The organism is Niallia sp. (genome assembly GCF_031978665.1).
Classification (GTDB): domain Bacteria; phylum Bacillota; class Bacilli; order Bacillales; family Cytobacillaceae; genus Niallia.
This window is the reverse complement of sequence record NZ_DALZDK010000025.1, coordinates 2,991-60,661: the sequence shown is the minus strand read 5'-3', so window position 1 is coordinate 60,661 and position 57,671 is coordinate 2,991. Positions and strand designations below refer to the sequence as shown.

57 protein-coding genes, 1 pseudogene and 1 riboswitch (1 of these 59 only partly in view) are annotated in these 57,671 nt (G+C 36.7%); of the genes and pseudogenes, 47 read left to right on the top strand and 11 right to left on the bottom strand.

Going from position 1 to position 57,671, the window contains the following annotated elements; genetic code table 11:
- On the bottom strand, positions 1 to 979 hold the 5' portion of the coding sequence (locus RTL21_RS14620) for an MATE family efflux transporter (protein WP_312096717.1). Its footprint begins 386 nt before the window's first position; 979 of the gene's 1,365 nt are visible here — the first part of the coding sequence; it begins with the start codon at positions 977 to 979; its stop codon lies beyond the left edge, outside the window.
- Positions 980 to 1,354: 375 nt separating this feature from the next.
- On the opposite strand from RTL21_RS14620, the gene RTL21_RS14615 reads away from it, so the two are divergent.
- From RTL21_RS14615 to RTL21_RS14520, 20 genes are all read left to right on the top strand, one after another.
- A complete protein-coding gene (locus RTL21_RS14615) occupies positions 1,355 to 2,554 on the top strand; it encodes an MFS transporter (protein WP_312096716.1) in 1,200 nt (399 codons plus the stop codon).
- 482 nt (positions 2,555 to 3,036) lie between these two features.
- Entirely contained in the window at positions 3,037 to 4,056 is a 1,020-nt protein-coding gene (locus RTL21_RS14610) for a PTS sugar transporter subunit IIC (protein WP_312096715.1), read from the top strand.
- A gap of 291 nt (positions 4,057 to 4,347) precedes the next feature.
- On the top strand, positions 4,348 to 4,599 hold the full coding sequence (locus RTL21_RS14605; RefSeq protein ID WP_312096714.1) for a hypothetical protein: 252 nt from the start codon (positions 4,348 to 4,350) through the stop codon (positions 4,597 to 4,599).
- On the top strand, positions 4,592 to 6,538 hold the full coding sequence (locus RTL21_RS14600; protein ID WP_312096712.1) for an insertion element protein: 1,947 nt from the start codon (positions 4,592 to 4,594) through the stop codon (positions 6,536 to 6,538). Before RTL21_RS14605 ends, RTL21_RS14600 begins: the two co-directional genes overlap by 8 nt.
- Positions 6,539 to 6,638: 100 nt before the next feature.
- Positions 6,639 to 7,145: a DNA topology modulation protein gene (locus RTL21_RS14595; RefSeq protein WP_312096710.1), complete on the top strand. Its 507-nt coding sequence runs from the start codon at positions 6,639 to 6,641 to the stop codon at positions 7,143 to 7,145.
- A 262-nt stretch (positions 7,146 to 7,407) separates the two neighbouring features.
- Positions 7,408 to 8,931, top strand: a complete 1,524-nt coding sequence (locus RTL21_RS14590) for a PucR family transcriptional regulator (protein WP_312096708.1) — start codon at positions 7,408 to 7,410, stop codon at positions 8,929 to 8,931.
- A gap of 131 nt (positions 8,932 to 9,062) precedes the next feature.
- Positions 9,063 to 9,713: an aspartate/glutamate racemase family protein gene (locus RTL21_RS14585; RefSeq protein ID WP_312096706.1), complete on the top strand. Its 651-nt coding sequence runs from the start codon at positions 9,063 to 9,065 to the stop codon at positions 9,711 to 9,713.
- A gap of 51 nt (positions 9,714 to 9,764) precedes the next feature.
- On the top strand, positions 9,765 to 10,673 hold the full coding sequence (locus tag RTL21_RS14580) for a DMT family transporter (RefSeq protein ID WP_312096704.1): 909 nt from the start codon (positions 9,765 to 9,767) through the stop codon (positions 10,671 to 10,673).
- Between the two features lie 58 nt (positions 10,674 to 10,731).
- The gene (locus tag RTL21_RS14575) at positions 10,732 to 12,357 is read left to right on the top strand and encodes an OPT/YSL family transporter (RefSeq protein WP_312096702.1); all 1,626 of its coding nucleotides are present in this window, start codon (positions 10,732 to 10,734) and stop codon (positions 12,355 to 12,357) included.
- Between the two features lie 11 nt (positions 12,358 to 12,368).
- Positions 12,369 to 13,430 carry an S-methyl thiohydantoin desulfurase family protein gene (locus RTL21_RS14570; protein ID WP_312096700.1) on the top strand — a complete coding sequence of 354 codons (1,062 nt, stop codon included), beginning with the start codon at positions 12,369 to 12,371 and terminating at the stop codon, positions 13,428 to 13,430.
- Positions 13,431 to 13,445: 15 nt separating this feature from the next.
- The gene (locus RTL21_RS14565) at positions 13,446 to 14,396 is read left to right on the top strand and encodes a DUF1177 domain-containing protein (RefSeq protein ID WP_312096698.1); all 951 of its coding nucleotides are present in this window, start codon (positions 13,446 to 13,448) and stop codon (positions 14,394 to 14,396) included.
- 122 nt (positions 14,397 to 14,518) lie between these two features.
- Positions 14,519 to 15,187, top strand: a complete 669-nt coding sequence (locus RTL21_RS14560; RefSeq protein WP_312096696.1) for an AroM family protein — start codon at positions 14,519 to 14,521, stop codon at positions 15,185 to 15,187.
- Between the two features lie 17 nt (positions 15,188 to 15,204).
- Positions 15,205 to 16,152, top strand: coding sequence for an aminopeptidase (locus RTL21_RS14555; protein WP_312096694.1), 948 nt, complete (start codon positions 15,205 to 15,207; stop codon positions 16,150 to 16,152).
- 17 nt (positions 16,153 to 16,169) lie between these two features.
- Entirely contained in the window at positions 16,170 to 17,030 is an 861-nt protein-coding gene (locus RTL21_RS14550) for an NADPH-dependent oxidoreductase (RefSeq protein ID WP_312096692.1), read from the top strand.
- A gap of 14 nt (positions 17,031 to 17,044) precedes the next feature.
- Positions 17,045 to 17,578, top strand: coding sequence for a nitroreductase family protein (locus RTL21_RS14545; protein ID WP_312096690.1), 534 nt, complete (start codon positions 17,045 to 17,047; stop codon positions 17,576 to 17,578).
- Positions 17,559 to 17,864, top strand: coding sequence for a DUF6092 family protein (locus RTL21_RS14540; protein ID WP_312096734.1), 306 nt, complete (start codon positions 17,559 to 17,561; stop codon positions 17,862 to 17,864). The genes RTL21_RS14545 and RTL21_RS14540 overlap by 20 nt, the downstream gene beginning before the upstream one ends.
- 334 nt (positions 17,865 to 18,198) lie before the next feature.
- Positions 18,199 to 19,557 carry an FAD-dependent oxidoreductase gene (locus RTL21_RS14535; protein ID WP_312096689.1) on the top strand — a complete coding sequence of 453 codons (1,359 nt, stop codon included), beginning with the start codon at positions 18,199 to 18,201 and terminating at the stop codon, positions 19,555 to 19,557.
- Positions 19,558 to 19,660: 103 nt separating this feature from the next.
- Complete coding sequence (locus RTL21_RS14530) at positions 19,661 to 20,269, top strand: DNA-3-methyladenine glycosylase (RefSeq protein ID WP_312096732.1); 609 nt, start codon at positions 19,661 to 19,663, stop codon at positions 20,267 to 20,269.
- Positions 20,270 to 20,660: 391 nt separating this feature from the next.
- Entirely contained in the window at positions 20,661 to 21,704 is a 1,044-nt protein-coding gene (gene uxuA, locus RTL21_RS14525; RefSeq protein WP_312096688.1) for a mannonate dehydratase, read from the top strand.
- A gap of 13 nt (positions 21,705 to 21,717) precedes the next feature.
- Complete coding sequence (locus RTL21_RS14520; protein WP_312096687.1) at positions 21,718 to 21,873, top strand: PTS lactose/cellobiose transporter subunit IIA; 156 nt, start codon at positions 21,718 to 21,720, stop codon at positions 21,871 to 21,873.
- A gap of 57 nt (positions 21,874 to 21,930) precedes the next feature.
- Here the strand turns inward: RTL21_RS14520 and RTL21_RS14515 are convergent, their stop codons facing one another.
- Entirely contained in the window at positions 21,931 to 22,902 is a 972-nt protein-coding gene (locus RTL21_RS14515) for a bile acid:sodium symporter family protein (RefSeq protein ID WP_312096686.1), read from the bottom strand.
- Positions 22,903 to 23,134: 232 nt separating this feature from the next.
- Between RTL21_RS14515 and RTL21_RS14510 the strand changes: the two genes are divergently transcribed.
- From RTL21_RS14510 to thiW, 8 genes are all read left to right on the top strand, one after another.
- Positions 23,135 to 24,730 carry an alpha-glucoside-specific PTS transporter subunit IIBC gene (locus RTL21_RS14510; RefSeq protein ID WP_312096684.1) on the top strand — a complete coding sequence of 532 codons (1,596 nt, stop codon included), beginning with the start codon at positions 23,135 to 23,137 and terminating at the stop codon, positions 24,728 to 24,730.
- 189 nt (positions 24,731 to 24,919) lie between these two features.
- A complete protein-coding gene (locus RTL21_RS14505) occupies positions 24,920 to 26,278 on the top strand; it encodes a 6-phospho-alpha-glucosidase (RefSeq protein ID WP_312096682.1) in 1,359 nt (452 codons plus the stop codon).
- A gap of 126 nt (positions 26,279 to 26,404) precedes the next feature.
- Positions 26,405 to 27,163 carry a MurR/RpiR family transcriptional regulator gene (locus RTL21_RS14500; protein WP_312096680.1) on the top strand — a complete coding sequence of 253 codons (759 nt, stop codon included), beginning with the start codon at positions 26,405 to 26,407 and terminating at the stop codon, positions 27,161 to 27,163.
- A 12-nt stretch (positions 27,164 to 27,175) separates the two neighbouring features.
- Entirely contained in the window at positions 27,176 to 27,691 is a 516-nt protein-coding gene (locus RTL21_RS14495; RefSeq protein ID WP_312096678.1) for a hypothetical protein, read from the top strand.
- A gap of 283 nt (positions 27,692 to 27,974) precedes the next feature.
- Complete coding sequence (locus RTL21_RS14490) at positions 27,975 to 28,742, top strand: ABC transporter ATP-binding protein (protein WP_312096676.1); 768 nt, start codon at positions 27,975 to 27,977, stop codon at positions 28,740 to 28,742.
- Positions 28,743 to 28,760: 18 nt separating this feature from the next.
- Entirely contained in the window at positions 28,761 to 29,579 is an 819-nt protein-coding gene (locus RTL21_RS14485) for an ABC transporter permease (protein WP_312096674.1), read from the top strand.
- Between the two features lie 166 nt (positions 29,580 to 29,745).
- Positions 29,746 to 30,768 carry an ABC transporter substrate-binding protein gene (locus RTL21_RS14480; RefSeq protein WP_312096672.1) on the top strand — a complete coding sequence of 341 codons (1,023 nt, stop codon included), beginning with the start codon at positions 29,746 to 29,748 and terminating at the stop codon, positions 30,766 to 30,768.
- A gap of 116 nt (positions 30,769 to 30,884) precedes the next feature.
- Positions 30,885 to 30,994, top strand: a riboswitch (TPP riboswitch).
- A 157-nt stretch (positions 30,995 to 31,151) separates the two neighbouring features.
- Positions 31,152 to 31,649, top strand: a complete 498-nt coding sequence (gene thiW / locus RTL21_RS14475; protein WP_312096670.1) for an energy coupling factor transporter S component ThiW — start codon at positions 31,152 to 31,154, stop codon at positions 31,647 to 31,649.
- A 482-nt stretch (positions 31,650 to 32,131) separates the two neighbouring features.
- Here the strand turns inward: thiW and RTL21_RS14470 are convergent, their stop codons facing one another.
- Positions 32,132 to 32,296, bottom strand: coding sequence for a hypothetical protein (locus RTL21_RS14470; protein ID WP_312096668.1), 165 nt, complete (start codon positions 32,294 to 32,296; stop codon positions 32,132 to 32,134).
- A 159-nt stretch (positions 32,297 to 32,455) separates the two neighbouring features.
- Positions 32,456 to 33,181: a GntR family transcriptional regulator gene (locus RTL21_RS14465; RefSeq protein WP_312096666.1), complete on the bottom strand. Its 726-nt coding sequence runs from the start codon at positions 33,179 to 33,181 to the stop codon at positions 32,456 to 32,458.
- A 261-nt stretch (positions 33,182 to 33,442) separates the two neighbouring features.
- Here RTL21_RS14465 and RTL21_RS14460 point away from each other — a divergent pair, with 261 nt between their 5' ends.
- The 13 genes from RTL21_RS14460 to RTL21_RS14400 all read left to right on the top strand — a co-directional run bounded on the left by RTL21_RS14460 (position 33,443) and on the right by RTL21_RS14400 (position 44,805).
- Positions 33,443 to 33,751, top strand: coding sequence for a PTS sugar transporter subunit IIB (locus RTL21_RS14460; RefSeq protein ID WP_312096664.1), 309 nt, complete (start codon positions 33,443 to 33,445; stop codon positions 33,749 to 33,751).
- 4 nt (positions 33,752 to 33,755) lie between these two features.
- Positions 33,756 to 35,114: a PTS sugar transporter subunit IIC gene (locus RTL21_RS14455; RefSeq protein WP_312096662.1), complete on the top strand. Its 1,359-nt coding sequence runs from the start codon at positions 33,756 to 33,758 to the stop codon at positions 35,112 to 35,114.
- A gap of 19 nt (positions 35,115 to 35,133) precedes the next feature.
- The gene (locus tag RTL21_RS14450; RefSeq protein ID WP_312096660.1) at positions 35,134 to 35,478 is read left to right on the top strand and encodes a PTS sugar transporter subunit IIA; all 345 of its coding nucleotides are present in this window, start codon (positions 35,134 to 35,136) and stop codon (positions 35,476 to 35,478) included.
- Positions 35,475 to 36,812 (top strand): 6-phospho-beta-glucosidase, encoded by a 1,338-nt coding sequence (locus RTL21_RS14445; RefSeq protein ID WP_312096658.1) that lies wholly within the window; start codon positions 35,475 to 35,477, stop codon positions 36,810 to 36,812. Before RTL21_RS14450 ends, RTL21_RS14445 begins: the two co-directional genes overlap by 4 nt.
- A 58-nt stretch (positions 36,813 to 36,870) precedes the next feature.
- Positions 36,871 to 37,575: a chitin disaccharide deacetylase gene (chbG, locus tag RTL21_RS14440; protein ID WP_312096656.1), complete on the top strand. Its 705-nt coding sequence runs from the start codon at positions 36,871 to 36,873 to the stop codon at positions 37,573 to 37,575.
- A gap of 202 nt (positions 37,576 to 37,777) precedes the next feature.
- On the top strand, positions 37,778 to 38,149 hold the full coding sequence (locus tag RTL21_RS14435; protein ID WP_312096654.1) for a GntR family transcriptional regulator: 372 nt from the start codon (positions 37,778 to 37,780) through the stop codon (positions 38,147 to 38,149).
- A gap of 2 nt (positions 38,150 to 38,151) precedes the next feature.
- Positions 38,152 to 39,042: an ATP-binding cassette domain-containing protein gene (locus tag RTL21_RS14430; RefSeq protein WP_312096652.1), complete on the top strand. Its 891-nt coding sequence runs from the start codon at positions 38,152 to 38,154 to the stop codon at positions 39,040 to 39,042.
- On the top strand, positions 39,026 to 39,730 hold the full coding sequence (locus tag RTL21_RS14425; RefSeq protein WP_312096650.1) for a hypothetical protein: 705 nt from the start codon (positions 39,026 to 39,028) through the stop codon (positions 39,728 to 39,730). Before RTL21_RS14430 ends, RTL21_RS14425 begins: the two co-directional genes overlap by 17 nt.
- 39 nt (positions 39,731 to 39,769) lie before the next feature.
- A complete protein-coding gene (locus RTL21_RS14420) occupies positions 39,770 to 39,967 on the top strand; it encodes a hypothetical protein (RefSeq protein ID WP_312096648.1) in 198 nt (65 codons plus the stop codon).
- Between the two features lie 111 nt (positions 39,968 to 40,078).
- Positions 40,079 to 41,317: a PucR family transcriptional regulator gene (locus RTL21_RS14415; protein ID WP_312096646.1), complete on the top strand. Its 1,239-nt coding sequence runs from the start codon at positions 40,079 to 40,081 to the stop codon at positions 41,315 to 41,317.
- Between the two features lie 156 nt (positions 41,318 to 41,473).
- Positions 41,474 to 42,610 (top strand): alanine dehydrogenase, encoded by a 1,137-nt coding sequence (gene ald / locus RTL21_RS14410; protein ID WP_312096644.1) that lies wholly within the window; start codon positions 41,474 to 41,476, stop codon positions 42,608 to 42,610.
- Positions 42,611 to 42,880: 270 nt separating this feature from the next.
- Positions 42,881 to 43,822 (top strand): ABC transporter ATP-binding protein, encoded by a 942-nt coding sequence (locus RTL21_RS14405; RefSeq protein ID WP_312096642.1) that lies wholly within the window; start codon positions 42,881 to 42,883, stop codon positions 43,820 to 43,822.
- On the top strand, positions 43,819 to 44,805 hold the full coding sequence (locus RTL21_RS14400) for an ABC transporter permease (RefSeq protein ID WP_312096640.1): 987 nt from the start codon (positions 43,819 to 43,821) through the stop codon (positions 44,803 to 44,805). Before RTL21_RS14405 ends, RTL21_RS14400 begins: the two co-directional genes overlap by 4 nt.
- A 389-nt stretch (positions 44,806 to 45,194) precedes the next feature.
- Here RTL21_RS14400 and RTL21_RS14395 read toward each other — a convergent pair whose 3' ends face one another.
- Positions 45,195 to 45,332 carry a hypothetical protein gene (locus RTL21_RS14395; RefSeq protein WP_312096638.1) on the bottom strand — a complete coding sequence of 46 codons (138 nt, stop codon included), beginning with the start codon at positions 45,330 to 45,332 and terminating at the stop codon, positions 45,195 to 45,197.
- 250 nt (positions 45,333 to 45,582) lie between these two features.
- Here RTL21_RS14395 and RTL21_RS14390 point away from each other — a divergent pair, with 250 nt between their 5' ends.
- The 5 genes and pseudogenes from RTL21_RS14390 (at position 45,583) to RTL21_RS14370 (ending at position 50,261) form a co-directional block, all read left to right on the top strand.
- Entirely contained in the window at positions 45,583 to 45,909 is a 327-nt protein-coding gene (locus RTL21_RS14390) for a MerR family transcriptional regulator (protein WP_016202571.1), read from the top strand.
- Positions 45,910 to 46,309: 400 nt separating this feature from the next.
- Positions 46,310 to 47,080, top strand: a pseudogene (locus tag RTL21_RS14385) (threonine/serine exporter family protein).
- A gap of 15 nt (positions 47,081 to 47,095) precedes the next feature.
- Positions 47,096 to 47,554, top strand: coding sequence for a threonine/serine exporter family protein (locus RTL21_RS14380; RefSeq protein WP_312096636.1), 459 nt, complete (start codon positions 47,096 to 47,098; stop codon positions 47,552 to 47,554).
- 310 nt (positions 47,555 to 47,864) lie between these two features.
- Positions 47,865 to 49,193, top strand: a complete 1,329-nt coding sequence (locus RTL21_RS14375; RefSeq protein WP_312096635.1) for a 6-phospho-beta-glucosidase — start codon at positions 47,865 to 47,867, stop codon at positions 49,191 to 49,193.
- A gap of 159 nt (positions 49,194 to 49,352) precedes the next feature.
- Positions 49,353 to 50,261 carry an NAD(P)/FAD-dependent oxidoreductase gene (locus RTL21_RS14370; RefSeq protein WP_312096634.1) on the top strand — a complete coding sequence of 303 codons (909 nt, stop codon included), beginning with the start codon at positions 49,353 to 49,355 and terminating at the stop codon, positions 50,259 to 50,261.
- Between the two features lie 36 nt (positions 50,262 to 50,297).
- Here the strand turns inward: RTL21_RS14370 and RTL21_RS14365 are convergent, their stop codons facing one another.
- A complete protein-coding gene (locus RTL21_RS14365) occupies positions 50,298 to 51,020 on the bottom strand; it encodes a class I SAM-dependent methyltransferase (protein ID WP_312096633.1) in 723 nt (240 codons plus the stop codon).
- A gap of 151 nt (positions 51,021 to 51,171) precedes the next feature.
- On the opposite strand from RTL21_RS14365, the gene ybaK reads away from it, so the two are divergent.
- A complete protein-coding gene (gene ybaK / locus RTL21_RS14360; RefSeq protein ID WP_312096631.1) occupies positions 51,172 to 51,648 on the top strand; it encodes a Cys-tRNA(Pro) deacylase in 477 nt (158 codons plus the stop codon).
- Positions 51,649 to 51,710: 62 nt separating this feature from the next.
- Here ybaK and RTL21_RS14355 read toward each other — a convergent pair whose 3' ends face one another.
- From RTL21_RS14355 to RTL21_RS14335, 5 genes are all read right to left on the bottom strand, one after another.
- On the bottom strand, positions 51,711 to 52,634 hold the full coding sequence (locus RTL21_RS14355; protein ID WP_312096630.1) for an EamA family transporter: 924 nt from the start codon (positions 52,632 to 52,634) through the stop codon (positions 51,711 to 51,713).
- Positions 52,635 to 52,989: 355 nt separating this feature from the next.
- Positions 52,990 to 54,711 carry a thiol reductant ABC exporter subunit CydC gene (cydC, locus tag RTL21_RS14350; RefSeq protein WP_312096629.1) on the bottom strand — a complete coding sequence of 574 codons (1,722 nt, stop codon included), beginning with the start codon at positions 54,709 to 54,711 and terminating at the stop codon, positions 52,990 to 52,992.
- A gap of 13 nt (positions 54,712 to 54,724) precedes the next feature.
- Positions 54,725 to 56,425 carry a thiol reductant ABC exporter subunit CydD gene (gene cydD / locus RTL21_RS14345; protein ID WP_312096627.1) on the bottom strand — a complete coding sequence of 567 codons (1,701 nt, stop codon included), beginning with the start codon at positions 56,423 to 56,425 and terminating at the stop codon, positions 54,725 to 54,727.
- On the bottom strand, positions 56,425 to 57,441 hold the full coding sequence (gene cydB, locus RTL21_RS14340) for a cytochrome d ubiquinol oxidase subunit II (protein ID WP_312096625.1): 1,017 nt from the start codon (positions 57,439 to 57,441) through the stop codon (positions 56,425 to 56,427). Before cydB ends, cydD begins: the two co-directional genes overlap by 1 nt.
- Positions 57,434 to 57,671, bottom strand: a 238-nt coding sequence (locus RTL21_RS14335; protein WP_312096623.1) for a cytochrome ubiquinol oxidase subunit I, incomplete at its 5' end; no start/stop codon positions are given. The genes RTL21_RS14335 and cydB, both read right to left, overlap by 8 nt.

Here is a 57,671-nt window from a genome sequence, read left to right as displayed (position 1 = left end):
ATGAAACCATCATCGCAAGTCTTAGTGTTTTAATTCCTCGTTTCAAAGCAAGATCAAACTGCTTTCCGCCGATATAGCGAGCAACAAGGAGCTGTGTACCCTCAGCAATAGCTAAAGTGAATAAGTAGCAGATCATCGAGATATTACTAATATATACTCTTGCCGCTAAGGAAGCATCACCAAGTGAAGCAACAATTGCAGTGATCATTAATTGAGAAAATTGATACGATAAATTTTCACCAGCGGAAGGAATTCCGATATATAGCATGTCACGGATATCCTGTTTATTCACTTTTATAAAATCTCTAACATTAAAAGTTAGAGCAATTCGTTTGTAAACAAGATAAAGCAACACAAGAACTGCAAATGCTCTAGCAATTACAATGGTCCAAGAAACGCCAACAACTCCTGTTATAGGCAAACCAAAAATACCTAGAATGCTAATGGCATAGCCTAACACACTTATCACATTCATCAAAACACTGACAATCATGGATTCTTTTGTAAAACCGTGGCTTCTTAATATAGCACTAAGCGCGAGTGAGAGAGATTCTAAGAAGAGAGACGCGCCACATATACGAACAAAGAGTAAGCCGTATTCTAACACTTCACCGCGTATATCAAATAGTTGTAATAAATGTTCACCGAAGACAAGAACGAGGGCTGCGATAATGATTCCAAACCAGAAATTTAGTCCAACTGCAGAGCGAGCAAACCTTCTTGCTTTGCTAAGCTCATTGGCTCCTAGTTTTTGTCCAATCAGAATCATAGCAGCAATAGATGTTACATTAAAGACAAGGATAAATATGCCAAGTAGCTGATTGGCAACCCCAACACCTGCAGCTGCGCCGTCTGAATAATGGCTTAGCATTAATGTAGCAGTAACTCCCATCCCCATGTGTAAAGCAAGTTCAATAAACAATGGCCAAGATATATTAAAAAGAGACTGATTTTGTATTTTATTTGTTGAAATACTCAACAGTTAAAACTCCCCTTTACATTTAAAAGTAGCAAACATAACAATCATTTTATGCTTATTTGGAAGAATGTAAAGGGAAAAACATCATATTTTTTAGGAAAATTTTCAAAAATATAGACAATGGGTATAATTGCGCTTTCATTAGCTGTGTTTTGGCTGTATTTATGAAAAGTGTCCACTATTTACCACCGTAAAAAATCTTTCCTTTTCGAAGAAACATCAGTGCTTTTCCTATTCGGGTTTAAATTATCTGTGTAATTAATAAATATTTACAAAAAGTAATGATAGATGTCATGACAAGTGTTATTATAGTAGATAGTTTTCATAAATAGGTTAAATAAGGGAAAACCTAAAGGGAAAAACGGGAGGAAAATAATGAAAAAAGAAATATCAAATAGAAAAGTCCTTGGTATTGCAGGACTGGGGTGGATGTTCGATGCAATGGATGTCGGAATGCTCTCTTTTATTATTACTGCACTCCAAGCAGATTGGGGATTAACAGGAAAAGAAATGGGCTGGATCGGTAGCATGAATTCCATTGGAATGGCAGTCGGTGCGCTTGTTTTTGGATTAATGGCAGATAGAATCGGAAGAAAACATGTATTTATGATGACATTATTATTATTTTCTATTGGTAGTGGATTGTCCGCATTCACGACTTCCTTGACCATCTTTTTGATTCTGCGATTCTTTATTGGAATGGGACTTGGTGGGGAGTTGCCAGTAGCATCGACACTTGTTTCGGAAAGCGTTCCAAAGGAGAAGCGCGGAAGAGTAGTTGTATTACTTGAAAGTTTTTGGGCTTTTGGCTGGTTACTCGCAGCAGTAATATCGTATTTTGTCATTCCAAACTATGGCTGGCAAGCTGCACTATTAATTAGTGTCATTCCAGCATTCTATGCGATTTATTTACGTCTGCATTTACCAGATTCACCGAAATTTTTAAAAGTAGAAAAGGAAAAGAAGTTAACAATTAAGGAAAGTATGCAGGCGGTATGGTCAAAGGAAAATCGGAAGCAAACGGCGACCTTATGGGTATTATGGTTCTGTGTAGTATTCTCTTATTACGGAATGTTTCTATGGCTTCCAAGTGTGATGGTTTCACAAGGTTTTAGTATGATTAAGAGTTTTGAGTATGTGTTAATTATGACATTGGCACAATTACCAGGATATGCAGTTGCAGCCTATTTAATTGAAAAGGCAGGAAGAAAATTTGTACTCGTTTTATTTTTAGTTGGTACAGCAGGAAGTGCGTTTATGTTTGGGCTGGCAGATAGTACAGCGATGTTACTTACGTCAGGAATTCTTTTATCCTTCTTCAATTTAGGAGCATGGGGGGCTCTTTATGCTTATACACCGGAACAATATTCTACGAAAGTTCGCGGAACAGGTGCAGGAATGGCAGCAGCCGTTGGAAGAGTGGGAGGAATCTTAGGACCTCTATTAGTTCCTTATTTGACAGCTCAAAACATATCGATTCCTTCTATCTTTACTATTTTTTGTATTGCTGTTTTAATTGGTGCTGCAGTAGTGCTGTTTTTCGGAAAAGAAACAAAGAATACAGAAATTATCTAAGAGTGGTTCGCCACTCTTATTTTTTTTGTTAAATAATCTGACAAAACTTCAATTATTAAAAAAATAGGCATTATAGCCTTCATATCGATTTTGTTTTTTTTGAAATAATTATCAATTTCTCCTAAAAGAGAAAAAGAATTTTACATTATGATTTTTATGATAACGCTTCATTATATTCTGAAATAAAATAATTATTTACATATTCAGAATATTGGTGATATTATAACTACACACTAATTAAACGGTTTAGGAGGAGCATATTATGAAAATCAAAGCAAATACATTACTGATTATTATACTCATATTATGCTCTTAGGATTAAATGATCCCTCTTTAATAAATCGGGAATTGTTTAGTCCAGTTTTTGCTACTTAAAAACAAGGCACTAAACAGTTTGTAAGGATTGAAGGTGCCTATCCAAAAAATTGGACAGGTTTTTTTGTTTATATATAATTATTTTTCTAATAGAGGAGAAGAGAATGATGAAGAATAAAGAATATTTTATGGAGCAAATGTATAAAGCCTCAGCAGGAATGTCTAATGCAGTACTAGTAACATTGGGAATGGGATTGTTGTTAGAATCGATCGGTAAAGCATTTGGCTGGGATGTATTAATCCAGATCGGGAGCGTAGCAAAGGTATTGCTTGCACCTGCATTTGGAGCAGGGATTGCTTATCAGTTAGGCGGCAATACTTTAGTTATTTTCAGTGCAATGGTATGTAGCACGATTGGAGGAAATGCCCTACATGCAACCGACGCTGGGATGGTTTTAGTATCTGGGCAACCAATCAGTGCAGTACTGGCGGCAGTTGTCGCAACATATGTTGGTAAAAAAGTCAATGGAAAGACTATTCTAGATATGGTAGCTATACCTGCAGCAGCGATCTTAGTCGGAGGAATTGCAGGAGTAGGATTAGCGACAGTAACAACGCCAATGTTGGAATGGATTAGTGCACAAATTACTAATTCGGTTCAAGGCTATCCATTAGCAGCACCAATGATTATTTCCTTAGTATGGAGCGTTCTTTTAATGACTCCAGCATCGTCAGCAGCGTTAGCAATTGCATTGCAAATGGATCCTATTTCTAGTGCAGCAGCATTAATTGGTTGTACCGTACAATTTGTCGGCTTTACAGCAATGTCTATTCGTCAAAATGATTTAGGAGGATTTCTTGCACAATCGATCATTACACCAAAAGTACAGTTTCCGAACCTTGTGAAAAATCCACTATTAATCATTCCGCCTTTTGTAGCAGCTGTAATTTGTGCACCAATTGCCACACTAGGGTTTGGATTTACAGCAACATATGAATTAGCTGGATTAGGGTTGAACTCCTTAATAGCTCCAATTAGCATTATGGCAACACAAGGATTGCACGGGTTCTTAATCTACATTGCAGTAGGCATGGTGCTTCCAATTGTCATTACGCTCCCTCTTTATTTCGTCATTCTTCGTGTCGGCTGGGCAAAAACTGGAGATTTGGCTATGAGAGTACAGTAAAGCTTGATAATGAAGAAAAGAGGCTTCCAATTAAATCTAAGTAGTTCAGTTTTTGTGGAGAAACAGTAGAAATAGCATATTAATTCTAAGACCAAATCGCATAGTGATTTGGTCTTTTATATTTGTTGATACAATAACGTTTTCTGTTAAAAGATGTATAAATTAGCATAAGAAATCGCATACTAAATAATGGAGTGACAATAACTATTGTCAAGGTGAAAATAGAGGTGTTAAAATAGGTGTTATTTTCTATGTTAATTGGACTACTTTTTAAAAGGAGTGAAAAATATCGTGCAATTTATTAAACCTAAGAATAATAATGCTGATAAGGTGGATTGGCTAATATCTGAACAAGTTCGAGAAATAGTGAAAAACTATGCGGAATACTGCGAATACAGCGAGAGCGAAGTAGTAGATTTGTTCTTAAAAAACCTTCTTAAAGATGAAGAGTTTCTAAAGTGGGTCGATGGCATACGTAACAACAAAAGAATGCTACGAAAAATGGGGTTAGAGGATGTAATGGAGGGACAAAAACTTGGCTAAATTACAACGATTGGTTACAAAAGAAGATGGCATCGTTGTTATTCATAACCCTGTTAATGAAGAAGAATTGAATGATAGAAAGGAACAATATAAACTCCTTTCGGACAAGAAATTCGCTTTCCGCTATAATCATATGTTGTTTCTCCCAATTGAATTTACTTGGAATGGAAATACACATAAAATACAATACAATTTCTGTACAAATCCTTTCTGTAAATGGTGCGGTCAAGAACAAGTGAAGTTTGAATCAGTCAAAGGTAAGCCGTCAAGATACAAGTTGAGTGGTAAAAGCAGTAAGAAAATGCTTGTGTGTAATCCAGACCCTATCCACCCAAGTAGTGGTATGACTTTGAATTGTTATTCAACAGCTATTTCGAATTGGTCTGTTGCAGAAGAGATTTCCAGACTTGTGCGTATCAACAATACCCAAGATGTTGAGCCCGAATATAACTTCCATAAGGAAAACTGTATTGTTGTTCATCTAACTCCTTTTGAAACGCCAAGCGAGTTCTATAAACAAGGAAAGACATTGAATAATGCTCAACGATGGCAATGTAAAATATGTAAGAAAAAGACAAGTATTCTTCCAAACAAACGACAATCCACCACCTACCGTCAAAAGAAGAATGATATTCTTCCGATGTTTGCGAAATTACTTTTAAACAAAATGCCAATCAGTCGAACTTGTGATATTTTAGAAATCGGTATCGGCACTTACTATCATAAATTAGAATGGTTATACCGATGTTGTCTGGAATTCTTGGAGAAATATGAAACAACACCATTGGCTAATACCTCATTCAAAGAAATGTGGTTAAACACCGATAAAATGCACTACAACCTAAATAATGTTCGCAAGAAAGGTCAAGGTGGTCAAAAGTATTTCGGTTTAGAAGATAGCCAAGTACAGACCTATGTGGTTGTTTCTGCGGATACAAATTCACGATACGTTTTTAGGTCAGATGTTGCGTATGATTGGGAAATGACAGTAGAGGACTTGAAGCTCGATACTGCGGTTTATAAAGAAGACCATCTAAATGATTTTAGCAAGAAGAATAATCGTTTAGATTTTTCCTATTATCCTCAAGAACCAACACCGAACGATACACAAACCAATCACGAATATCGAACGGAACTTAACGAGTTTAAAAAACGAATGCAGTATGTTGATGGACTTCACGTTAATCCTACCTACACGACAATGGCACACTTTTGGCTGATTAAACAAATGGTACAAGCTGGTGAATGGAGAATGATTAGCGATAATGATGCTTCTATAATGACCGCCTTTTTTAGAGTGTTTTCTAAAGAAGTGAGAATGTCTGATGCACACCACTTCCTTTGTTTGCTTGATAAGAACAAAAGCAGAAAACAATGTTTAGAAGAGTTTGATGATGCTAAATCCGATTTATTGGATTGGGGATTTCACAGAGGATACGAAACGAAAAACTTGCGTAAATTAGCATATTCATATTTAAAAGAGCTATTTGAAACGCATCAGTTTCATAATGAAATCAAAACACCAACACACTCTTATAACGATTGGGCTAAAAATCCAATAACACATCCATTAGCATCGAGAGATAAAGGATTTCACAATGTCGATTGTACAACTGATTTATCTTCTCTTGAACCAAGGGAAATTGCGAAGATGGTAATGAATGTGAATGACAATGCTACTAATAGCTTTATCCAACAAATCCGTAGAAGGTTGTCAATTCTTGAAAGACCATTGATGACAGCCAGAGGAGACGGAAAGAGTTATATTTATGCCAATTTTAATCCAAAATATGCTCAATACGCATTGACGATTCTAAGGACATACTACAACTTTTGCGAAACCTATAAATCAGCCGAAGGAAAAGAACTTACTCCTGCTCAAAGGTTAGGTATCACAGACAAAGCGTTTGATTTAAAAGACATAATATATCAAAGATAGTACGTTTAACACCAAACGTACTATCTTTTTTATGCAAGGGAAATAGAAATTTTATGATAAAATAAATTTAAGTTAGTATAGTTGTACTTAGGGGGATAATATGAAAAAAATAATACTAATTGGTTCAGGAGGCTCTGGAAAATCAACATTAGCAAGAACATTAGGTGAAAAGTTAGAAATAGATGTATATCACCTCGATGCGTTATTTTGGAAACCTAATTGGGAGGGTGTCCCTAAAGATGAACAAAGAATAGTCCAGAATGAATTGGTAAAGAATGAGGAATGGATTATTGATGGGAATTATGGGGGAACTATGGATATAAGGCTTAATGCGGCAGATACTATTATTTTTCTTGATATCCAAAGAACCATATGTGTTTATCGTGCCTTTAAAAGAATGTTGCAGTATCGAAATAAAACAAGACCAGATATGGCAGAAGGTTGCGAAGAAAGATTTGATTTAGATTTTTTCAAATGGATATGGGACTATCCTAAAACGAAAAGACCAGAAATCCTAAAAACACTTAAACAATTATCTACTGAAAAGAAAATCATTGTATTGAAATCTCCAAAAGAAGTACAACAGTTCATAGAAGAAATTCATTAAAATGGGCTTGGATTAAATTATCCAAGCCCTTTAGTGTGTTAATTTTGTAGTTATTTCACCTGATATTTAGTGCGATAATTACAATGTGATTTGATTTGTTTTTTAACATTTTCTCCACATTATCTGAACTACTTAAATTAAATCGGAAGCTTCTTTTCTTGTAGTTCTTTATATAAAAATTGTGGTTTAGTTAATAGCACAACTTTTACGAAAACACCCGTTCTTTTCATGAATATATACATAAATAGGTAGGTGGTAAAGGATGAATCAATCGGGAATAACTGTTAATGATTTATTGCGACTTCCTGTTTTAAAGGACGCTAAAGTTATAAGCGGTAGAGAAGGATTAGACAGAAGTGTTCAAAATATTGATATTATGGAGGTTCCAGATGTCGAAGGATGGCTAAGAGAGGGAGAGCTATTGTTGACAACAGCTTACTCTATAAGGCATGATCTTTCTTTACTGACAAAGCTCGTGGAGAAATTAGCTCATGCAAATGCTGCTGCATTAGCAATAAAGCCAGAAAGGTATTTGCATGAAATGCCGCAAGAAATGATTGAAGTTAGCAATAAATATAAGCTTCCTATCATTCAGCTTCCAGTGGGGGTTCCATATATTGATATAACAAATGCCGTCATGGAGCAAATTGTGAATAAGCAGGCTGCTTTACTGAGAAGGTCGGAAGAAATTTATAAGAAGTTAACGACATTGGTGCTTGAAAACAGTGGAATACAAACGGTTGCAGATAATGTATCTGAAATGATAGAAGCACCTATTATTCTTTTAGATAAACAAGGGGAGGAAATAGTTTGCTCACCCAAGGAAGTAAGGATGAAAGATTTTACTCATGCAGAAAATTGGGATATTACAGTGGACAAGGAGCGAGTTGGCAAATTTCTTATTAAAAAAGAGCATTTGGATGAAATGGATAGAATATGTGTAGAACAAGCTCGTCTTGTTTTTTCGTTAGAACTGATGAGGAGAAAAACAGCTGCGGATACGGAGAATCAGCTAAGAGGGAATTTTATTGAAGAACTACTAGCAGGAATGTTTTTACCGCAAGAGGAAGTGGTGAATAAAGGGAGACAGCTAGGATTAGATCCGGAAATAATGTGGGAAATAATAGTAATGGAAAGTACGGATATAATAGAGGACGACTCTCCGTTTTTTAAAGATATAAGGAGAATAATAGAATCAATAAATCTACCAAATGCAAACAAGATTTATACACAGAAACAAGGAAATCGGCTAATAATCCTATCAGCCTTTTCTTATCAACCAGTTTTAACAAAAGATACAAATGAGATATGGATGGAGAAATTAGTTCCGCTCATTAACAAATACTCTAATTTTCGAGTAGGTTTTGGAGGGAGATCCTTGTTATGGGAGATCCATTTAAGCTATTTAGAGGCTAGAAATTCTATTTTAATCGGCTCTAGTTTGAATAAAGGTAAGCAAATTTATTTTTATGAAGAAATAGAATTATTTAAGCTGCTGCTAGACAGTTCAGACTATGTGAATATGGATGGGATCATAGAGAGGAAAATAGGTAAGTTAATTCAATATGATAAAGAAAATGACAGTGACCTTGTCAAAACGCTATTTTATTATTTATCTTCAAATGGAAGCTTAAAGGAAACAGCTAATCAGCTATATATCCATCGTAATTCTGTAAAATATCGCATTGATCGAATAAAGGAAATTGCAGATATAAAATTAGATTCTTTCCAGGAGAAGCTTTTATATTACTTTTGTATATTTTTTCATAACTTTAAGGGTTCCTAAACAAAAGGATCTATTGTACTCGGAGCACAATAGATCCTTTTGTTTTTTGTTTTTTCGGGACATTGTGACAAACAGCTTGGGAAGTTAAAATATAAATATTCAGAAAATTTAATTTAGGAAGGAGTGCTGTAATGCTTGGAGTAATTCGTGTTTTCACAACGGAGAATAAAGCAGTCTTAAACCATCATGGAAAAATTATTACAGAATTGTATGGGGTGCCTACAGATAACCAATGTATTCCAGATCAAACGCTTGGCATTTATGATGACTCTTCTGAGGCAGAAGCAATACCGAAAATTGTAGAGCTAGGAAAAAAGATGGAAAACGAGGGAGTAAAGATACTCGCTATTAGCTGTGCAGCAGATCCTGGAATAGATGAACTAAGAAAAGCAGTTTCTATTCCAGTGATAGGGGCGGGAAGTGCGGCGGCATTAACAGCACTTTCGTTTGGAAAGCCAGTTGGGATACTAGGAATAACACAAGATGTACCAGAAGTTATGAAGAAGCTTTTGGGAGAACTTTTGGTTGCTTTCACTGTCCCAGAAGATGTGAAAAACACGACGGATTTAATGAAAGCAGAAGGAAAGGAAAAAGGGCTAAAAGCTGCTAAGTCTCTATTAAATCAAGGTGCGGAGGTAATTGTATTTGCTTGTACAGGTTTTTCGACAATTGGACTGGCAGAACAATTACGAAATGAATTGAAAGTGCCAATTATTGATGCAGTAGAAGCAGAAGGACAGTTTGCTGCACAATTATTCCGCTCCTCTACACAAATGATATAAGTCTGCTTTAAAAAATTATAGAGGCTATGTGGAAAGAAGGTTTTTTCCTTTGTGAAACATTATTTCATTCTTGTATTTTGTGTGGTAATATGGGCAGCCAATTATTTAGCTCGCCAGTTATTATTAACCAATTTTTCATCATTGTTCTTATCTGCATTCAGTTTAACCGTGGTATCTATCTTCTTTATAATCGTTGTATTTCTTACTAAATCCTTTGTAAAAGTAACAAAGCAAGAACTGATTCTATTCCTTTTAGCTGGGTTTATTGGACTAATTTTTAATCAAATTTTTTTATTCACTGGTTTGAGATATTCAACTGCATCGAATGCGTCACTTATATTTAGTATGGCTCCACTCATCACAGCACTTCTTGCCAGGGTTATTTTAAAAGAAAAAATCACTAGACATTTAATTATAGGAAGTATTATTGCTCTATTAGGTGTTTATTTTGTGCTATCAGCAAATGGGAGATTTGAATATAACATTGGAGATATTTTGTTATTCGGAGCAACAGTGACTTTTTCTTGTAATCTAATTTTTGTAAGAATGCTTTCTCAGCGCCTTTCGCCTTTAATCATTACAACGTATAGCTTTTTTATAGCCAGTCTAATGTTTGATCCTTTTATATTGTTAAGTACAGATAGTAATTGGAATCAACCGCTGATCATGTGGTTATTAGCTTTTTTATCTGTCCTTATCGGGCAAGGAATAACCACTTTAATGTGGAATAACACGATGCAAACAGTGGGGGCAGCAAAATCAACTGTTGTTCTTAATTTACAGCCTATTATTACGTTGCTATTGGACTATTGGATTTATAATACGAAGGTTTCCAGCCTGCAATTAATAGGGACTACTCTAGTAATCTATGGAGTCTTGTTAAGTGTTATTCATCAAGAACTATTTAGCAGGAAGCTGTTTTCTATTCTTATATGGAAGAAAAATCGAAATACTAGTTGAGTCAGTAATGGGAATGTCCTTTTTTTATTAAAACGAAAAATAATATGGAGGCTAATATATGAAACAAGTTGAATCAGAAAAAAAACATCCTCGTCTATTTGAGCCGGTTTCTCTTATCTTAACGATTGTTACGGCAGTATTCGGGGCGATTATTGGGATGCAAATTATTGTATCTTTAGGCGTTACACCAAATACATCTATTATTGGTGCACTTATTGCGATGCTAATTGCTAGAATTCCGGTCACTATTTTCAAAAAGTATAAGTCTATTCATAGACAAAACTTAGTTCAAACCTCTATATCTGCTGCAACATTCGGAGCAGCAAATAGCTTGTTAATTCCCATCGGTATTCCCTTTTTAATAGGTGAACCTGATTTAATTATTCCTATGCTAATTGGTGCTGCGTTGGCAATGTTTGCAGATGCTGCGATTTTGTATAAATTATTTGATTCGAAGCTGTTTCCTGCATCTGGAACATGGGCACCGGGAGTAGCAACTGCACAAGCTATCGTAGCAGGAGATAAAGGCGGTAAGCGGGCAGGGCTTCTTGGAATAGGAACACTTATTGGAATTATTGGTTCTATCCTACATATCCCTATGTCTGCCTTTGGGGTTGCATTTATCGGTAATATTTGGGCTTTAACGATGTTTGGAATAGGCTTACTATTTCGTCAATATTCTATCCCTGTTTTTGGTGTAGATGTAAATGCCCTTTATATTCCGCATGGCATTATGATTGGTGCTGGAATCGTGGCATTAGTCCAAGTTGCGATCTTAATCTTTGGTAAAGATAAAAGAAAGCAAAAGGGGAAAAACCAAGAGGTTGCGGCTTCGTTAGAAAATATACAAGATGATTCAAATTTTACAACCCCTATTACAGTAGCTAAAAAGACTTTAGGAATTGGATTTATTGTTTATATTATTATTGCTTTAATTATCGCTTTAACAGGTGGTCTTATGACAGATATGTCTGCCGGCATGTTGATTGGCTTTCTGATTTTTGCCGCGTTTGCCGCTTTTGTACATGAATTAATTGTCGGAATCGCAGCCATGCATTCAGGCTGGTTTCCAGCATTTGCTGTTGCATTTATTACGCTTCTTATCGGAATGATGATCGGTTTCCCTCCATTGGCATTGGCTTTACTTGCTGGTTTCAGTGCAGCAACAGGACCGGCCTTTGCAGATATGGGTTATGACTTTAAAACGGGGCATATTCTTAGAGGCAATGGCTCAGATAAAAAATACGAAATAGATGGAAGAAAGCAACAATATATGACGTCTTTAGTAGCCTTTGGAGTGGCGCTGCTAACAGTTCTTATCACCTATAAAGGATATTTTGCCAATAATCTTGTTCCGCCGATAGATGCTGTCTATGTTTCTACCATTCAGGCAGGCACGTCTATGGAAGTAGCTAGTCAATTGCTAATATGGGCAATTCCAGGTGCAATCTTACAAATACTTGGTGGTTCCAGTCGACAGCTAGGAGTTATGTTTGCAACAGGTTTATTAATTTTAACTCCATATGCAGGAATTGCTGTATTAGTAGGGATTATGATTCGTGTAATTTGGGTGAAGAAAAAAGGAAAAGAAGCAGAAACGCCAATGAGTATATTGGCTGCAGGGTTTATAGCGGGAGATGCACTATATAGTTTCTTTAACTCTGTATTTAAATTAGGGAAATGAGGAAATGAAAAGTGACCATAAAATTAGATAAACAAATCGTAGAGTTTGCAGTATATGGCGGTGCCGTACTAGGTGGTGGCGGAGGAGGAAAAATAGAAGATGGCCTTCAAATAGGCCGTCTTGCGTTAGAGGTTGGCCAGCCGATTTTAAAAACAGCGGAGGAAATGGCAGAGGAAGATTTGCTTGTAACTGTTTCATTAGTTGGTGCTCCAGCAGCAAAGGAGCAATATGTAAAACCTGTCCATTATGTCAAAGCAATTGAACTATTAGCAAGTAAGCTGGACCAACCTCTTCAAGGAATCATTACCAATGAAAATGGAGCAGGAACGACAGTGAATGGCTGGTTTCAATCAGCTATGACTGGATTACCAGTAGTGGATCTTCCTTGTAACGGTAGAGCCCATCCAACTGGAACAATGGGTTCGTTAAACTTATCAGAAATTCCAACTTATATTTCTAATCAAGCAGCTGTAGGTGGAAAAGGAGATAAGTATGTAGAAATGCTTATCTCTGGTTCATTGGATACAACAGCGAAAACCGTTCGTCAATTATCCGTTGAAGCTGGCGGGTTGGTGGCAGTGGCAAGAAATCCTATAACAGTAGGTTACGCAAAGCAAAACGGAGCTAAGGGAGCGATTTCGCAGGCAATCCAAATAGGAAAAGCTTTGTTATCTACTAAAGGAGAAGCGGCTATTGAAGCAGTTGTTTCTGAATTAGGAGGATCGGTTGTAACTGAAGGGACAGTAACTGCATTTACATTAGAAACCATAGGTGGTTTCGATGTAGGAAAAGTAACCATTAACGATTGCTATGATATGACCTTCTGGAACGAATATATGACAATCGAAAAAGATGGAGACCGCTTTGGGACTTTTCCGGATCTTATTATGACGTTGGATGCGAAAACCGCAAGACCAATTGTTACAGCAGAGATAGAAAAAGGTCAGCAAGTAGCTGTTATAACCGTACCGAAGGAAAAATTGCGCCTAAGTAGTACGATGAGTAACCAAAAGCTAATAAAGCCAATTGAAAAAATAATAAATAAAGAGATTATTTCTTATCTTTATAAATAGGGAGAGATTAATAGTATGGTATTAAAACAAACTCTGGTAGCGTTAGAAACATTAGATAATGCATTTGTAACAGGAGAAATTGTTGCAGATTTATTTAAAGAATATCCAAATGTACAAACAGATGTTGTAAAAGTAACGGGGGAAAAAGGAAGTACAGACTTCATTAAAATTACAATTCCCGGATCAAAAGGTAAATCAAGTGGCGGCATCGTTCCGACAGTAGGCATTATCGGCAGACTAGGAGGCATTGGGGCACGTCCGAGCAGAATTGGATTAGTCTCTGATGCAGATGGAGCAGTAGCTGCCGTTGCTTCTGCATTAAAGCTAGCAGATATGCAGATAAAAGGAGATGTGCTACCGGGAGATGTTATTGTTTCCACACATATTTGTCCAGATGCGCCAACAAGACCACATGAACCTGTGGACTTTATGGATTCTCCAGTCGATATCTTAACAATGAATAAACATGAAGTAATACCAGAAATGGACAGCATTATTTCGATTGATACAACAAAAGGAAATAGAGTAGTAAACCATAAAGGGATTGCTATTTCCCCTACAGTAAAAGAAGGATATATCCTTCGAGTGAGTGAGGATTTATTAAGAATTATGGAAATGACAACAGGGAAATTTCCGATAACCTTCCCTGTTACTTCACAGGATATAACGCCATATGGAAATGATTTGTATCATATTAATTCCATTTTACAGCCATCTGTTGCCACAGATGCTCCAGTTATTGGATTGGCAATAACCGCTCAATCGATCGTTCCGGGATGTGGAACAGGTGCTAGCCATGAAACAGATATTGCGGATGCTGTTCGATTTGCAGTAGAAGTTGCAAAGGAAACAACTAGTGGTACTTGCGAATTTTATGATAAAGATGAGTTTAATAGAATGACAACATTATATGGTTCAATGAAGGTGCTACAAACAATGGGGAAAGCTACTTCTCCACAGTCCTGATTGAGTAATAGGGTGAGGGAGCATTGCTTCCTCCTTTTAACTATAAACGAGAGTAAAACATAATTGATTCAACTAGCAATTGATGGGGAATGAAATTTATTTTATAAAAAGGAGTTGTTTCTATGAAGAAGCTTGGAATGATTACCATTGGCCAAGCGCCAAGATCTGATGTTGCACCTATTTTAGAGAAGTACATAAACAAAGCAGAACTTGTTCAAGTTGGAGTGTTAGATGGAATGTCTAAAGAGTATATTGAAAAGAATTTGTTTCCTGAAAAGGGGGATTATGTTTTAACATCCCGCTTAGTAACAAATGAATCAGTAATTATGTCTCGAGAAAAAATAAAGCCGATTTTACAGGAGAAAATCTATTATTTAGAGGAAATAGGAATAGAGCAAATATTGTTGCTATGCACAGGTATTTTTCCAGGATTAAAAACAAAGAAATCCTATTTAATTGAACCAGATCATATTATTCCCCCGACAATCAATGCTTTAGTAGGAAGTAGAAAGCTAGGAGTAATTGTACCGCTTGAGAACCAAATAAAAACATCTTTTCCTAAATACGCTCCATTCGGTCTAAAGCCGGTTTTTAAAGTTGCATCCCCATACAAGATGGATATGGAAAACTTTAAAAGTGCAGCACAAGAGCTAAAGAAGGAAGTAGATATAATTTTGTTAGATTGTATGGGGTATACAGAGCATGCCAGAGAGATGGTTGCTGAAGTAGCCGATAAACCAGTAATTCTTTCTAATGCAATTATGGCAAAATTAGTCTCAGAAATGATATAAGAGGGTGTGGTTGAAAAATGACTGAGAAAATGATGGAAATAAGTAAAAATGTTTTAGCCAATTGTTTAGCTATTAAAAAGGGTGAGCTATTTCTTATAGTAGCAGATGAAGCGAAGAAGGAGATAGCTGAATCATTATATGAAGCTGGAAAGGCTTTACATGCTGAAACAATGCTAATGGTTATGCAAAAAAGAGAGAAGTCGGGACAAGAGCCACCAGCTACCGTTGCAGCAGCAATGAAAGCGGCAGATGTGGTTGTATGTGTGACCGAACACTCATTAACACATACACAAGCAAGAAAAAGGGCGGTAGAGGCAGGAACAAGGCTTGCGACCATGCCAGGGATTACGAAGGATATGTTCCTAGAGGGAGCTATTTCTGCTGATTATGAACAAGTAAGAATACTCACTGAACAAGTAACAGACTTACTTACAAAAGGAAAGCATGTAAGAATCGTAAAGGATGGATATAGCTTAGAGTTTGATATTACAGAAAGACAAGGTATCGCAAGTACGGGAATGTATCTAAATCCAGGAGAATCAGGCAATCTTCCATCTGGGGAAGCGTTTATTGCACCAGTAGAAGGTTCTGCATTTGGCACTATTATAGTTGATGGATCCGTGGCTGGAATAGGAAAGCTAAGCAGCCCGCTTACTCTTACTATAGAGGAAGGTCGTTTAGTGAAGGCGGATGGAAAAGAGGCTGACTCCTTACTACATATATTAGGTCAGGAGGACGGCAGATTACTAGGGGAATTTGGAATAGGTACAAACGATAAGGCAAGGATTACAGGTGTGGTATTAGAGGATGAAAAAGTATATGGAACGATTCATGTAGCTTTTGGAAGCAATGCCACATTTGGAGGAACTATTTCAGCTGGTGTTCACATAGATGGGGTTGTCATGAAACCGAGTGTCTATTTGGATGACACATTAATTATGGAGAATGGTGTTCTAATAAAATAGCAGGAGGGTGAGGGGAAGTGACGGAATATCGAAAAAGGAATACAAGAATAGAGTTAGAAGGGTTATCGAAAGAAAAGCATTTACTCAATGAAACAATGGAAGTTCTTACCGCACATGAATCAGTAAGAGCATTTCAATCGAAAGATATTCCAGCTAATATGCTCCAAGCCATCACAGTTGCAGCTAGAAGTGCCCCTACCTCCTCCAACTTGCAAGCATATAGCATTATTGTGGTAAAAGAGGAACAAAGAAAAGCGAGGTTAGCTTCTTTATCTGGAAACCAATCCTTTATTAAGGATGCACCTGTATTTCTTGTCTTCTGTGCGGATATATATCGGTTAAAACACGTTACCGAATCACAGGGCTATACTTTTTTATCTAATACGCTAGAAATGTTTCTTCTTTCCTCTATGGATGCAACGCTTGCTCTGCAAAATGCACTGGTTGCTGCTGAATCATTAGGTTTGGGTTGTGTTCCAGTTGGCTCTATTCGCAATAATCCCAAGGCTGTTGCAGAGGAGCTTGGTCTCCCTGCTGGCGTTTTTGCTGTTTCAGGATTATCGATAGGATATGAAAAAGAAGGCATGAGACGAGGAGTAAAGCCAAGATTGCCAGAACAAGTAACGGTCCACAAGGAAAAATATATAACTGAAAATCTGGACTCACTGCTAGATAAATACGACAAGACAATGATTTCTCGCAAAACCTATGATGGACGCAGAGTATCCTTAGCAGGAGAACCTGAAAAGCATGGTGTTGATTATGGATGGAGAGAGCATACAGCAAGAAGATGTACAAAACCAGAAACGATAGCAGCTTCTGCTAGTTTAAGAGAAAATTTAAAGAATATTTTGGAAAAAAGAGGTTTTTCTTTTTAAAGGAGGAATGGATATTGGATGTACTGGAAGCAATTAAAACAAGAAGAAGTTCCCGATCCTTTCAAGAAAGCGACGGTCTGCCTGAAGAAATAATGGAGGCAATTGAACAAAGTATCATAAATAGTCCATCAGGAAGCAATGCCCAAGAATCGCACTTCGTTATTGTTCAGGACAAAGAGCAGCTGAAGAGAATAAAAAGATTTTCTCCAGGCCTGTCAGGCAATCCCTCCTTGGTTATTGTTTTGTGTTCCAATGCAAGAGAAGCTCTAGAAAAAGGCGGGAAAGATTCAGAAGAAGTTCTACGCTTTGTAAATTTGGGAATAGTTGCTGCATATATTCTTTTATCTACCCATACATTAGGCTTGGGTAATTGCCCGGTAAGATCTTTTCACAAAGAGGCCATTAAGAAGTTATTGGAACTTCCACATGAGATGGAACCAGAGCTTTTGATTAGCTTAGGCTATTCCAAAGAATCGCCAAGAAAAAAGATAAGCAGATCAAAAGAGGAGGTTATTTCCTTTGACAAGTATGGAGCTATCCACGGATGAGAAAGTATTAGAACTTGTAAGAGATTATGGAGGTTATGTTCTTACAAGTGCAAAAGGATTGTATCGAGAGCCTGGACATTATGGACCATTAAGAATGATTGGTGCATTGGAAAGAACACTTGTTTTATTAAAAGAACTTGGCATAGAGGATAAAAAAATGGAAGAAGCCCTTTCCATTATACGTAGAGAAGGCTGGCGTGCCTTATCAGATCCTTCGGGCTATGAGGAAGCATTGGATCAATCTATTCATGAGCTGGTAGAAATTACGGTGAATAGGAAGGATTAGTAATGATTTGATATACACGTAGACGCCACAGGGAGCTGCGAGAAAGTCCGAGACCCCTCAGGAACGTGAGTTTCGAGGAGGACTCTGGCGCTCGCCCCATGGAAAGCGAAGTGTATTCTTGATGTGGGTACTAATACTAAAGTTTTTTTATCCTGGAATAAATTTCTATGTGTTTTATTGTGAATTGCATCACAAAATAGTTGCGTTATGAAATATTCGATGTATAATAAGGGTGTGAACAAAATGTGAATGTCATCACAATGTATGTGATTTTTTTCACTAATTAAGTGAGGTTTTTCACATTGTAATCTATTGCAAAAGGAGTTTTTAAACGATGAAAGTAGTTGTAATTGGATGTACACATGCTGGAACAGCGGCAGTAAAAACGTTAGCTGACTTAAATAAAAATATAGATATAACTGTTTATGAAAAAAATAATAATGTTTCCTTTTTATCTTGTGGAATTGCTTTATATGTTGGTGGAGTCGCAAAAGATGCTAGCCAATTATTTTATTCTTCACCAGAAGAACTAGAGGCGCTTGGTGCAACCATGCATATGGAGCATGAAGTATTAGAAATCGATACAGTAAACAAGCAAGTACGTGTGAAAGACTTAAATACAGGGGAGGAAAAAGTTGATCAATATGATAAATTGGTGATGACAACAGGCTCTTGGCCAATTATTCCACCGATTGATGGAATTAACTTAGATAATATTTTGCTTTCTAAAAACTATAACCAGGCAAATGAGATTATTGAGCGATCCAAGAATGTAAAGAACGTGACAGTAATTGGAGCTGGATATATTGGTGTTGAGTTAGTGGAAGCATTTGCGTTAAATGGAAAAAACGTAACGTTAATTGATAGTGAGGATCGCATCTTAAATAAGTATTTAGATAAAGAATTTACAGATGTGGTAGAAGCTGAATTTGCAGAACGTAATATTCACTTGGCATTACAACAAACAGTAACAAAATTTGAAGGAAATGAACAAGGAAGAGTAACAAAGGTTTATACAACAAAAGGCGAATATGAAACAGATCTAGTTATCTTATGTGTAGGGTTTAGACCAAACACTAATCTGTTAAAAGAAAAAGTAGACTTACTACCAAACGGCGCGATTAAAATCAATGAATATATGCAGTCAAGCAACCCAGATATTTATGCGGCAGGTGACAGCTGTGCGGTTAATTACAATCCGACTGGAGAAAAAGTATATATTCCTCTTGCAACGAATGCGGTTCGAATGGGGACATTAGTAGGTCATAATATTGCGGGGCAGCCTCTGAAATATATGGGAACTCAAGGGACTTCTGGATTGCATATTTTTGGCTTAAATATGGCATCTACTGGCTTAACAGAAGTAACGGCAAAGCTTAACCATATTCCTTATGAAGTAGTAGAAATAATCGATAATGATCGCCCAGAATTTATGCCGACTTTCCATGAAATTCGCTTAAAAGTACTTTTTCATAAAGAGACAAGAAAAATTCTAGGTGCCCAATTGATTTCAAAAGCAGATGTAACACAAATGATGAATACCTTATCTGTATGTATCCAAACAAAAATGACAATAGAAGAATTAGGTTTTATCGATTTCTTCTTCCAGCCGCATTTTAATAAACCGTGGAATACATTGAACCAGGCTGGATTAGCTGCTTTAGCGAAGCAGAACGAACTTGTTAAGCAATAGTAGCTAGATGAAAAGAATCATCTCTTTCATGAAGGGGATGATTCTTTCTTTTTTGGGGAAAAGAAACATATACTATAAGAAATATATTAGGAGAAAAACTATGATCGATTATATAAACCAATCAACAGAGGATATAGCAAGACAACTTTTAGGGAAAATTCTTATTCATCAGACTCCGACTGTTACGTATAGTGGCTATATTATAGAAACCGAGGCCTATATTGGTGTGGAGGATATGGCTTGTCATAGCTATGCTGGAAGACGGACGCCGAGGTTAGAATCGATGTATAAAATAGGTGGGACAATCTATATATACACGATGCATACCCACCATATGCTAAATATTGTCACGAAAGAAGCGGGAGATCCTCAGGCTGTTTTGGTTCGAGCAATTGAACCGCTTGATGGAATAGAATGGATGGAACGGAATCGAAATACAACAGGGGTACCAATCTGTAATGGACCGGGGAAACTAACGAAAGCAATGGACATCACCAAGATATTAGATGGTGCTTTAATAAATGAAAGTTCTTTATTTATTGCAGATGGAAAAACACCAACACAAATAGTGGAATCGCCGAGAATCGGGATTCCAAATAAAGAGGACTGGACCTCAAGGCTACTCAGATATTATGTAAAAGGGAATCCTTTTGTTTCTGGGATGAAAAAGAGAGAGATTTTGACAGCAAAGGAATATTGGCTTCAAAGCTGAAGTAGAATTTGAATAGAAAACGCTTTCTAATAAGTAGCTGATAAGATATGATGTAATTAACAACAAAGTGAGAAGTAAAGAAATATTTTTGAAGGGAATTGGTTAAAAAGGGGTGAGTTTCAATTGTACGAAGCAGTACATAAGATTGTACAGAAGTCTTCAGAAGGTGAAATGAAAGGGCTTTCTGTATTCGTTATTCTGGTGTTTGCTGCACAGCTTTTCTAGGTGATTGGTATTCATGAAACTCAAATGGTAAAACCGAGAAGGGAGCCGTTATTACACAAATCATTTGTATTGTCGTCTCGATTCTAATTTACTTGCCATTAGTGTTGATTGCCATAAGGTCTACTGCTCAAAGGCGAATAATCTAAAAAGGAAAGGAAGGGTTAAGATGAAAATGACATTTAGATGGTATGGGAAAGAGGATTCGATACCTCTATCTTATATCCGGCAAATTCCTGGGATGACTGGTATTGTTAGCGCTATATATGATGTGCCAGTTGGAGAGGTTTGGCCACTAGAGAAGATTAAGGAATTAAAAGAGGAAATAGAACAAGCTGGATTAGCGTTCAATGTGGTCGAAAGTGTACCTGTACATGAAAATATTAAACTAGGACTCTCAGATAGAGATCAGCTCATCGAAAATTATATCGAGAATATAAAAAATCTCGCCAAAGCGGGAATAGAGGTTATCTGCTATAACTTCATGCCTGTTTTTGACTGGACGAGAACACAGCTAGATAAAAGATTGGAGGATGGTTCAACGGCACTTATTTATTACCAAGACCAGTTAAAGGAAATGGATCCAGAAACAAGCGAATTAGCATTGCCAGGCTGGGACACTTCCTATACGAAGGAAGAACTGAATGAATTAATAGCAAAGTATAAGCTTTTAGGAGAGGAAGGATTATGGGAAAATCTTTCTTATTTTATTCAAAAAATTATACCGATTGCTGAACAGGTTGGTATCAAAATGGCTATCCATCCAGATGATCCACCATGGCAAATATTCGGTATTCCTAGAATCATTACAAATGAACACAACTTAGATCGGTTTTTAGCCCTTTATGACAGTGAGGCAAATGGACTTACTTTATGCAGCGGTTCCCTTGGCTGTTCGCGGGAGAATGACTTTGTCAAACTTGTAAAGAAATATACGTCGAAAAATCGTGTGCCGTTTGCACATTTACGCAATGTGAAGATATTAGATAATGGTGATTTTGAAGAATCAGCTCATCATTCTTCCTATGGAAGCCTTAATATGGTGGACATTTTACAAGCATTTAATGAATCTGGCTTTTCAGGATATATACGCCCAGATCACGGGAGAATGATTTGGGGAGAGACAGGTAAGCCCGGCTATGGTCTATATGATCGAGCATTAGGGAGCATGTATTTAACAGGTATTTGGGAAGCGCTTCAAAAGGGCAAGTAATGAAACAAATGAAATGAGCGATTCTAGAAAATGTTATAGGGAAGCTGCAGGGGAACAACTGCCATTTTCTCTTATTCTCATGCATGCAGAAAATCAAAAGCTGACAACAGAAACAGTAAAGATTATGGCAAGTAAAATGTGTGGAATGATTTTGAACAAGTCATCTTAAAAGAAAGTAAGGGTAGCCTTCTCATTGGAGAAAGTTACCCTTATTTATTTTCTTAATTTACGAAATTTTCCCTGCCTTTATTTTTCCAACTACAGGCTTCTCATATACTAATTTAATGAAATAGCCGTATAAAGCTGCCAGAATTTGCTGAAAAAGCATGCCGATAACAACGGGAACAGCTACAGCTGGTGGGAAGAAGCTTACAGCAAGGACTGCCCCTGCACTAATGTTTCTCATGCCTCCAGAATATATCATCGCAATGATTTCCTCTTTGCTTCGTTTCGTTAAAATTCCCAATATCCAAGCAAAAAAGTAGCCAGATAATGCAATAATAAATACAAAAAGTGCTACTTGGAGAAATTTTTTATCAATATTCCGCAAGTAAGGAGCCACTACAGAACTATTAATACTAACAACAAGCGCTAAGCCAATTTTGGAAAATGGCGAAAGGGTTTGATTCCATGCTTTTGCTTTTTCCTTTGAAAATTGGTTAACAACCATACCAGCGATCGAGGGCAGAACAATCATTCCAAGGAGCCCCTTCATCATTCCCCAGACCTCTAGCTGTACAGTCTCTCCAACAAATAGACTCATGCTTAAGGGCACAAGGAACGGAGAAAGCAATGTGTCGAGCAAGATAATAGCAAGAGTAAGCGCAATATTTCCTTTATAGAGGCTAACCCAAATGACACTCGTAATCCCAGTAGGAATAACAACTGCCAGAGTAAGGCCTGTAATGGTATAAGGATCACCTTGGAAAAATAGATGCCCAATCATAAAAGCCCATAAAGGAGTAATGATATGGAGGATAGCTAGCGTTAAGAGTAAAGAAAGTGGGTGAGTAATTGTATATTTCACTGATTTTAAGTTAGATGTTAAGCTGCCTACAAAAGTCATCCCAGCAAAAATCCATGGAACTAAGAAAGCGACATGATGCAATACACTTGCTAGCAATACGCCGATGACTACACTAACAGGGGTTAACAGCGGCATCCACTTTCCAAGAAAAGCATTCATCTTTTGTAACATGTACAGGACTCCAGTCTAAATTGGTATTTATATATGCATCCTTTTATAATAATAAAGTCGGTTATGTGGGAAAATTCTTACATGATGTGAAAAAACACAAAAGTAGTGATTCGGTGCAATTTGCATCTTTCGTATATTCAAAGAGATAAGAATAAGCTAATATTAACACATGAAAGCGTTAGCAAATTCTATAATCTGAAAATTACATAAAATAATTGGGAGGTTTTAAGTGATGATGCAAAAAGTTCAGCGTTTTGGCGGTGCATTATATGTACCAGTTCTGCTTTTTCCATTTGCTGGTGTAGTAATTGGGTTAACAATCCTTTTTAAAAATCCATTAATTATGGGTTCATTAGCAGACCCCGAAAGTCTTTGGTACCAATGTTGGTTTATTATTGGAGAAGGTGCTTGGGCTGTATTAAGACAAATGCCATTGTTATTTGCAATAGGAATTCCCATTGCATTAGCTAAAAAAGCTCACGCACGAGCTTGTATGGAAGCGCTTATTACGTATCTTACTTTTAATTATTTTATTAATGCAATATTAACAGTATGGGGAAGTAGTTTTGGTGTTGATTTCTCAGCAGAGGTTGGTTCAGGAACTGGCTTAACAACGATTGCAGGAATTAAAACATTAGATACAAACATTATTGGGGCTATTCTCATCTCGTCTATCGTGGTCTTTATACACAATCGTTATTTTGATAAAAAATTGCCAGATTGGTTAGGTATTTTTCAAGGTACATCTTATGTAGTAATTGTTGCATTTTTTGTGATGATTCCTTTAGCTGTAGCAACTTCCTATTTTTGGCCGATGGTTCAAACAGGAATTTCATCCATGCAATCCTTCTTAGGAGGAGCAGGAGTTGTAGGAGTATGGTTATATACATTCTTAGAAAGAATATTACTTCCAACAGGACTTCATCATTTTATCTGGACGCCATTTATTTATGGACCAGCTATTATTGAAGGCGGAATTAAAATTTATTGGATTGAACATTTAACGGATTTTGCTGCTTCTACCCAATCATTGAAAGCGTTATTCCCAGAAGGTGGATTTGCGATGTACGGCAATGCTAAAATCTTCGCTATGCCTGGGATCGCATTGGCTCTTTATGCAACTGCAAAACCAGAGAAAAAGAAATTGGTAGCATCTTTATTAATTCCAGCAACCTTAACGGCAGTAGTAGCAGGGATAACAGAACCGCTTGAGTTTACCTTTTTATTCATATCACCATTGCTTTTTGGGATACACGCTCTTTTAGCTGCAACCATGTCAGCAACAATGTATGCGTTTGGAGTAACAGGATTAATGACAGGTGGTTTAATTGAAATAGCAAGTAATAACTGGATTCCTTTATTTTCATCACATGGATCAACCTATCTACTTCAAATTGGAATTGGACTAGTATTTACATTTATCTATTATATTGTATTCCGTACGTTGATTGTAAAATTAAACATTGCAACGCCAGGAAGAGAACAGGATAGTGTATCTGAAACGAAATTATATTCTAAAAAAGACTTTAAAGAGAAGCAGGAAGAAAAAAAGACTGCTTCTGCTAATGGAGGCGCTGGTTTCAATGATAAAGCGCTAAGCTTCTTAGAAGCACTTGGAGGAGCAGAGAATATTGTAGATGTAATGAATTGTGCGACAAGATTAAGAGTGACAGTGAAGGATGAGAAAAAATTACAGTCAGACAGTGCTTTTCAAGCTGCAGGAGCACATGGAGTGGTAAGGAACGGGAAGGCCATCCAGATTATTGTTGGTCTTTCTGTACCACAGGTGAGAGAGCAGTTTGAGTTATTATTACAAGAAGCAAATTAAGAATGGAGACGAAGGGCAGACTGCTCTTCGTTTTTTTATTTTTCCATAGAAAAGATGGAATGTGAGAAAAATCTTATTCTATGTGAAAAAGAACAATATTTGTGATTAAGGGCAAACGCTTCCAAATCCGTTGTTGCCATTATTGTACTATGTTATAAATGAGATATCATAATAAGGGAGGCAGACAAAATGAAAAAATTTTCCGTTGTTATTGCAGGGGGAGGAAGCACGTTTACTCCAGGAATTGTACTAATGTTACTTGATAATCTTGATAAATTTCCACTTCGAACATTAAAGTTTTATGATAATGATAAAGAGAGACAGGATAAGGTTGCTGGGGCATGTGAAATTATTGTGAAGGAAAGAGCACCAGAAATTGAATTTGTCTCAACAACAGATCCAGAAGAGGCATTTACAGATGTGGACTTTGTTATGGCCCATATTCGAGTTGGTAAATATGCGATGCGTGAATTGGACGAAAAAATTCCATTAAGGTATGGGGTAGTTGGCCAAGAGACTTGCGGACCTGGTGGAATGGCATATGGAATGCGTTCTATTGGTGGTGTTTTTGAAATAATTGATTATATGGAAAAGTATTCACCAGATGCATGGATGTTGAATTACTCTAATCCAGCGGCAATCGTTGCAGAGGCATGCAGAAAGCTACGTCCTAACTCAAAAGTACTTAATATTTGTGATATGCCTGTAAGTATTGAACGAAGAATGGCAGAAACACTAGGATTAGCATCTCGCAAAGAACTAGTTGTTCGTTATTATGGTTTAAATCATTTCGGATGGTGGACAGATATTCGAGATAAAGCTGGAAATGATCTAATGCCGAAAATAAAAGAGCATGTAGCTAAGAATGGATATGTTGTAACTAGTGGTGATAGACAACATACGGAAGCAACATGGAATGATACCTTTACAAAAGCAAGAGATGTATTTGCCCTTGATCCAAATACATTACCGAACACGTATTTACAATATTATATGTTCCCAGATTATATTGTAGGTCATTCGAATAAAGAATACACACGTGCCAACGAAGTAATGAATGGCAGAGAGAAATTTGTCTTTGGCGAATGTGAAAAGATTGTTGCTAACCAATCAACGGAAGGCAGTGCACTTCATGTAGATATGCATGCTTCTTATATCGTAGACCTAGCAAGAGCAATTGCTTATAACACACATGAAAGAATGCTACTAATTGTAGAAAATAAAGGAGCAATTGAGAACTTTGATTCAACAGGAATGGTTGAAATTCCTTGTATTGTCGGATCAAATGGTCCGGAGCCTTTATCAATCGGAAGAATTCCACAGTTTCAAAAAGGGTTGATGGAGCAACAGGTGTCTGTAGAAAAATTAGTGGTAGAAGCATGGGAAGAGGGTTCTTACCAAAAATTATGGCAAGCATTAACTTTATCAAAGACAGTACCAAGTGCATCTGTAGCAAAACAAATATTAGATGATTTAATTGAAGCAAACAAAGAGTATTGGCCAGCTCTAAAAACAGAAACAGAAGAACGAGAGCATGTTTTAAATTAATGAAATCCAACCCTCTTTAACGGCAGGAAGAGGGTTGTCTCTATTTTTGGCATTCCCATAAAGTAATTTCGATTTTTCCTCCAGTTTGTTTTATATTATGATAATAGTATATGGAGGAGGGGAAATATGAAATTAGAAGAATTGATTAATAAAAACTATAACCAATTTCATGAAAATGATTTTCACATATTGAAATATATATTAAATAATCGTAGTACATGCTATAAATCCAATATAAATGAACTAGCAAGCAAATGTAATGTGTCCCGATCTTCTGTTTTACGATTAGCGCAAAAGTTGGGCTTCAGCGGCTATAGCGAATTTCGAGTATTCTTAAAGTGGGAAGATGAAGAAGAAGAAGTTAGCCAAAGTTATATCGGAACCTTAACCAATGATCTCGATGCAACTTTAAAACATTTGCAGGATAAAAGTTTTGATGAGATTTGTGAGGTAATAGATAGATCTGAACGAATTTTTGTGTATGGAACAGGTTCTGCCCAATTAAATGCAGCACATGAACTACAGCGTGCCTTTATTGTTCAACACAGATATTTAACTATTATCCATGATGAGACCAAATTTGAAGTAATCCTACCTGATCTCAGCCCAAAAGATTTAATGATCATTATATCTTTGTCTGGGGATACACCAACACTAATACCGAAGATTCAAAAGCTTGTTGCGAAGGGAATTCCCTTTATTTCGATTACGAATATGAAAAATAATAATCTGGCACGAATGACTCCTCATAATCTATATGCGACAACTACTTCTGTCCCGACGAACAGTGGAATTGATTATACATCATTAGCTTCCTTTTTTATCGTAGGTGAAGTACTAGCGAGTCAATATTTGGAGTATAAGGAGCACAAAAGACAGGAATAGCGAGGTGCTTACATGTTTTTAAAATTTGCGGATAAAGGAATGCTTCATCCAAAAAGTGCATTTTCGATACGGAATACAGCTATTTTAAATACCGCGAAATATGTGTGCTACGCGATACCCATTTTATTTCTTGCCTATACTTATATGGCTGCAATTCAGAACAACCAGACCTTTTGGCAATATGTTGAACATAATCCAATCATAACCATATTATTTGTGATAGCGATGCTACAGCCATTTGTTAGCGTAGCTATTGGATTGGGAATGAAATCGTTAGAAAAGCATTCACCTTTTGTGCATTGGTCATTTATTATACTGGCTGCTGCAGAATTTTTGACGGGAAATATTCTTGTATTTGGGTTAATAATATGGGGGATATTCCGTTTTAGAAAACAAAGTCAAAGCATGAAAAAAACAGATAAATTAGCAAGTAATAACACGAAGTATTTCTTTTTCAGTTTATGTCCTATTCTTTTCTTTTTGTCTTTTATCTGTATGTGGGCACTTCTGAGAATTAGTGGAATATAAAGTTTAATTAATAGTATTAGTAAATGGTGTCCTATTTATAGGCACTATTTTTTTCGGCTTAGGTAAGGTAGACCCTCTTTTGTTATTTTTCTAAATAAAATTTTCAGAATCCATTGCCTCTCGGTAACTAACTCTTTTTTCCATAATAATTATCCCATTCGCCTATTTTTACATATAGTATAGCAAGAGCAAGTTTAGAATGTGGAACGTTCATTGGAAATCTAGAATTTCTATGTAAATAATACGCAAATACAATGAATATTTCAGAATGGGGAGGGTGCAATTGTATAAATTAGAGGTTAGAAACAGTAGTAAGGTTTTTCGGAAAAATGGAAAGGAATTTTTCGCATTAAAGGATGCAAATTTGCAGATTCCAGAGGGGAAATTTATCAGCATCATCGGTCCAAGTGGTTGTGGAAAATCAACATTATTTAATATTATTGCTGGATTAATAAAACCATCTACCGGTCATGTCCTTTTAGACGGGAAAGATATCGTTGGTAAAAGTGGGCATGTTGGTTATATGCTTCAAAAAGATTTGCTCCTGCCATGGAGAAATATTCTCCATAATGTAATTTTAGGCTTAGAAGTAAAAGGGGTTTCGAAAAAAGCGGCAATCCAAAGGGCTTTGCCTTTGTTGGAAAGATACGGATTAGAAGGATTTGAGAAGCATTTTCCAGATGAACTTTCTGGAGGAATGAGACAGCGAGCTGCTTTATTAAGAACCTTGCTTTATGAGCAAGATGTTATTTTATTGGATGAACCTTTTGGTGCATTAGATGCGCAAACCCGATTGCTTATGCAGGAATGGCTTTTACAAATATGGGGGGATTTTAAGAAAACGATTCTATTTATCACACATGATATCGATGAAGCCATTTTTTTATCAGATGAAATATATATTCTCACACCAAGACCAGGTACGGTTAAGGAGAAGGTATCTATTCATCTACCAAGACCGAGAAATGAACAAACACTATTAGATTCGGAATTTATTCAATTAAAGGAATATATTTTACAAGCACTAAAATCGAATGAAGAAACAGAATAAGAAAGGAGGAGAAACGGAATGGATACAAAAGCAAAAACAGAGCCGCTTTATATAGAGGATGAAGAAGCAATTGCAAAAAGAAGAAAGAATTTTACTCGTATAGGACAATGGAGCTTTGGAATTCTTTTTCTTCTAGCATGGGAGCTGCTTTCCAAATGGAAAATCATTGATTCCTATTATTGGAGCAGTCCAACTACAATATGGAAAACAGGTTATATAGCCTGGACAGAGGGCTCGTTATGGAATGATTTATTATACACATCAGGGGCAACCATCTTTGGTTTTGGATTAGGAACCTTTTTTGGCGCTTTATTAGGGCTTTCCTTCTGGTGGTCCTATTATTATTCTCGTATTTCAGAACCGTATTTAATTGCATTTAATGCCGTACCTAAGCTAGCCTTGGCACCTGTTCTTGTCATTTTATTTGGAATAGGCTTTGGCTCCAAAGTAGTGCTCGCTTTTATGATGACCATTATTACGACAGCTCTTGCAGCATATAGTGGAGTGAAAGCAGTCGATAAGGATTTGGAAAAATTATTGTACTCTCTTGGCGCAAAGAGATGGCATGTCTTTACAAAAGTAGTCGTGCCAACTACGATGCCATGGATTGTAAGTAGCTTAAAAATAAATATTGCTTTAGCTTTGGCGGGTACTATCGTTGGCGAATTTATTAGCTCCAGACAAGGAATTGGCAGAATGATTCTATATGCCGGTCAAATTATGAACATTAATCTTGTCTGGGTGGGAGTAGCTGTACTGTCGATCCTATCCATTGTTATGTACTTTGCTACGGTATGGCTAGAAAAGCTTCTGTTGAGAGGAAGAAATGTCGAATAAGATATTTTCCTTTTAGAAAAGCACATAATAAGAAAAAATATTCCATATATATGAAATAGAATATATAATTCCATCATCCACATTACACTTCTGTATTAATCTCCATTTTTCAATCCACTAACAAATTTCCCATTCTATTTATATTTGAAAAAAAGGAGGCATTACCTTGAAAAAGTGCAGGCTTTTTCTACTTGCTTGTCTTAGTATCGTCTTGGTCCTTGCAGGCTGTTCTTCAAATGAGGGGAAAAAGGAAACGAAGGATGGTTTACGGAAGCTTGTTATCTCGGAGCCAGTCCACTTGATTGGATATCTTCCCATATATGTTGCGATAGAGGAAGGCTATTTTGAAGAAGAGGGTCTGGAGGTAGAAGTTATAACTGCAACTGGGGGAGCCCATGTTACCTCTGTTGTCAGTGGAGATGCTTGGGGAGTAATTGGTGGCCCAGATTCCGTTCAAATGGCCAATCTAGGAAGCTCCGATCCCATTCAGTCCGTGGTCAATGTCGTAAATCGGGCTAATGTTTACTTGATGGGAAACGCAGATGTAACGATTGATAGCACTAATAAAGAAGAGCTCGCAAATTACTTGAAAGGTAAGATAATTGCTGCTGGTCGATATGGCGGAAGCCCGAACCTCCTAACAAGATGGCTATTAATGGAGTTAGGATTGGATCCTGAAAAGGACGTAAAACTAGAAGAACCAGCTGATGCAAGTGCGGTTGTTTCCTTAGTGGAATCAGGAAATGCCGATATTGCAAATGGAGGAGAACCACAAATAACAGAGGGAATAAACAAAGGCGTCTGGAAAGAACCATTTTACAGCTTCGCTAGCTTAGGAGATTATCCTTATTCGGTTGTCAGTGTCAAAAAATCTACAATAGAAAAAGAACCTGAGGTAGTCGAGAGCTTTGTAAGAGCGGTATTAAAAGGTTTGAATAAAGTAGAGGAAGATCCGGAACTCGCCATGAAAGTGCTAAAGGCAGAATTCCCCTCAACCTCTGATGAAAGTTTACAAGCATCATTAGATCGAGCTTATGCTGACGAATTGTGGAGTAAGGATGGTTATATTTCAGAGGAATCCGTAGCAAAACCGATGGATGTAGTAGAAAAAACAGGTGTATATACAGAAGGCTATAAATACGATGAATTAATTGACATGCAATTTGTGGATAAATTGTTGAAGGAGTAAAGGGAAATTCGGGGCATGATTTGCTGATTAATTGAGCTTATGCTTTTGCAGAACTAGCGTAAAAAAATAGTGCTTTTCGTAATAAAGGAAATAAGTTACAATTAGGTTAAGCATATATTGACTACTAGGGGTGCCAGGTGATGGCTGAGAGAAAAACTTGTTCGTTTTTTAACCCTAAAGACCTGATCTGGATCATACCAGCGTAGGGAAGTAGCGGATTAACTCTATTTCTTTTTGACTTTATCAGTCGGGTCTGTTTAGATCTGGCTTTTTTGTTGTGTGGAAAAGGTCAGAGTGCAAACAGACTTTAGCGCTTATTCTTTCTGTGTATCAGTCAGTGCAGTTGTTTTTATGCTTAAAATGATGAAGAGGTGGAATGGAATATGAAAAGAACAAAACTACTAGTGTTGATGGCTATGTTTACAGCAATTGGCACATATGGCTCAACGCTTCTTTGGTTTCCGGCAGGTATTGCCAAAGCTTACCCTGTACAACACGCATTAAATGTAATAGCTGGAGTAATTCTTGGACCAATCCCAGCTGTGATTATTGCCTTTTCTACTTCACTGTTAAGAAATTTATTGGGAACCGGCTCTTTATTAGCATTTCCAGGGAGCATGATTGGCGCACTACTGGCAGGATACTTATTTCATAAAACATCGAAGCCGATTTTTGCTGCATTAGGAGAATTTGTCGGAACGGGAATCATTGCTTCCTTAGTGGCTGTACCTTATGCTTCCGTTTTGTTAGGTACAAAGACAGGAGCATTATTTTACCTGCCGTCCTTTGCTGTCAGCAGTTTTGCAGGATCAATTATTGGATTAGTGTTAGTTAGTCGTTTAGTGAAAATAAAGTCATTTCAAATGTTAAATCAAAATTAATAGAATAGATGGAGGACCGGTTAATACTTAGTCTACAATGACAAAGGAAAATCGGTTTTTTTGTGGGTAAGTTAATATGTAATGTGGATAAGCTGGGGATAACATGGTTATTCAGGTGGTTTTGTGGAAAAGTAAATTGGATAAGAAGGATTTTTTTGTGTAGGTACGTTTGTATTGGGGATTTATTGTGGAAAAGATTGTTTGTTGAGCGGATGATAACGTTTTTTCGCCAAGATTTTGCTTTTTTTCTTCTTTGACAGCTGCTATTTCTAATCTTGTTTCTTCTAATTCACTCTTTGGTAATCTCGTAGAACGCCCTTCATTAATTTAAATCGTAGTAAAGTCAATTATATAATGAGGTAGGATGTAAGAGTAAAACGGCGAAATTTGTCCTAATATGGACGAATTCCGCCTTTTACTTTTATGATTGATGTGAACGGGACAGATTATGTGAAAACATATGCTTAAACGCAAAAGAGATTCTATTTAATTCGTTTCTCTAACAAGTCTTTAAGCTTATTGGCGTCTTTTTCAATAGTATTTCTACTTTTTAATGTTTTTTTTAATTCAGAGACACCAATAAATAGCACCCAAATACTCAAAGGAATAAAGGTGATTACAAAAAATCTTTCTGTAATCATATCCATAATAAATATAATAAAAAGAAAAATGGTTAATATAGTTGCAAGAGAAAATCTATTAATTTTCATCACCTTTTCTTAAGGAAATAGTTTACAGCTCGATAGGTGATATTATACAATACTAACTATTATTTGTAATAACAAATACCTACTTGTCTCAAACAATCAATAATTTCGTTCAATGATAAAGTGTGCTCTGTCTCCTCTGTAAATTGTTTTTGAGTATTCGATTGCTGCTTCATCTTCTGAAAAAGCAAAGGTCTCAAGTAAAAAGCAGGGGGAGCCAGGAGCTATTTCAAGTTTCTTAGAAATTGTGTCATCCGCCAAAATCAATTCTAGATGCTCGACTGTTTTGCTTATCTTAATATTATATTTCGTTTCAAGCATCTTATATAAGGACTTTTCACATGCCGCACTATCTAATCCGGGTACTTTATACCAGGGTAGATAGGAGATTTCATATTGAAGAGGAGCATCGTTTACATATCGCATACGTTCTAGGCAATTAACGGGATCTCCTAAGTTTTGTTTAAATTGTTTTGCGAGAAAGTCTGTAGCTTCAATTACCTTAAGCTGTAGGACCTTTATAGATGGGTTTTTCCCCTGCATCATAATTTGTTCAGAGAATTGTTCTACTGTACTCGTTAAAGATTGTTTTACTTTATTTTCTGCCACAAAAGTGCCCTTACCTTGTATGCGGTATACATAACCTTCAATCGTTAACTGTTGGAGTGCTGTGCGGATAGTTGTTCTGCTCACTCCAAACGTTTTACAAAATTCTGCTTCGGTTGGCAATTTGGTATTTGACTGATATTCGCCACTTTTAATCATGTTGATAATGGACTCTTTTACAATTGAATGCAGTGCAGCTTCTTTGTTTACTTCTTCCACAATCGTTTCCCTCCGGTAATATCGCTATTTATAGAATATCTTTTCTATCCTTAATAAGCAAACAATTGATTATTTGTAATAACAAATAAAAAATATATTGAAATATAAATAATTTGTTATTACAATATAAGTGTAGGTTTTAATTATTTTTTATTTCACTTAGGAAAGGGTGAAGACTCGTACGATGGAAGGGCAGAAGGTGTCAAAATTTTTTGTGATTAAAAATCGGAATAATCTACCAATTTAAAAGGGGATGAATTATTGAATATTCTACTATGTTGTTCAGCTGGAATGTCTACTAGTTTATTGGTTGCGAAAATGGAGCAAAGTGCAAAAGATCAAGGAATAGACTGCAAAATTTGGGCAATAGCAGCTTCAGAAGTGAGCAACGAGATAGAGAATGCTGATGTCGTTTTATTAGGTCCGCAAGTGCGATTTCTTTTACCACAAGTAAAAAAAGCAGGCGATCAAAAAGGTATTCCTGTAGCAACCATTAATCCGCAGGACTACGGACTATGTAATGGCGAAAAAGTGTTAGAACAAGCGACTTCTTTAATAAAGGGGGAATAAAGAAATGATGGGATTTATTGAAAAATTTATTATGCCTTTTGCATTAAAGTTAGGTAATCAAAGGCATCTGCTTGCGATTAGAGATACATTAATTGGCATGATTGCTATAACGATTGTAGGTTCCTTTGCAGTACTTTTTAATAATCTCGGGCAAATTATTCCACCATATGGAAAATTAATGGAGGCGATATTTGGTCCTAACTGGTCCACTTTAGGTGGGGATATCTGGTTTGGAACATTTGCTTTTCTCTCCGTTTTTGCGGTATTTGGAATTTCTTATAAATTAGCTAGGTCTTATGGAGATGAAGGCTTTGAAGCAATGCTTATTTCTGCAGCCTGTTTTTTCTTATTATTACCCCAAACAGCAAATGTCACTTTACCGATAGATGATGCGGCGACTGAAACAGTTGCAGGTGGAGTGTGGGGATTGGTTTCCGTTAACTATTTCAATGCAACAGCTCTTTTTACCGCCATTATCATAGCATTAGTAGCTACAGAAATTTTCTTGCGTTTATCTAAAATTAAAGCATTAGTGATAAAAATGCCAGATGGAGTGCCGCCAGCTGTTTCTAAATCGTTTGCAAAATTAGTGCCAGGTATGGGTACTATTTTTCTAGTGGGATTATTTGGTGTAGTTTTCAGAATGATAACAGATGGAAAGGTTCTAAATGATTGGTTAAATACGGTCATTGTATCCCCATTAACAAATGCTGTTGACTCCCTTCCTTTTGCGATATTAATTGTTTTATTGGTGCATTTATTCTGGATGGTTGGTCTACACGGCCCCAATATATTAGGGGGAATTACAACGCCGTTATTTGAAAAAACAGGGGCGGAGAATATTGATCTAGCTCAATCGGGTGTTCAAGCATTAGGGGAATATCATATACTTGCTGGATCATTTCTTGATGCGTTCGTGTATTTGGGAGGGTCTGGAGCAACCTTAGGATTAATTATTGCCATGATAATTGCTGGAAGAAAACGGTATAAACAAATGATTGGTCTTGGCGGGGCACCAGGAGTTTTTCAAATTAATGAACCCATCCTTTTTGGCTTACCAATTGTCTTAAATCCGATTTGGTTTATTCCGTTTGTCATTGGGCCTGTTATTACCACTATTATCTCTTATCTTGCAGTAGACTATGGAATCGTTCCACCAGTAACTGCGAAAATTCCTTGGGTAACGCCTCCGATAGTGGGCGGCTATTTAGCAACAGGGGGAAGTTTTCTTGGGGCTGCTTTGGCTGCATTAAATTTACTTATATCAACAGTAGTTTATTTACCATTTGTTTATGCACAAGTGAAAATTGATTCGAAAAATAAAACAGAGCTTACAAAAGGATCCGATTCTGTAAGTTTCTAAAAGAAAGTAGTGAAATAAGGTGAATACGGAAGAATTATACCAGCTCTCCTTTCAGCTGATTTTACATAGCGGAAATGCGAGAAGCTTTGCGATGGAAGCCATACAGGACGCGAAAAAAAAGGATTTTCATGCGGCCAAAAAGAAGATAACAGAGTCGGAAGCAGAACTATCAGAGGCTCATAAAATTCAGACAAAATTACTCCATCTTGAGGCTGGCGGGGACCAATTTACAATTCCGATTATTTTAATTCATGCACAAGACCACTTAATGAATGCAATGACATTGAAAGACCTTGCAAATGAAATCATTGAAATGCGAGAAGAATTTTTGCAGGGGACAACGAGAAAGGGGATGGCAGAATGAGTCAGGGCTTAAAAATAGTTACAATAGGTGGTGGCTCAAGCTACACGCCTGAACTAATCGAGGGCTTTATTAAGTATCATGAACAATTGCCTGTAAAGGAAATATGGCTTGTTGATATTGAAGAAGGAAAAGAAAAGCTGGAAATTGTCGGCGCGTTGGCGCGTAGAATGGTAGCGAAGGCGGGACTTCCCATTGATATTTTTCTAACATTGGATCGGAAAAAGGCTCTTTTAGGAGCTGACTTTGTTACAACTCAATTACGTGTCGGTCAGCTCGCGGCAAGAGCACTTGATGAGAAAATTCCGTTGGAGCATGGCGTTATTGGTCAAGAGACAAATGGACCTGGCGGCTTATTTAAAGCATTTCGCACCATTCCGGTTATTTTAGAAATAGCAAAAGAAATGGAAGAGCATTGTCCGAATGCATGGCTAATTAATTTTACAAACCCAGCTGGAATGGTAACAGAAGCAGTACTTCGCTATAGTGGAATTTCAAAGGTAGTTGGTTTATGCAATGTACCGATTGGAATGGAGCGGGGAGTTGCAGACCTATTGAATGTTGATCCTGCAAGAGTGAGAATCGACTTCGCGGGACTAAATCATATGGTGTACGGTCTTGATGTTTATGTGGATGGTATAAGTGTAAAGAAACAGGTAATTGAATTAATAACAGATCCAGAGAAAGCGATTACGATGCAAAATATCCACGCTATGGGCTGGGAGCCTGCGTTTTTAAGAGGATTAAATTTATTCCCTTGCCCTTATCACAATTATTACTACAAAACGGGAGATGTACTTTCACAGGAGCTAAGGGATGTAGAAAAAGGGGAAACTCGTGCGGAAGTTGTACAAAAATTAGAAGAGGGATTATTTGAATTATATAAAGACCCTGAACTAGCTATTAAACCTCCTCAGTTAGAAAAACGCGGAGGCGCTTACTATAGCGATGCTGCTGTTCGTCTAATTTGCTCTATGTATACGGATAAAGGTGATATTCAGGCGGTCAATACAGTGAATCATGGGGCGATTACAGGTATTCCATATGAATCTGCAGTGGAAGTAAGCTGTGTAATCACCAAGGATGGACCGAAGCCAATCACAGTTGGTGAACTTCCAGTAGCAGTTCAAGGATTAGTAACACAAATCAAATCCTTTGAAAGAGTGGCCATAGAAGCAGCAATTTCTGGAGATTATGATAAAGCGCTACTTGCCATGACCATTAATCCCCTTGTTCCAAGTGATCGCGTGGCAAAGCTAATCTTAGATGAAATGCTAGAAGCACATAAAGCGTATTTACCGCAGTTTTTTTCGAAAAAAGAAAGTGTTCGTATATAAAAAAGCAGAGCGGTGTAATGGAATTCATGGCTCTATGGCTTTAAAAGGAGACGAATCCATGGCAAAAGTGATTATTAATGCAGATGATTTTGGGCTTAGTCGAGGAGTTAATTATGGAATTATTGATTCACACCTTAAGGGAATCGTAACGTCTGCAACATTGATGATGAATGCGAAGGCTACAAAGCATGCAATTGCCTTAGCAAAGGACACACCTTCTTTAAAAGTAGGCATCCATCTTGTATTAACATGGGGAAGGCCACTTTTAGACGATGTTCTAAGTCTTGTAGATGAAACAGGTCATTTTAAAAAACAGATCTTTGTTTATGGAAATCCATATTCTGTAAATTTAGATGAATTAGAAAGAGAATGGACAGCACAAATTGAAAAATGCTTAGAGGCAGATCTTACTCCTACTCACTTAGACAGTCATCATCACGTGCATGGAATTAAAAGATTTTATCCAGTAATAAAAAAGCTTTCTGATAAATACGGGCTACCTGTCAGAAATGCAGGCGAGCATTTCACTGATATTCAAACATTAACAGATATCTTTTTCGATGATTTTTATGGAGATGGAATCGTAGATAGCTATTTTGAAAAATTGCTAGAACGTGTGGGAGACGGAAAAAGCGTCGAAGTAATGACTCATCCAGCCTATCTAGATGAAACATTGATGCAGGAATCTTCCTATAACATGCAAAGACTAAAGGAAACGAGCGTTTTAATGGGTGCAAAGCCTATTAAACAGAATATATATTAATAGTAAGGACCTTTTAAAGGAGAAGTACTCTTTTGAAAGGTCTATTTTTATGTGTATTTTGCTAGGCTTTCTAGCTTTTTGCTGATTATCTCATAAAAAAATCTAGAAAGCGCCTATTGACTGAATAAGATGTATCATATATGGTTATATATATAACTATATAACCATATAACAGTAGAGTAAGAAAGGTGGTGATCATTCATTGAACACACCATTTAATGACAACAAGCCAATCTTTTTGCAAATAAAGGAGCTAATAGAAGATCAAATTGTTAATGATCAGTTAAAGGAAAATGAACAAATTCCTTCGACTACGCAGCTTGTTAACTTTTATAAAATTAATCATTTAACGATATCGAAAGGAATTAATTTGCTTGTCGAGAATGGGATTATTTATAAAAAAAGAGGTGTAGGGATGTTTGTGGCAGAGGGTGCGAAAGAAAAACTGTTAACACAAAGGAAAGAGCAATTTCTTGATCAATATTTACTTCCCATGATCCAAGAGGCAAAAAAATTAGGTATCTCAAAGGAAGATATATCAAATATGATGAATCAATTAAAAGGAAGTGAGTAAATATGAGTTTTGACATAAAGATGAACCAAGTTTCTGTAAAGTTTGGGAAATACCAGGCGTTAAAAGATATTAGTTTACATCTAGAAGAGAATAAAATATATGGACTAATTGGCAGGAATGGAGCTGGAAAGTCTACATTATTATCTTTACTAGCGTCTTATACTCAGCCAACAGCCGGAACCATAAAAATTGCGGGCAAAGATCCCTTCGAAAATGCTGCGATTATGTCAGCGGTGAACTTTGTTTACGAAACAGATTATAGCGCAGAAACAGAAAAGGTAAAGGGAATGATCGAAGCGGTGGAAAGATACCGCCCTCATTTCGATCGCCAATATGCAATGGAGCTAGTGAAATTATTTAATTTGCCCTTGGATAAGTATGTATCCAAATTATCAAAGGGTATGCAATCAGCCCTTAATGTTACTTTGGGATTAGCGAGCAGATCGAAAATTACTATCTTTGATGAGGCTTATAATGGCATGGATGCTCCAACAAGGGAAAAGTTTTATAAAGAAGTACTAGCAGATTACGAACGATTTCCTCGGACGATCATTCTTTCGACGCATTTAGTATCTGAAATGGATTATTTATTTGAAGAAGTGGTGATTCTTAAAGAAGGTGAAGTAATCATGAAGGAGCCAATGGATCTTTTACTAGAAAAAGGGGCTACTATCACAGGTTCTAAACAAGAGGTAGAAGAATTTGTTCAAGACATGATCCAGCTTAATTCCCAAATATTAGGCGGGTCAAAAGCAGTTATGGTCTATGGAGAACTAACAGATGATAGCCGCGAAAAAGCTAGGATGAAAGGATTAAATATCGGACCTGTTTCCTTACAAGATTTATTTATCTATTTAACGAAAGAGGAGGAAGAATATGAAATCCAAAAATAGTATTTTAAAAATTGCTGTGGATTTGTCCTGGCTGAAATTCACTTGGGCATTATGGGTTATCCCCATTGTATTTATTGTCTATAATATTTTGCGATATTTTATAGGGGAAGAGAAATTTATTCAGCAAGGATTCCTTCCTTTCGTCTATGGGCCAACTAAAATCTTTATGTTGGTAGTAGGAATTATATCCGTATCAGGCTTCTTAACCTTTTATGTGAAGCAAGGGATTCCGAGAAAAGACTATTTTTATGGGCAGGCAATTTCAGCAGTAATCGTTTCTTTTAGCATGATGCTAATTGGTTTCTTGATTGCTTTAGTAGAAAAGGAATTTGTTTTAGGTATTCATATAGATTCCTATTTAGGGCAAGATCCATCTTGGCTGCTTCTCTACTTTATCTATAGTTTAAACGTTGTTGGATATTTTGTAGCTGGTTGGTTAATAGGAGCAGGTTTTTATCGTTTTGGTGTTCTAATAGGCATGGCATATATTGCTTTAGCAGTACTAATCCTTTCTATAATAGATCGGTTTTGGGAGTTTGAATTAAAGGATCTTTTCGGAAAAATCCTCTTTTTTAACGGAGTAGAATTTTCGGTCTTCCTATCCTTTTTAGGGACGATCTTGTTAATTCTGCTTGTGCTTTGGATAAATCGAATAACGTTAAAAAAAGTAGCTGTCAAAATGAAATAATAGTTGTAGAAAGTACTAGTAAATAAAGGAGAATGATAGATGATGTTTTTAGAAAAAGTATTTAATTGGCTGCTATTCATTGGATTGATATTAATGGCAGGAAGGTTACTAACATTGGCCTTTATGCTTTTAGATATACCGTTTACTTCCTTCTTTAAGGATTATAGTCTTGCATCAATCATTGTGCTAATTATAGGGTTGATCGGTTCACAGACGATGAAGGAAAAGAAAAATTAGTTTATGTATTTTTCGAAAGATTCTTATTGTTGAAAGCCTTCTAAACGCGATAAAATAAAAAGTATAAAAGTTACGAACGATTTAGTCAGCGTTTTGGAGAGGAGTAGATGAATGACAAGCGAGCCGCGAAATCCGTTTAGAAGGGACATGTATGATTCCCTCGAAAGCTTTGTAGATCATGTTAGTGAGCTATTGGGATGTCCGATTACATTGGAGGATCCCCATCATCGTGTGTTAGTATACAGCAGTCATGACGAAGAAACGGATATGGTCAGAATTTCTACCATTATTAGTCGCAGAGTTCCAGAGAAAGTAATCAATCGTTTATGGAAGGATGGTGTGATTCCTCAGCTTCTTCAAAGCAAAAAGCCAATTCGGATTAAAGGGAAAAAAGAAATTGGTCTTGGAAATCGGGTGGCTGTTTCCGTTTGGAGAGGTGAAGAGGTCATTGGATATATTTGGGCTATTGAAACGGGGAACCCTTTAACAGAGGAAAAGATGGGGTTTTTAGAGAACGCAGCATCGGTAGCGCGTCATCTTTTGTCACGTTTTACTACAAATAAAACTCCGACTTTACAGGACAACCAGGAATTCTTTTGGAGAATGCTAACTGGTTTTGTGACAGCGGCGGATATAGACGAGAAATTAAAAGAAATTGGGATTCCTTCTTTAGCCTGCTTTACAGTGATGATTTTTCCATTTTCTAAAATGATTACAAAGGAAATAGAAAAGCATATACTTTATTTGTTGAAAGTATCTCAGGATGTAAAAATTTCTTTTTCAACCATTGATGATAATGAATTGGTTATTTTGGCAACGCCTATTGATGATAACGGGAATTCAATTGCTTGTTTTAAAAAATTCATCTGTAGTTTTCAACAAAACCTGGAAGAAAGATTTTCGATTAAAGAGGTAAGAGGCAGCTTTGGTGGGATTTACAAACAGTATAGCGATGTACCAAAGAGCTTTAGAGAGGCGAGAACTGTTTTGGAGGTCCGGGAGAAATTTCCGGAGGCTGATGCTTTCTATCATTATCAAGAGCTAGGTATCTATCAGTTTTTAGATATCCTTTTAGAAAAAAGAAGGCAGGATGGATCGGAGAATATCGCGATACGAAATCTAAAAGAATATGATAAAACTCATAATACGGAATTATTAGCAACGCTTGAGGCTTATTTAGATGAAAGTGAAAGTATCCAAAGGACTGCAACTCGTTTGCATATCCATCCTAATACCCTTGCTTATCGTTTGAAGCGAATAGTGGAAATCATGGAAGTTGATTTATCGGTTCCTAGTCAGAAGTTTATGATTTACTTAGATTTAAAATTAATGCATTGGCAGAAAGAATAGGTACTCAATCCACTCCTCTTTTCCTTTTGTGTTTTTTCACAAACGAAAGGTTTTTATTTCATTAATTTTAACAAAGAAAATTTTCAGAATTCGTCCTATTATAATAATAAGATATCTAACAAAATATGTTAGGTTTTATAACAAGGAGGAATTCTAATGATTATTGGTATCCCAAAGGAAATTAAAAACAATGAAAATAGGGTCGCAATTACTCCTTCAGGTGTATCTTATTTAAAAAATGGTGGTCACGAAATACTTGTAGAACAAAACGCAGGAATCGGCAGTGGCTTTACAGATGAAGAATATGCTGCAGCGGGTGCAAAGATAATGGACTCAGCAGCTCAAATATGGAATACGGCAGAAATGATTATAAAAGTAAAAGAACCATTAGCTTCTGAATACCAGTATTTCCGCAAAGGACTTATTTTGTTTACGTACTTACATTTAGCAGCGGAACCAGAATTAGCCAAGGCTTTAACGGAGAATGGTGTAATTGGAATAGCGTATGAAACGATAGAAGTAAATGGTAAATTACCGTTACTGACGCCGATGAGTGAGGTTGCTGGAAGAATGGCTGTTCAAATTGGTGCGCAGTTCTTAGAAAAGCCCCATGGAGGAAAAGGAATCTTATTAGCTGGTGTTCCTGGTGTGAAAAAAGGAAATGTAACAATCATTGGCGGCGGCATTGTTGGTACGAATGCAGCAAAAATTGCGATTGGATTAGGGGCAAATGTAACATTATTAGACTTAAATCCTGAAAGATTAAGAGAATTAGATAATCAATTTGGTGCAAGCCTAAGTACTGTTATTTCGAACCCGGCAAATATTGAAGAAGCAGTTGTGAATGCAGATTTAGTAATTGGTGCAGTTTTAATTCCAGGTGCAAAAGCTCCAAAGTTAGTAACAGAAGAAATGGTGAAGAAGATGGCTCCAGGATCTGTTATCGTTGATGTGGCAATTGACCAAGGAGGAATTTTCGAAACAGTAGATCATATTACAACACATGATAATCCTACCTATGTTAAGCATGGGGTAGTACATTATGCAGTCGCGAATATGCCTGGTGCAGTGCCAAGAACTTCTACCATTGCATTAACGAACGTGACCATGCCATATGCACTTCAAATTGCTAATCTAGGGGCAGTAGCAGCAATCGAAAACAATTACGCTATTAAACAAGGTGTAAACACCTTCGCTGGAAAAATCACCTATGCTCCAGTAGCGTCAGATCTTGGCTATGGCTATACACCAGTCCAAGAACTTATCAACAATTTATCAACAACCACTGTTTAACGTTAAAGTTTATAAGCTTATCCACAACCGTTCTTCCTTGAAAAATCAAGGGAGAGCGGTTTTTTTAGTCGGTCTCTTAATAAGCTCGATTTTTAGAGTAAGTAAAAATTTATTCGGCCAGCGGATTTATATTGTTAGTTATTTTCCAAAAAAAGTTTGATTTATTGAAACTTTTCCCAATAAAAATCGTATTAGTAAAAGAAAAGTGTATTAATACATCTTGTGGGGAACGGCATACATTCAAAGCAAGGAAATAGAAGGGAGAAAAAGATGAGCTTAAATGCATTAGAAGTCAAAAATCTCACAAAAAGAATCAAAGGAAGGAATATTGTTGATAATGTTAGCTTTTCTGTTGAAAAAGGAGAAATATTTGGGTTGCTTGGACCTAATGGAGCAGGAAAAACAACCATTATTCGAATGATTGTCAGCTTAATTAATAGAACAAACGGAAGTGTTGTCATTAATGATTACAATCTAGATAATAATTTTTCTGAAGCGATGAGCAGCTTAGGGGCAATCGTAGAAAATCCAGAGTTTTATAAATATATGAGTGGATATAAGAATCTGAAGCATTATGCCAGAATGGCGAGGGAACCAATAGCAGAAGCCCGCTTTAATGAAGTGATTAAGCTTGTTGGCTTAGAAAATGCGATCCATCAAAAAGTAAAGACATATTCGTTAGGGATGAGGCAACGCCTTGGTGTAGCTCAAGCCTTATTACATAAACCGGCCATTCTTATCTTAGATGAACCAACAAATGGTTTAGATCCACAAGGAATTCGTGAGTTTAGAGATTATTTGCATTTACTAGCAAGCCAAGGGATTTCTGTTTTAGTTTCCTCCCATCTATTATCGGAAATGCAGTTAATGTGCCATCGGTTTGCGATTATTGAAAAAGGAAAACTAATTCACATTTCTAAAATGGATGAAACTGTTTCGGAGGAAGAAGTAAGGGTAAGGGAAGTAACGTTTGAGTTAGCAGAAGTAGAAAAAGCTGTTGATTTACTTAAGGGTAGTGAGATTAAGGTAGAAGTCGTCTCTACAAAGGATAGAGAGTTGGTCGTGAAGTTGGAAAAAGAGAGCATTCCACTATTCAATAAAATGCTTGTCGACAACCATATTGCTGTGTATGGAATTTATGTAGTAAAAGCAACATTAGAAGACCGTTTCTTAGAAATTACCAATCAGAAGAGAGAGGAGGAAATAAAATGATTGGGTTAGTACAAAATGAACTAATAAAAATTTGGGAAAAGAAAAATAGCTGGATATTTCCTATTATTCTTGTTCTTGCACTTATTGGTGGAAGTATTTTGGAGATGAAGATGACTCCGCAATATAAAGGGGATGACTGGCGTGGATCTGTACAGTCAGAAATAAACAAGCTCGAAAAGCAGCTGCCTACAGCGCAAACAGAAGAAAGTTTAATGAAAAGTGGAAAAGATTTCAACTGGGACGAAACTAAAGAAGCGATTCAAATGAAAATTCAGGATTATAAAAGTAATTTGGAGAAAGATGTTAGTCCTTATACCACTTCCTGGTCAAATATGAATGGGATGGTAATTGGAATGAAATCTTTAATCACTTTATTTGTAGTAATTATTTGTGCTGGAAGTGTTTCTTCTGAATTCTCTGATGGAACGATTAAGCAATTGCTAATTCGTCCCCACAAACGTTGGATGATTCTCTTATCAAAATATATTGCGGTTCTCATTTATGCAGCTATTTTAATTGTATTTTTAATGTTTGTCGGTTACTTAGTAAGCATTGCATTCTTTGGTATAGGAAGTTTTGGAGATAATGTAAGTATTATGGGGACAAGTGGGGAAGTCGTTGCAAGTGGTGGAACATTATTTTTGAAAATGATTCTATATTACTTACCAGGATTATTGCTTGTATTAAGCTTATCCTTTATGTTATCTACGTTATTTAAAAATCAGGCGATAGCTGTTGGTATTGGTGTGTTTGTATTGTTTGTGTCCTCGACAATTGGCCAAATGATCCAAATGTTAGCTACAGAATATACTTGGTTAAAAGTATTGGTATTCCCGCATTTAGATCAAACGATTTTCGTATTTCAGGATAAAATAATCGAAACGGTAACAATGCCGATGTCGTTGGGAATCCTATTTATCTACTATGTCCTATTTATGGCAATCACCTTTTTGTTCTTCCAAAAGAAGGATGTTAGTATTTAATAAGTGGCTGTGTTTGTAATATTTATTCAATTTGCTCAGTAATTCTCTTATGAAATTTGAAAACAGCTAATAAATAATGACTATCTATCCACTCTCCATTTTTAATGGAGAAATGAGATAGATGGTCTATTTTTGTTAGAGTATTAAAAAAATTTAGACATTCACTTGCAGTTGTTGAATGATTCTTATAAAATAATGTTAGATTTATTAACAACGAAGAGGAATAATTTATCACTTGAATGGGGATTTTGATAGATGTTTATAGGAAGATCTTCATATAGAGACTAACTTTAAAAAAATCAAATAAGAGAGGGAATCCACGAATCTATAATTGTCATCGAGATTCCCGTATATAAAAAACATGAATTATAAAGGTTATACAGTTTTATTTAGCTATTCTGAATTATTCGAAGAAGTTCGTGGGCGTGTTCACCAGCAACCTCTGCTAAGTGTTCCCAAATCTCGTCTCTCATCAGATCAAGCTCCACGATCTTTTTAGCTAAATCGACTGCTTCTTTGGTTATCATGTAAGAAGGCTCCTCTCCATTTACAAAAATAATACCTAATACCTATTCCGCACATATAAATTTAAGGAATAGTTTATACATTTAGCATTTTAACGGAAAACAAATAAAAAATCATTAAAAATGTAAGGAAATCTTACCTATTTTTTGATTTTTGTGTTAGGAAATGTAACAAAAAACGTTCTGTTTTATCTGAAAAGTATTATAATTAAAACAAATGAGAATACTATTTAACTTCATGAGGTGAGATGTAATGGATCATGAGCCATCCTATAAGAAAAGAAAGGTAATAACCATTGGTGTTGTAAGTGAACTAACTGGTTTAACGGAAAGACAGATTCGATATTATGAACAAAGAAAATTGATCTTTCCAGAGAGGCCAGAAAGAGGAAATCGAAAATATTCATTCTCCGATGTAGAAAGACTCATAGAGATTGCTAATAAACGAGAAGAGGGCGTTCGTACACATGAAATTAGACAAGAAATTATGAAAAAGAACAAGGAAGAAGAAGAACGCAAAATTAAAAAACAAATGCTTCGAGGCCAGATTAATGCGAGATTTGGAATTCAGAACGATTAATAAAATAATCAGATGTCCTTTCGTTAAGTCCATTTAATGCCATAATGGACTTTTTATTTTGGAAAAAATTTTTTCCGCCATGTTATCTTCCACATAAAAATTCCACTAATTTTATTTTCTATTCAATTATTGATAAAATAACCATATTTCATATAAACTGTAATTTGTTGAGTAAGATTCAAAAGAAAATGGAATATATGTTAGACTGAACGAACATTTGTTAGGATAAAACAATATTGGATGCAAATTTATAAAAATTGCTGTGCGCTAAATAACATGTAAACGTAATTGATCTTTCTTACAGATAGAAGCAGTTTCTCTTTATTTTAAGGGCTGTTTTTCCTTTATTTTTACAACGATTAGATACATAAGAGGTGCAGATGCTTTTTTTAATGGAGAGATGGTATTGACATATATATCGGTGGAAAAAACATATGACATTATGGAGATTTGTATTTTAGCAGGTAGTATCATGCTGCAGAATGGTGCAGAAACGCATCGTGTTGAGGATACGATGACTAGAATAGCAACTGCTTATGGTGTAACCGACTCCGATTGCTTTGTTACACCTACAGGCATTATTTTATCGCTAGAAGGATTAGAACCGACAAAGACGAAGTTAAATCGAATTATTGAGCGAACGACTAATTAAGAAAAGGTTGTTCGAGTAAATGATATTTCACGTCGAATAAGTACGGGAACAGTAAGCATGAATGAAGCGTACCATTTATTGAAAGATGTAGAAGATGAAAAATGCACGTATTCTGATTCGTTTCAAGTGGTGGCAGCAGCTATTGCAAGTGGCTGTTTTTTAATCATGTTCAATGGAGTTTGGGGAGATTTTATTCCAGCACTTCTGGCTGGAGGACTAGGTTTTTTGTGTTCCTTGTATTTCCACAAAGCTTTGCAAATAAAGTTCTTTGCTGAATTCTCTGCCGCTTTTGTTATTGGAATGATAGCCTTTCTATCTGTTTCGATTGGTTTTGGCTCGGAGGTAGATAAGATTATTATCGGCTCTGTGATGCCTCTCGTTCCAGGTTTGCTTATTACGAATGCAGTAAGGGATTTGATGGCAGGGCATTTAGTATCTGGTATTTCCAAAGGGGCAGAGGCATTTTTAACAGCTACAGCAATTGGGTCCGGAATCGCTGTTGCATTTTTAGTTTTTTAAGGAGAGGAATTAGCAATGAATGAATTTTTAGCACAGGCAATAACTAGTTTTATTGCGACATTTGGCTTTGGCATTATTTTTCATATTCCTCGGAAGCTATTAATTCAAAGTGGATTTGTAGGAATGCTTGGCTGGATGGCTTATTGGGCAATTGTACATTTTCATATGAATGAAGTGCTAGCAGCATTATTGGGCTCGTTTCTTGTGGCGGTCATTAGCCAAGTATTCGCCCGCTTATATAAATCGCCAGTAATAATTTTTAGTGTCGCAGGAATTATTCCTTTAGTACCAGGGGGAGCTGCTTATAATGCGATGCGTAATTTTGTTGAGAACGACTATTATGAAGCAGTAAGCATAGCAGCAAAGGTTTGTTTAATATCTGGTTCCATTGCAATGGGCTTAATGTTTTCAGAAGTAATTAATCAATTAATATTTCGAGCGAATGCTCGTAAAAAGGTGCTTGATAAAGAGTAATAATCTTTATTAAGCGCCTTTTTTTATAGAAACAAAGTGTTCCTCTTTTGGAACACGTTCCATTATGTGTGAAAAAGTCCTAAACCCTTCGATTCTATTTACTTGAATGGCGGTAGACGGTAACGTTGTATACGAAGAAACACTTGCTGGCCTTTTTAATGATTCACTTTGTAAGGGGTTACGCAAATTAAAAAGGCTGTTTTCTAAATAACGTTGTTTTTTTATTAGGAAAAATAAATTATTTCAGGTTGCAGGTTCATAGCAACAAACTTTACGAAAGCGGCCTAAAAAAGGAAGAAGGCGATCGGTTATGGGAAAAGGGATTAAAATTGTTACTATCGGCGGTGGGTCAAGCTACACACCTGAATTAGTTGAAGGATTCATTAAAAGATATGATTCTTTACCTGTTCGCGAGCTTTGGTTAGTAGATATTCCGGAAGGGAAGGAAAAGCTTGATATTGTAGGAAATTTGGCAAAACGAATGGTGAAAAAAGCAGGAGTTCCTATCGAAATTCATCTAACATTAGATCGAAGGGAAGCACTTAAGGGTGCTGATTTTGTTACAACTCAATTCCGAGTCGGGTTACTTGCTGCTCGTACAAAGGATGAAAAAATCCCGTTAAAATATAATGTGATTGGACAGGAAACGAATGGTCCTGGCGGATTGTTTAAGGGCTTACGAACCATTCCTGTCATTTTGGATATTGTAAAAGATATGGAGGAGCTTTGTCCTACTGCGTGGCTAATTAACTTTACAAACCCAGCAGGAATGGTGACAGAAGCTGTTCTTCGTCATAGTAACTGGAAGAAGATTGTTGGGCTATGTAATGTACCGATTTCCATCCAAATGGGGATTGCAAAGCTTTTAGAAGTAGAAGCTAGTCGTGTACATGTAGATTTTGCTGGGTTGAATCATATGGTATTCGGTTTAAATGTATACTTAGACGGAAAAAATATCACACAAGACTTTTTAGGGAAAATGACAAAGCATAAGAGTGATACGATGAAGAATATTGCAGCCATCGATTGGGAGCCAGACTTTATTAAAGCATTAGGAGTAATCCCTTGTGGATACCATCGTTATTATTATAAACAAGCAGAAATGCTTCAAAATGAATTAGAAGAAGCAGCTGAACAAGGAACGCGTGCAGAAGTGGTTCAGCAATTAGAAAAAGAACTATTTGAACTTTATAAAGATGAGAATTTAGCTATAAAACCACCACAGTTAGAAAAAAGAGGAGGGGCATACTATAGCGATGCTGCTTGTAGCCTGATTGATTCGATGTATAACGACAGAAGAGATATCCAGCCGGTAAATACAATAAATAATGGAGCAATTGCTAGTATTCCAGATGAATCTGCCGTAGAAATTAGCAGTATCATCACAAAAGACGGACCGAAACCAATTGCGATTGGAGATTTACCTGTCTCCGTTCGCGGACTTGTTCAACAAATTAAATCCTTTGAAAGAGTGTCAGCAGAAGCTGCAGTGACAGGTAATTATCATACAGCCTTACTAGCAATGACAATAAACCCATTGCTGCCTTCAGACAAAGTAGCAAAACAAATTTTGGATGAAATGCTAGAGGCGCATAAGGAGCACTTACCGCAGTTTTTTAAAGAAGAAATAGTCTCTTAATAAGATTATATGGCTATGTATTCGGGAATCTCGTTTACATAGCCATTTTTTCTTTTTTTATTTCGCATTACTCAGATAGCATTTGGCAGAATAAGAATTCTTTCATCGTAAAAACTAAGGAAATAGGCATGATTGTAAAAGAAAGAAGGGAAAGCAAAGATGACCAGAATTCTTGATTGTATTATTATAGGCGGTGGAATTGCTGGGTTGCAGGCAGCAATTCAATTAGGCAGATACAAGCATGATGTGCTTATTATCGATGCCGAAGATGGGCGCTCTACTTTATGTAAAAGCTATCATAATATATTGGGTTATCCGGATGGAATAAGTGGGCCAGAATTGCGAAGCTTAGGAAGAAAACATGCGGAAAGTTTAGGTGTAGAGTTTCTTAAAAGTACTGTTACTGCTATAAACAAAGAAGAGAGTTTCTTTACTGCCCATACAGAGACAGCTACTATTCGATCACGAAAAATCCTGATTGCTACAGGTGTAATGGATAATATTCCTCCCTTGAAAGAATTATATCCTTGTCTTGGAATAAGTGTCTATTTATGCCCAGATTGTGATGGCTATGAAGTGAAGGACAAGAAAACGATTGTCATTGGAAACGGAAATGTCGGGGCGAATATGGCACTGACTTTATTGTATTGGACAAAGGAGATTATCTATATTAACCATGGTGGGCAAGCGGTAGAGGAAAGGCTGGAAAAGGAATTGGCAGCAAATAATATATCTATTTTAATTGCAAAAATAAAAAAAGTTATAGCGGAAGAATCTCAAATCAAAGGATATGAGTTAGAGGATGGAAGGGAAATAAAAGCAAAATCAAGCTTTATTGCATTTGGTGGTAATAAAGTAAAGTCAGATTTAGCAGCACCTTTAGGGGTTGAAATAATGGAAAATAATCATATTATCGTAAATCCGCGTACGAAAATGACGAATATAGATGGCGTTTGGGCAGCAGGCGATGTGGTGGCACATTCTGAACAGGTTACTATTGCAATGGGGGAAGGCTCTCAAGCAGCTATTTGGATTCATAAAGCTTTGTTAAAAGAGAATGCAAAATAAAAAAGAGGTCTCTCAGGTGGGAGAACCTCTTCCTTCCTATAGGCTAGCTCGATAGACACGATAGCCGATTATATTTCCATACGTATAAAGAATATAGGAATGGTCCATCAGCTTCCCCTCTAACTGCATATTTGCGGGAACAGTCATATCGATTGCTTCGTCCTCTGGTTCCATTCCCGTCATCATATGGGAAAAAACAGAGTGTCCAAGTTTTATTTCTACTTTTGGAAAGCCTGCTTCTTGCATTAAATGAATCCATTCTTTTTCTGTATAGACTTTCTCAATTCCATATACCTCACACATGTTCTGATGTTCCATTGGATGAAGGGCTCTTTCTGCTGTCATTTCTAGTAAAAGCAGGATACCATCTGGTTTTAGCACTCTTTTGATTTCAGCGAGAGAGTGTTTGCAATTTGTAAAAATAAGCACTGATTCTACTAAAACAATGTCGAAGCTATTGGAAGGAAAGGGCAATTTTTCTAGGCTTCCTTGAACTAATTGGATAGAGAGATTTTCCTTTTCAAATCGATTCTTTGCTCTTTTTACCATAGTCGGGTGGTAGTCAATGCTTGTCACAGAACAAGGAAAGTTCTTTTTTATATAGGCAGATGTCTGGCCTGTTCCACAGCCACCATCTAGGAGTGTTGTTTCTTTTGTTATTTTTTCCTGCTTTAATAAAAACTTTGTTAAAGTTAATCCGCCTGGATGTGCACCGCTTACCCCGAAATAGGCAAGGGCATCTTGATAGGTCGGTTTCATCTTTTTCCTCCCAACAAGTCAATTTCCTTTTCCATACTATATGAGGAATAAGGAACTTTGGTTCTTAGAATATTTAACAATCCTTTTCACTTTGTTATGATAAGGTTTAATAAGGGAAATATTTACACGTGTTGGGAAAGGAAGATTAAAAATGGCTATTACCAAAACAAATGCAATGCGAATTTTGGACGCCGAAAAGATTCCATACAGTGTCCATACCTATGATAATAAAGATGGGAAAATTGACGGTATTTCTGTTGCAAGCAAGATTGGAAAGGAAACAGAAATGGTGTACAAAACACTTGTAGTGAAAGATGGGGTCTCAGGTGTCTATGTATTTGTTATCCCTGTTGCAACAGAGCTTGATTTAAAAAAGGCAGCCAAAGTAGTAAAAGCTAAAAAAATGGAAATGATGGCAGTAAAGGATATACAAAAAACGACCGGTTATATTAGAGGTGGCTGTTCACCAATCGGTATGAAGAAAAAGTATGAAACCATCTTAGATAAAAGCGTAGACAAGCTAACCTCCATTATTGTCAGCGGAGGAAAGATTGGTGTTCAAATCGAAATTGCGGTTGAATCTTTAATCCAGGTTACAGGTGCAAAGCTTGAAGAGGTTATTCATTGAAAATATTCGGCTCAGCACTTATAAAAAATTTTTTCGTGCCGAGCTTTGAACTTTTTGGTTAGCTAAATAGTTTTTTCTGCTAATTCTCTTTCCGTGTTTTTTCGCTTAAGGGAAAGTAAGAGAATCGTGGTTAGAATGAAGAAAGCTCCGATCCATTCGTATATACTAAAGGGGACCTTTAACCAAATGACAGCAAGGAATGCTGCTGATAGCGGCTCAGCACAAGATAATAAGCTAGACTCAGCAGCCTCCAAATGCTTTAGGCTTTCTAAGTAGCAGAAGAATGCAATCAAGGTACCAAATAATATCACAAATAAAATGGCTAGAAACGAAGAAAAGGAAAATATCCCATCTCCTGTTTGCCAAGGTGGATAGATAAAGGACATTCCGAGACCACCAATAATCATTCCCCATGCGACAACCACTGTAGAACCGAACTCCTTTAACAGCTGAGTAGGTTGTAAGGTATAAAGGGCGAGGAAAAAAGCAGAGCTCAATCCCCAGGCTAACGCTTCAGGTCTAATAGATATAGTTGAAAAATTACCTGCAGATACGAGAAAATAAGTTCCTAATAAAGCAGTAAAGATCCCGATTATATGCTGAAAAGGGGGAATAGATTTCCTGTTAAATGAGGTATAAAGAATAATAAGGACTGGTGCCAAGTACTGTAGTAACGTTGCTGTTGCTGCATTGCTGCTTTCTATCGCAGCAAAATATGTAAACTGAACTCCAGCCATCCCGAGCAATCCAAAAACAAGTATATTTACAACGCTTGCTCTTCTTTTCCAAATGCCCCATATGTCCGAATTTTTTGTTAAAGCTAAATAAAGCAGTAAAATTGCTCCGCTAGTAAGAAGGCGAACACAGACAAGCCAGCCGGTGCTAAATTGTTTTTGCGTAAATAAGAATTGTGCTACTGATCCGGAGACTCCCCATGAAATCGCAGCAGTTAAAACAAGCAATATCCCGATAGACTTTCTTTTCATTAGCATTTCCTCTTTTATCATCATAGATTTTGTAACTATTATATAAAAAATTAAGAAGTTTGAATATATAGAAAAGTGAGCTTTTCCGAGAAGAAAGTATTGAAGTTTGGCCCCTGTAGGCGACTGGAGAAGTGATTTATGTAAATGGAGGACAGATGCTAACGCTGTAGTGGTGGAGAGGTTAGTTTGATAAAGGTAATCTAATAGGAAAAGGGTATAGCTTTCTGTTGATGCTCTTTTGGCTAGGAAAGAGAGTAAAAAGGTATTTGACAGCTTATCTCTACTCTTTTTTAAACACCATCATATAAAAAACAAAGGCGATCCTCAATACGAAGATCGCTTTTTATTATACATGTTATTCTGGATGGTCTAAAGCGTACAATTGCTGATAGCGACTACTTGTTTCAAGAAGTTTTTGGTGACTGCCGCTTAGAACAATTTCACCATCATCCATAAAAATGATTTCATCCATCTCTTCCACACCTACTAGATGGTGGGTAATCCAAATCATTGTTTTTCCTTCTAGCGAAGAAAAAATCGTTTGAAGTAATGTTTTTTCTGTCTTTGGATCAAGGCTGGCATTGGGTTCATCCATCAAGACAATAGGAGTTTTTTGCAACAAAATTCTTGCTAGTGCTACTCTTTGTCTTTCGCCTCCAGAAAAGCGTTGTCCTGTTTCCTCCATAAAAGTATCCAAGCCATTCGGTAAAGATGAGACTAAATTTTCTAATTGGGCCAATTTAATGGCTTTTGCTAGTTCTTCTTCTGTTGCTTCTTCTACGCCTAGTAAAATATTATTTCGCAGCGTCGTAGCAAACAGATGAGGTGTTTGATTAAGGACAGAAATAATGGAAGAAGTATCTGCTTGGAAGGAAGCAGTTGATACACCGTTATATGTTACACTTCCTGCTGTCGGCTGGATAACTCCTTGAATTAATTTTAATAAGGTTGATTTACCTGCACCACTTCTCCCAATTACCGCAATTTTTTTCCCTTGTGGAATGTCCAAGTTTACATTGGACAGGGATAATGCTTGCTCTCGAGCATAGCTGTAAGAAACTTGCTTTACCTGGATATCCACCGTAGTTGTCTCGATGTCTGGTTTTGTATTTTTAGTTTTCTGATCAGGTGCCTCTAGTTTGCTAAGTCTGGCTAAAGAGTCTTGATAGGCAGGAAGCTTTTCAAATGCGTCAGAAACGACCAAAAATGCGTCAAGGATTGGTAAGGCAACAAGAATAATAGCGGCAATCAATGTAACGGGTATAGCACCGTCCATATATTGCTGGCTGGACCAGAAAACGAGAGAAAGGATAATTAGTGCAGCGACTGCTTGGGAAGCAAAGTTTCGCCAACGAGTAAATTGAACGAGTTGATGATTGATTTTGGCAACAATCGCTTCCTCTTTCTCATATTCCTCTATAAAGTTTTTGGAGCGTCCGCTGATCACCCAGTCGCTCATTCCTAAAATGCTATCTGTTAATTTTTGATATAGACCATTTCTTCTTTGCTTAAATTCTCTTTGTTTTTTGCGCATAAGCACCAAGGAGAGAACAGGGAAAATGAATAATAACAATCCCAAATAAAATGCCATAAGGAAAGCGAAAGGAATATCCAAAATTCCAATGGCGCAGACCACGATGATATACAATACAGATGTTGCGAAAGTCGGGAAAATGGTTCGTAAATAAATATTTTGCAGCTTCTCGATGTCATCGGAAAGAATGCCTAACATATCGCCGACTTTGAATCTGCTTTTTAAAAACAAAGCCTGTGGCTCCAATATTTGGTAGAGCTTTATACGCATCTTCGATAAAATACGTAGCACGGTATGATGACCAGCCAATTTTTCCAAATAGCTAAATACTGCCCGACTAATCCCAAAGGTTCTTACGCCGACAATCGGCACATAAACCATTAAGATATTTTCAACGGGAATGGCTGACTTGGAAATAAGATAGCCAGAGGTAAAGGTAAGCATCGCAGCTGTAAGTAAAGCAAGGATGCTCAAGAAAAGAATTAAGATGATTCGACTTCTATTTGCTTTTAGAAATGGGGAAATCCATTTATTTTCACTCAACTAAAGCTCCTCCTTACTGCTGTAATAGCTTATAGTACTGCCCTTTGGCTGCCATTAGATCTTCATGTGTGCCTGTTTCTACAATCGATCCCTGATCCATTACGAAAATATAGTCCATGTTCTTCATCCAATGAAGCCGATGTGTCGCAAGGAATACTAGCTTTTCTTTAAACAAAGGAAGCATTGTTTCCTTTAATTCAAATTCAGTTTCAATATCTAAATGGGAGGTAGGTTCGTCTAACAGTATGATTTTTCGATTGCTTAAAAAGGCTCTCGCCAAAGCAATTCTTTGTTCCTGCCCGCCACTTAAATTTCTTCCTCCATCACCTAGTAGTTCATCTAGACCATTAGGGAAAGTTGTGAAGATATCATATAAACCAGTTGCTTTCAATGCTTGGATAATCTCTTCGTCACTTGCTTCTGGATGGTAAAAAGCAATATTCTCTCGTAATGTCATGCTAAATATATATGGAGATTGCGGGATATACGTAGTAAGCTGTCTCCATTCATCTGACATTAGACTAGAAACAGGAGCGCCATTAAAAGAAATCCTTCCTTCGCAATGGTCTGAAAAACCACTTAGCAGGTCAATAAGAGTAGACTTACCTGCACCGCTTTCACCGACGATCCCAATTTTTTTATAGCCATCAATCGTAAAAGAAAGATCTTTTAATGTTGCTTCTTCCTCTGGATGATGTTGAAATGCTACGTTACGGAAAGTTAGGGAAGGCTTATTACCTTGAGCAAGGGAGTCCCCATCTACTTCTTCATGGTGTGGGGTTTGAATAATCTTTTGGATTGCTTCCCCAGCTTCTTTACCATCTAATGTGGCATGATAATCTGCCCCAACCATACGAACCGGCAGGAAAAATTCGGGTGCCAAAATAAGAATCATTAAGGCGGGCAATAACACTAAATCGCCATTTATTAAGCGTAAACCTAAATTTACCGCTACAACTGCAACGGAAAGAGAGGTAAAAAAGTCTAAGGAAAAGGAGGATAAAAACGCTAATCGCAATGTTTTCATCGTTGCGCCTCTATATTGTTCACTGACCTTCTCGATATTTCCGCTATGCTGTTTGCTTCTTCCTAAAAACTTAAGTGTTTCTAATCCTCTTAAAGAGTCTAAGAAATGATTAGATAGTATTTTATATGTGGCAAGCTGCCGATTCATTTGGCTGCTTGCTGCCATACCTACAAGGATTAAGAATCCGATTAATATTGGCATTGTAACTGTTAAAATTACACCTGAAAGCCAATCATTCCAATATACATATAGAATAATCATGCCAGGGATGACCCCTGTGGCAAGCATTCTTGGTAAGAAGAGCTCCAAGTAGGTTCTATATTGGGTTACTCCTTCAAGTACAAGTGTAGCCATGTTTCCGCTACCTTGTTTTTTGGTGAATTTAGGACCAAGCTCAAACAGTTTTTGCATAAAGTGAAAACGAAGTTCCTTACTCGCTTTTTCAGCAAAGCCTGTAGCGATATTCTGTTGGATGGTGTGTAAGAAGTGTCTTCCTAAAAAAGCTAATAAGAACAATATGATTTTTACATACTGCTCTTGAAAGGTGTTTCCGTTATATAAAGAGGCGATTATTTCTGCAAGCCATTTGGCCTGCAGAATAATCGCAGCTCCCTCTACAATTGTTAATATTCCAATGCAGGTGAGAATCGGCTTGATTCCATTAAGCTTTAATAGATTTTTATCCATCAGTATTCTAAATGGGATTTCTCAGTAATACGTTTCCGGAAAACAATATAGCTCCAAATCTGATAGCCTAAAACGAATGGCAATAGAGTTAAAGCTACAATTGTCATTACTTTTAAGGAGTAATGACCAGATGCTGCATTGTGAATGGTTAAGCTAAAAGCATCACTTATAGAGCTAACCATCACTCTAGGAAATAAGCCGATGAAAATGGAGGCGAAGGATAAGGTGATAACCGCACCAGTCATTCCGAAAGCCCAGCCGTCCATTTTTCTAGAAATAAAGAATCCGCCAACTACAAAGGCAATAACCCCTAATGAGAAAATAAAAGAAAGGATTAAGCCGCGTTCTTTGAAAATATCTGTTTTAATATAGGTTAATGCAGAGAACAGTGTTAATAAAATTCCTAGTAAAGGTAAAAGCTTTTGTGCTAGATTGCGTGCTCTGTCTTGTAAATCGCCAACAGTACGCAATGTGGTAAACACTAATCCGTGTACAAGGCATAGGACAAGCACAGTAAGGCCGCCAGTTAGTGTATAGTAGTTTAAAACATCAAAGAATCCAGCTTTTAATTCCATGTTTTGATCAATTGGCAGACCTTGCATAAAGCAAGCAAATACCACTCCGAATAATAGCGGAGGCAGGAAGCTACCTAAGAAAATACAAACATCCCACGCTTTTTTCCATGTAGGGTGACTATCTTTTGCACGGAATTCAAAGCCAGTGGCCCGAACGATTAATGCTAATAAAACAACTACAAGTGGTGTATAAAATCCGCTGAACATCGTAGCGTACCAATGGGGGAATGCTGCGAACATTGCTCCACCGGCAGTAATTAGCCATACTTCATTGGCATCCCAATAAGGACCAATCGAATTAATGAGAATGCGTTTTTCGATATCATTTTTTGCTAAAAGTTTTGTTGACATTCCAACACCAAAATCAAAACCCTCTAAAAAGAAGAATCCGATAAATAAAACCGCGACTAAAATAAACCAAAGGACATTTAACTCAAGCATGGAAACCCTCCTTCGCAAACGGGTCATTTGTTACTTTTGCATCTACTTCTTCCATCATGTATGGCCCTTTTTTAATAACTTTTACATATAGATAAACCATGATTACACCTAATGCTGCATAGATTGTACAGAAGGCAATAATGGAGAATAATACTTGCCCTGCTGAGACGCTTGGGGAAATACTATCTGCTGTTGTCATTAATCCAAAAACAGTCCATGGCTGTCTACCA

Excerpts from the sequence above, each read along its gene's own strand:
- RTL21_RS14615 (WP_312096716.1), top strand. The coding sequence starts at position 1,355 with ATGAAAAAAGAAATATCAAATAGAAAAGTCCTTGGTATTGCAGGACTG.
- RTL21_RS14610 (WP_312096715.1), top strand. The coding sequence starts at position 3,037 with ATGAAGAATAAAGAATATTTTATGGAGCAAATGTATAAAGCCTCAGCA.
- RTL21_RS14595 (WP_312096710.1), top strand. The coding sequence starts at position 6,639 with ATGAAAAAAATAATACTAATTGGTTCAGGAGGCTCTGGAAAATCAACA.
- RTL21_RS14590 (WP_312096708.1), top strand. The coding sequence starts at position 7,408 with ATGAATCAATCGGGAATAACTGTTAATGATTTATTGCGACTTCCTGTT.
- RTL21_RS14585 (WP_312096706.1), top strand. The coding sequence starts at position 9,063 with ATGCTTGGAGTAATTCGTGTTTTCACAACGGAGAATAAAGCAGTCTTA.
- RTL21_RS14575 (WP_312096702.1), top strand. The coding sequence starts at position 10,732 with ATGAAACAAGTTGAATCAGAAAAAAAACATCCTCGTCTATTTGAGCCG.
- RTL21_RS14565 (WP_312096698.1), top strand. The coding sequence starts at position 13,446 with ATGGTATTAAAACAAACTCTGGTAGCGTTAGAAACATTAGATAATGCA.
- RTL21_RS14560 (WP_312096696.1), top strand. The coding sequence starts at position 14,519 with ATGAAGAAGCTTGGAATGATTACCATTGGCCAAGCGCCAAGATCTGAT.
- RTL21_RS14555 (WP_312096694.1), top strand. The coding sequence starts at position 15,205 with ATGACTGAGAAAATGATGGAAATAAGTAAAAATGTTTTAGCCAATTGT.
- RTL21_RS14540 (WP_312096734.1), top strand. The coding sequence starts at position 17,559 with ATGGAGCTATCCACGGATGAGAAAGTATTAGAACTTGTAAGAGATTAT.
- RTL21_RS14535 (WP_312096689.1), top strand. The coding sequence starts at position 18,199 with ATGAAAGTAGTTGTAATTGGATGTACACATGCTGGAACAGCGGCAGTA.
- uxuA (WP_312096688.1), top strand. The coding sequence starts at position 20,661 with ATGAAAATGACATTTAGATGGTATGGGAAAGAGGATTCGATACCTCTA.
- RTL21_RS14520 (WP_312096687.1), top strand. The coding sequence starts at position 21,718 with ATGAGCGATTCTAGAAAATGTTATAGGGAAGCTGCAGGGGAACAACTG.
- RTL21_RS14515 (WP_312096686.1), bottom strand. The coding sequence starts at position 22,902 with ATGTTACAAAAGATGAATGCTTTTCTTGGAAAGTGGATGCCGCTGTTA.
- RTL21_RS14510 (WP_312096684.1), top strand. The coding sequence starts at position 23,135 with ATGATGCAAAAAGTTCAGCGTTTTGGCGGTGCATTATATGTACCAGTT.
- RTL21_RS14505 (WP_312096682.1), top strand. The coding sequence starts at position 24,920 with ATGAAAAAATTTTCCGTTGTTATTGCAGGGGGAGGAAGCACGTTTACT.
- RTL21_RS14500 (WP_312096680.1), top strand. The coding sequence starts at position 26,405 with ATGAAATTAGAAGAATTGATTAATAAAAACTATAACCAATTTCATGAA.
- RTL21_RS14495 (WP_312096678.1), top strand. The coding sequence starts at position 27,176 with ATGTTTTTAAAATTTGCGGATAAAGGAATGCTTCATCCAAAAAGTGCA.
- RTL21_RS14485 (WP_312096674.1), top strand. The coding sequence starts at position 28,761 with ATGGATACAAAAGCAAAAACAGAGCCGCTTTATATAGAGGATGAAGAA.
- thiW (WP_312096670.1), top strand. The coding sequence starts at position 31,152 with ATGAAAAGAACAAAACTACTAGTGTTGATGGCTATGTTTACAGCAATT.
- RTL21_RS14470 (WP_312096668.1), bottom strand. The coding sequence starts at position 32,296 with ATGGATATGATTACAGAAAGATTTTTTGTAATCACCTTTATTCCTTTG.
- RTL21_RS14455 (WP_312096662.1), top strand. The coding sequence starts at position 33,756 with ATGATGGGATTTATTGAAAAATTTATTATGCCTTTTGCATTAAAGTTA.
- RTL21_RS14445 (WP_312096658.1), top strand. The coding sequence starts at position 35,475 with ATGAGTCAGGGCTTAAAAATAGTTACAATAGGTGGTGGCTCAAGCTAC.
- chbG (WP_312096656.1), top strand. The coding sequence starts at position 36,871 with ATGGCAAAAGTGATTATTAATGCAGATGATTTTGGGCTTAGTCGAGGA.
- RTL21_RS14430 (WP_312096652.1), top strand. The coding sequence starts at position 38,152 with ATGAGTTTTGACATAAAGATGAACCAAGTTTCTGTAAAGTTTGGGAAA.
- RTL21_RS14425 (WP_312096650.1), top strand. The coding sequence starts at position 39,026 with ATGAAATCCAAAAATAGTATTTTAAAAATTGCTGTGGATTTGTCCTGG.
- RTL21_RS14420 (WP_312096648.1), top strand. The coding sequence starts at position 39,770 with ATGATGTTTTTAGAAAAAGTATTTAATTGGCTGCTATTCATTGGATTG.
- RTL21_RS14415 (WP_312096646.1), top strand. The coding sequence starts at position 40,079 with ATGACAAGCGAGCCGCGAAATCCGTTTAGAAGGGACATGTATGATTCC.
- ald (WP_312096644.1), top strand. The coding sequence starts at position 41,474 with ATGATTATTGGTATCCCAAAGGAAATTAAAAACAATGAAAATAGGGTC.
- RTL21_RS14405 (WP_312096642.1), top strand. The coding sequence starts at position 42,881 with ATGAGCTTAAATGCATTAGAAGTCAAAAATCTCACAAAAAGAATCAAA.
- RTL21_RS14400 (WP_312096640.1), top strand. The coding sequence starts at position 43,819 with ATGATTGGGTTAGTACAAAATGAACTAATAAAAATTTGGGAAAAGAAA.
- RTL21_RS14395 (WP_312096638.1), bottom strand. The coding sequence starts at position 45,332 with ATGATAACCAAAGAAGCAGTCGATTTAGCTAAAAAGATCGTGGAGCTT.
- RTL21_RS14390 (WP_016202571.1), top strand. The coding sequence starts at position 45,583 with ATGGATCATGAGCCATCCTATAAGAAAAGAAAGGTAATAACCATTGGT.
- RTL21_RS14380 (WP_312096636.1), top strand. The coding sequence starts at position 47,096 with ATGAATGAATTTTTAGCACAGGCAATAACTAGTTTTATTGCGACATTT.
- RTL21_RS14375 (WP_312096635.1), top strand. The coding sequence starts at position 47,865 with ATGGGAAAAGGGATTAAAATTGTTACTATCGGCGGTGGGTCAAGCTAC.
- RTL21_RS14370 (WP_312096634.1), top strand. The coding sequence starts at position 49,353 with ATGACCAGAATTCTTGATTGTATTATTATAGGCGGTGGAATTGCTGGG.
- RTL21_RS14365 (WP_312096633.1), bottom strand. The coding sequence starts at position 51,020 with ATGAAACCGACCTATCAAGATGCCCTTGCCTATTTCGGGGTAAGCGGT.
- ybaK (WP_312096631.1), top strand. The coding sequence starts at position 51,172 with ATGGCTATTACCAAAACAAATGCAATGCGAATTTTGGACGCCGAAAAG.
- RTL21_RS14355 (WP_312096630.1), bottom strand. The coding sequence starts at position 52,634 with ATGAAAAGAAAGTCTATCGGGATATTGCTTGTTTTAACTGCTGCGATT.
- cydD (WP_312096627.1), bottom strand. The coding sequence starts at position 56,425 with ATGGATAAAAATCTATTAAAGCTTAATGGAATCAAGCCGATTCTCACC.
- cydB (WP_312096625.1), bottom strand. The coding sequence starts at position 57,441 with ATGCTTGAGTTAAATGTCCTTTGGTTTATTTTAGTCGCGGTTTTATTT.